The following is a 57,256-nucleotide window of genomic DNA, read 5'->3' on the forward strand; positions in this document are numbered from 1 at the left end:
ATACCCAACCTCGCTCGCGTGCGAGACGCACTGCCGTGTGACGGTTTTCGGCACCCAGCTTCGTCGCCGCCGAGGACAGGTAGTTCCGTACGGTCCCCTGCGACAGCGCGGCCCGTTCGGCGATCTCCGCGACCGGTGCCCCGTCCGCCGCCAGCTCGAGCACCTCGGCCTCCCGCGCGGTCAGCGGCGAGTCCCCCGCGCTGATGGCGTCGGCCGCCAACTCCGGGTCCACGTAACGGCCGCCCGCGTGCACGGTCCGGATCAGTTCGGCCAGCCGCTGCGCCGAGACGGTCTTCGGGGCGAAGGCCCGCACCCCCGCGGCCAGCGCCCGCTTCAGGTGCCCCGGGCGGCCGTGGCTGGTCACGATCATGGTCTTGCAGTCGGGGAGTTCGGCCCGCAGTGATGTGGCGACACTCACACCGTCGGCTCCGGGCATCTGCAGGTCCAGCACCGCGACATCCGGCCGGTGCGCCCGCGCCATCGCGAGCGCCTCGGGGCCCGAGGCCGCCTCCGCGACGACGAGCAGGTCGTCCTCCAGGGCGAGCAGGGCGGCCAGCGCCCCGCGGATCAGGTGCTCGTCGTCGGCGAGCAGTACGCGTACGGGGCTCACGCCCGCACCTCCAGTCGTTCCGTTTCCCGGTCCGGGATCTCCGCGAGCAGCCGGAACCGGCCGTCGCCCACCAGGCCCGCCTGCAAGGTCCCGTCCAGGGCCGCGAGCCGCTCCCGCAGCCCGGCCAGGCCCGAGCCGGGCGGCCCGGCCGGGGTGTCGGGGGCCCCGTCGTTCTCCACCACCAGCGTCACGGGGCCGGTCTCCGGGGCGGACAGCCGGATCAGGCAGCGGTGCGCGTCGCCGTGCCGCAGTACGTTCGTCGTCGCCTCGCGGACCACCCAGCCGAGCGCCGACTGGACCTCGGAGGGCAGCTCCCGGCCGGCCCGGAAGTCGACCCGGCAGTCCATGCCGGCCGCGCTCAGCACCCCGCGCGCACCCTCCAGCTCCACCGCGAGATCCGCCTCCCGGTAGCCCCGCACCACGTCCCGTACCTCCCGCTGGGACTCCTGGGCTATCCGCTGCACCTCGATCATCTGCTCCACCGCCTCCGGCCGTTCGCGCCGCGCCAGCTGTACGGCCAGCTCGCTCTTGAGCGCGATCACCGCCAGGTTGCGGCCCATCACGTCGTGCAGATCGCGGCCGAAGCGCAGTCGCTCCTCCGCCACCGCGAGCCGCGCCTGCACCTCGCGCGAGCGGTCCAGTTCGTACACGGTGTTCAGCAGCCAGGCGGAGAACCCGCTGGTGAAGCAGAAGAACAGGCTGCCCAGCAGGACCCCGACGAGATATCCCAAGGCCTCTCCGGCCGGCAGTCCCAGGGCGAGTGCGGCCAGGCTCGTCCCGGCCGCCGCGACCGGGGGCAGGTACCGCATCCTGCGCACCGAGCGCAGGCACAGCACCAGCGAGCCGGAGCCGAACGAGGTCAGCCCGGACACCAGCGCCGGAGCCGCCGAGGGATCCGCGAGCCGTCCGGTCGCCTCCAGGGCGAGGACGGCCAAGGTGGCGGCGCCCGTCGCGACGGCCAGGAACACCGCCGGCCGGACCGGGCGTTCGCGCCGCCCCACCACCCAGTCGAGCGCCCTGGAGTTGAGCACCCCGCACAGCACGGCGTGGCCGCACAGCATCACGAAGAGCGTGCCGGGCACCAGGATCGAGGACCTGTCCGCCGCGGCGACCAGCGGAAGCAGCCCGAAGGACACGATCTCCAGGAGCACGAAGAGGTGGAACGACCACCGGGTGTAGAGCTCCAGCTTCCCCGCACTGCTGCGGTTCTTCCACCACCCCGTCAGCTTCGGCATCTCCGCGTCTCCCCGTCCCCCGACTCGCCCTACCTGCGCGGTTCCCAGCGGAACCACCGCTGGACAGCAAACACGGTGATCACCATCCAGGCCAGCGCGGTCAGCGCGGCCCCCAGCAGGTCCCCGCTCGCCACGCCGCCGGTCCAGCCGGCCCGCACGAGGGTCATCACCCCGCTCAACGGAAGCAGTTCGCACAGGGAGGCCGCCAGGTCCGGAAGCGAGTCCGCCGGCAGGAACAGCCCCGAGCCGAGCACGGTCAGCAGGAACAGCGGCAGCGTGGTGAAGCCGGCGGTCTCCACGGTGCGGGTGAAGGCGCTGGTCAGCGCGGACAGCCCGGCCAGCAGCAGGACGCCGGCGAGCACGGCCGCCAGGAGCAGCAGCGGGTTGCGGGGCATGCGCACGTCCAGCACGGCCGCGCCGGCCACCGCGAGCACCGCGATCTGGCCGACCGCGAGGACGGCGGCGGGCAGCGCCGTCCCGGCGAGGATCTCCAGGTCGTTCGCCTCGCCGGTGCGCAGCCGCTTGAGGACGAGTTCCTCGCGCCGGGCGACGTAGGCCGAGACCAGGTTCATGTACACGACGAGGATCAGCACCATGCCGATCCCGCCGGTCACCGTGGCCTCGCCGACGGCTTGCGCGCCCTCCACCCCGCTGAGGGAGGAGCGCAGGACGAACACCATCAGCAGGGGCATCAGGAAGGCCACGCCGAGCGCGGCCCGGTTGCGCACCAGCAGGGTGATCTCGGAGCGGCCGAGCGCGGTGAGCCGGCCGGGGTTCAGGGTCAGTGTGTTCATCGGGTCCCCGCCCTCGTGTCCTCGGAGCGGCCGCCGGCGCTGCGGCGGCTCTCCGCGATCTCCAGGAACGCCTCCTCCAGGGAGGCGGACCGGGCGTCGAGCCCGTCCAGTACGACTCCGCTCTCGCGGGCCCAGCCCAGCAGTTCGGTCAGGTCCGCCTGGAGCCGTTCGGTACGGATCTCCACGCGCGGTCCGTAGGCCGCCGCGCGCAGCGCGAGCGGCAGCCGGGCCGCGGGCACCCCGTCCGGCAGGGTGAAGCGGATCCGGGCCGGCCGGGTGGCGGTGACCTCGGCCGGGGTGCCCGACAGGACGAGCTCGCCCTCGTGGAGGATCGCGAGGCGGTCCGCGAGCTCCTCGGCCTCCTCCAGGTAGTGCGTGGTCAGCAGCACCGTGGTGCCCTGCGCGCGCAGCTCCCGTACCAGCGCCCAGGTGTCCCGGCGGCCTTCGGGGTCCATGCCGGTGGTCGGCTCGTCGAGGAAGAGCACCTCCGGCCGGCCGAGCAGGGCCAGCGCCAGGTCGAGGCGCCGCCGTTCGCCGCCGGACAGCTGCTTGACCCGTACGGAGGACCGCGCGCCCAGGCCGACCAGGTCCAGCACCTCCCCGGCCGGGCGGGCGCCCGTGGTGAGCCCGGCCCACATCCGGACGGTCTCGGCGACCGACAGGTCGGAGGGGAAACCGCCCTCCTGGAGCATGACCCCGGTGCGGGGACGGACCCGGTCCCGGCGCGTGTACGGATCGAGGCCGAAGACGCGCACGTGGCCCTCGCTCGGCGCGGCCAGCCCCTCCAGCAGCTCGACGGTGGAGGTCTTGCCCGCGCCGTTGGTCCCGAGGAGGGCGAAGACCTCGCCCCGCGCCACGGAGAAGGAGACGCCCCGGACGGCCTCGAAGCCGCCGGCGTAGCCGCGGCGCAGGCCCTGGGCTTCGATCACGGTGTCAGTCATGTCCCCAGCCTCGGGGCGGCCGGACCGGGTCGGCAGTGCGCGCTGTCATGACCGGCGATGACATTTGTCAGGGACGTCCGCCCGCGCCCGCGCGGGACGGAGGAGGCGAAAGGCAGCGAATGCGAAGAAGGCACGGAGAAGGAACGAAGAAGGCCCCGATCGCAATGATCGGGGCCTTCTTCTACAGAGCGGACGACGCGACTCGAACGCGCGACATCCACCTTGGCAAGGTGGTGCTCTACCAACTGAGCTACGTCCGCAAGCAGTGCTCCGCCGGGGCGGTGCGTGCATCACTCTACCCGATCCACCGTGGTGGTCGGAAAGTCATGCAGAGCGGGTGACAGGAATCGCACACTGCGCCTTCCCTCTGGAAGAGGGATGTTCTGCTACTGAACTACACCCGCACGACCTCGGAGGCTCTGACCTGCGGCCTGGCCCCTTGGCGTGATCCACACACTAGCCGACGGATGGGGGTGGATGGCAAATCGGCCCTCAGTGAGCCGCGTTGTAGGCCTCGTAGATCTTCTTCGGGATGCGGCCGCGCGGGGGCACCTCGTACTGGTTGGAGCGGGCCCAGGCCCGGACGACCGCCGGGTCGGGGGCGACGGAGGTGTGCTTGTAGACCTTCCCCGAGCGCGACTGGCGCCGGCCGGCGGCGACGAAGGGGGCCAGGCCCTTCCGCAGTTTCTTTGCGTTGGCCACATTGAGGTCGATCTCGTACGACTTACCGTCCAGAGCGAACACGACCGTTTCCGCCGCTTCTCCGCCATCGATGTCGTCGGAGAGCGTGACTACTACGCGCTGCGCCACGGATATCGGTCCCTTCGTGCGACGTCGCCACCTGCTGACGTGGGGCGATGTCGCCTGTGTGGATGTTTCGGGGCAATGCATCATTCATCCCCCGTTGCGAAGCGGCAAAAGTCACTCGCCCGGAGTGATTCCTTTGTACCTCGATTCCCATTGCATTGCGAAGCCCAGTTAATTCTCTCCGCGTGTCCCGCCGCAATGCCGGGTACGCGGTTTTCCGGCGGATTTTGCGAAGCGTTGGTGAAGCCGAAACGGCGTGGTGATCACGCCCTCCGGATATCTACCCGCGTAGAAATTTTGGCCGGGTACGCTGATGGAACCGCCTTCGCACCAACCACCACACGGGAGTGCCCGATGGCACGCGTCGTAGTCGACGTCATGCTCAAGCCGGAGATCCTCGACCCCCAGGGCCAGGCGGTGCAGCGTGCACTGCCGCGCCTGGGCTTCGATGGGATCGCCGACGTCCGCCAGGGGAAGCGCTTCGAACTGGAGGTGGAGGGACCGGTCGACCAGGCCGCCCTCGACCGCATCCACAAGATGGCCGAAACGTTCCTCGCCAACACCGTCATCGAAGACTTCACCGTGAAGGTCGAGGCCTGACGGTGACCACTCGCATCGGAGTCGTCACGTTCCCCGGAACGCTCGACGACCGTGACTCGCTGCGCGCCGTCCGCCTCGCCGGGGCCGAGCCCGTCTCGCTGTGGCACCGCGACAAGGACCTGCACCAGGTCGACGCGGTCGTCCTCGCGGGCGGTTTCTCCTACGGGGACTACCTGCGCGCCGGGGCCATCTCCCGCTTCTCGCCGGTGATGGAGACCATCATCGAGCAGGCCAGGGGCGGCATGCCCGTCCTGGGCATCTGCAACGGCTTCCAGGTCCTCACCGAGGCCCACCTGCTGCCGGGGGCGATGCTCCGGAACAACCACCTGCACTTCATCTGCCGCGACCAGAAGCTGCGGGTGGAGAACGCGGAGACCGCGTGGACCGGCGACTACACCGCCGACCAGGAGATCTCCGTACCGCTGAAGAACATGGACGGCCGGTACGTCGCCGACGAGCGCGTCCTCGACGAGCTCGAGGCCGAGGGCCGCGTGGCCTTCCGGTACGTCGACGTGAACCCGAACGGGTCGCTGCGCGACATCGCCGGCATCACCAACGCCGCCGGCAACGTCGTCGGCCTCATGCCGCACCCCGAGCACGCGGTCGAGCCGCTGATCGGGACCGGCCGCACCGACGGCCTCCCGTTCTTCACCTCGGTCCTGAAGAAGCTGGTCAGCGCATGAGCCTCGACACCGTCAAGAACGCCACCGAAACCCCGGACGCCTCCCAGCCGTGGAAGGAGCTCGGCCTCAAGGAGGACGAGTACGCCCGCATCCGGGAGATCCTCGGCCGCCGCCCCACCGGCGCCGAGCTCGCCATGTACTCCGTCATGTGGTCCGAGCACTGCTCGTACAAGAGCAGCAAGGTCCACCTGAAGCAGTTCGGCGAGAAGGTCCCGCCGAACGACGCCATGCTCGTCGGCATCGGTGAGAACGCCGGCGTCGTCGACGTCGGCCAGGGCTACGCGGTCACCTTCAAGGTCGAGTCGCACAACCACCCCTCGTACATCGAGCCCTACCAGGGCGCGGCCACCGGCGTCGGCGGCATCGTCCGCGACATCCTCGCCATGGGCGCCCGCCCGGTCGCCGTCGTGGACCCGCTGCGCTTCGGCGCGGCCGACCACCCCGACACCAAGCGCGTCCTGCCGGGCGTCGTCGCGGGCATCGGCGGCTACGGCAACTGCCTCGGCCTGCCCAACATCGGCGGCGAGGTCGTCTTCGACGCCTGCTACCAGGGCAACCCGCTGGTCAACGCCGGCTGCATCGGCGTGATGAAGCACGAGGACATCCACCTCGCCAAGGCCTCCGGCCCCGGCAACAAGGTCATCCTCTACGGCGCCCGCACCGGCGGCGACGGCATCGGCGGCGTCTCGGTCCTCGCGTCCGAGACCTTCGACGACACGAAGCCCACCAAGCGCCCCGCCGTCCAGGTCGGCGACCCCTTCCAGGAGAAGCTCCTCATCGAGTGCACCCTGGAGATCTTCAAGGAGAAGCTGGTCGCGGGCATCCAGGACCTCGGCGGCGCCGGGCTCTCCTGCGCCACCTCCGAGCTGGCCTCCGCCGGCTCCGGCGGCATGCGCGTCGAGCTGGACACCGTCCCGCTGCGCGACGCGACGCTCTCGCCCGAGGAGATCCTCATGAGCGAGTCGCAGGAGCGCATGTGCGCGATCGTCGAGCCGCAGCACGTCGACCGCTTCATGGAGATCTGCGAGAAGTGGGACGTCATCGCCACCGTCATCGGTGAGGTGACCGACGGCGAGCGCCTGGAGATCTTCTGGCACGGCGAGCAGATCGTGGACGTGCCCCCGGGCACGGTCGCCCACGAGGGCCCGGTCTACCACCGCCCCTACGCCCGCCCCGAGTGGCAGGACGCCCTCCAGGCCGACGACGCGGGCAAGCTGCCCCGCCCGCAGACCTCGGAAGAGCTCCGGGCGCAGGTCCTGGCGCTGGTCTCGTCCCCGAACCAGGCCTCCAAGTCCTGGGTCACCGACCAGTACGACCGCTTCGTGCAGGGCAACACGGTGCTCTCGCAGCCCGAGGACGCGGGCATGGTCCGCATCGACGAGGAGTCGAACCTCGGCGTGGCCATGGCCACCGACGGCAACGGCCGCTTCGCCAAGCTCGACCCGTACACGGGCGCGCAGCTCGCGCTGGCGGAGGCGTACCGCAACGTCGCCGCCACCGGCGCCAAGCCGCTGGCCATCTCCGACTGCCTGAACTTCGGCTCGCCCGAGGACCCGGGCGTCATGTGGCAGTTCGCCGAGGCCACCCGCGGTCTCGCGGACGGCTGCTTCGAGCTGGGCACGCCGGTGACCGGCGGCAACGTCTCGCTGTACAACCAGACCGGTGACATCGCGATCCACCCGACCCCGGTCGTGGCGGTCCTCGGTGTGATCGACGACGTCAACCGCCGTACGCCGATGGCGTTCGCGGAGGCCGGCCAGCTGCTGTACCTGCTGGGCGACACGGCCGAGGAGTTCGGCGGCTCGGCCTGGTCCCAGGTCGTCCACGACCACCTCGGCGGCATGCCGCCGAAGGTGGACCTGGCGCGCGAGAAGCTGCTCGCCGAGATCCTGATCTCCGCCTCGCGCGACGGCATGATCGACGCCGCGCACGACCTGTCCGACGGCGGCGTGATCCAGGCGCTCACCGAGTCCTGCCTGCGCGGCGGCAACGGTGCCCGGATCGTGGTGCCCGAGGGCCTGGACGCCTTCACCTTCCTGTTCTCCGAGTCCGCGGGCCGGGCCATCGTGGCCGTACCGCGCAGCGAGGAGCTCCGCTTCACCGACATGTGCGGTGCGCGGGGCCTGCCGGTCGCCCGCATCGGCGTGGTGGACGGCGAGGAGATCGAGGTCCAGGGCGAGTTCACCCTCCCGCTGGCCGAGCTCCGCGAGGCCCACGAGGCGACGATCCCGGCCCTGCTGGCCTGATCCCGCCACAGCGCGTACGAGGCCCCGCCCACCCCCGTGGGCGGGGCCTCGGCGTCGGCCCCCGCCGCGCGGTGGGGCCGCACGGAGCCGGCGCCGCCCGGATAGGGTCACCGCATGCCGCCCGCCAGAAAGAAGCAGCGCACCTTCGATCCCGCCAGGATCCGCACGGCCGTCACCGCGCAGTTCGCGCATGTCGGCGCAGCCGTCGGGGAGTTGGGGCCCGATCAGCTGGCACGGCCCAGCGGGCTCGGGGACTGGACCGTCGCCGACCTCGCCGCGCACATCGCCTGGATCGCGGACTCGCTGGCCGCCGGCCTCGCCCGGCCGCCCGCCGCCCTCGCCGAACTGTCCGCCGTCGAATGGCCCTTCGCGACGGCCTCCCTCGCCGGGAAGATCTCCGAAGCGGCCCGGGAGACGCTCGCCGGGGCCCCGCTGCCCGAGCTGTTCGAGCGGGCGGGCGCCCGCATGGCCGAGGCGCTCGCGGCGAACCCGGACGCCCGCGTGCTGGACCTGTGGATCGGGGACATGACCCTGGCCGACTTCCTGGTCACCCGGACCGTCGAGCTGGTCGTCCACACCGACGACCTGAACCGGGCCGCCGGACTGGACATCCCGATCGAGCGGCAGGCGCTGGCCGCCTGCACCCGGCTGCTCGCCGACGCCCTCGCGCTCAAGGCTCCCGGCGGCGCCGTCGAGGTACGGATCCCGCCCTTCGCGGTGGTCCAGTGCGTCGAGGGGCCGCGTCACACCCGCGGCACCCCGCCGAACGTGGTGGAGACCGACCCGCTCACCTGGATCCGGCTCGCGACCGGCCGTACGGGATGGGCCGAGGCGCTCCACGGGGCGCGGGTCAGCGCCAGTGGGGAGCGGGCCGACCTGTCGGCGCTGCTGCCGGTGATGAGCTGAGCGCGGCCCTGACGGAACCGACCCGGCGCCCGGTCCGTCCCAGGGGCATGCGTACCTTCCGGCACGTCCACAGCCCCGCGGGCCCGGCCCTCGTACTCGTACTCGCCCTCGGCCTGGCCGGCTGCGGCCGGAGCGGGGAGAACGGGAGCGCCCCGCTGCCCTCCGTCACGGGCTCCTGGGCCGTCGAGTCCCTGACCACCGGCGGCCGCACCCTGCACGCTCCCGAGTCCGCCCGCGTCGACCTCGCGCGGGACACGGCCAAGGGCAGCTACGGCTGCAACGGCTTCCAGGCGGCGGTCGTCCTCGACGGCACCTCCTCCCTGACCGTCACGCCCGGCATGTCGACCACCATGGCCTGCCCGGACATGGAGTTCGAGACGGCCTTCGCCAAGCTGTTCTCGGGCCGGCTGGCGATCGACCGGGGGCCCGACCGGCTCACCCTGAGGACCGCCGACGGGAGCACGATCGCCATGACCTCGCAGCCCCGTGACCCGGACGCCCCGCTGATCGTCACCGACTGGACCGTCGACTCGCTGATCAGCGGGGACACCGTGTCCTCGGTACCCGCCGAGGCCGCCGGCAAGGCCCGGTTCGCCATCGCCGCGGACGGCACGGCGGGCGGCACCCTCGGCTGCAACCGGTTCAGCGCCAAGGCGACCGTGGACGGCCCCACGGTCACCTTCGGCCCGCTCACCACGACCCGGATGGCCTGCGAGGGCCCGGCGGGCGAGGTCGAGCGGACGCTGACCGCGCTCTTCGCCGGCGGCCCGCTCACCGCGAAGATCGACGGCCGCACCCTCACCCTCACCGCCCCCGACGGCAAGGGCCTCACCGCCCAGGCGTCCTCCGCCGCCGAGTGACCCGTACGGGGCCGCGCTCGGGCGGCGGGGCTCAGCCCGGGTACGGGAGGAGCTGGGCGTCCACGCGTTCCCAGGCCGTCCGCAGTTGCGCGAGGCGGGACGGGTCCGTGGCGGCCTTGTCGGCCTGCTCGCGGACGTCACCGGCAAGGTTGAAGAGCTGGTCCTTGCCGCCCTTGCCGCGGTAGTACTTCCAGTCGCCGCGGCGCAGCGCCCGCTCTCCCCGCACCCGCCAGAACAGGTCCCGCTCGGCGACCTTCTCGCCGCGCAGCAGGTAGCCGGCGAGGCTCACCCCGTCCAGCGGGTAGGCCGGGTGCGGGCGGGCCCCGGCGACCTCCAGCAGGGTCGCGGTCCAGTCGGGGCTGAACACGGGAACGTGGCTGACCTGGCCGCCGTCGAGGCGGGCGGGCCAACGCGCGATGTTCGGCACCCGGATCCCGCCCTCCTGCAGGGAGGCCTTGTTGCCGGACAGCGGCCAGTTGTACGAGAAGCGCTCGCCGCCGTTGTCGCTGGAGAAGACGACCAGGGTGTCCTCCTCCTGGCCGGAGCGCTTCAGCGCCTTCAGTACCTCGCCGACCGAGCGGTCGAGGTCCTCGACCATCTCCTTGTACTTCTCGACGGAACCCCCGTCCTGGTGCCACAGGGCGCGGCCGTCGCCCGCCTTGATCCGGCGGACGATCTCGGCGCTCTGCTCGGTGTCCCCGTCGGCGATCCACGGCCAGTGCGGGGTGGTGAAGTTGAGGTTCAGCAGCCACGGCTTGCCGTGGTGGTCGCGCGAGACGTACTCGCTCGCCCGCTCCGTGATGATCCGCGTGTAGTACCGCAGGTCCTTGTACTCGGCGTCGCCCTCGTAGAGGTCGTACTCGCCGGCCAGACCGAGCTTGGAGTAGTACTCCAGCGCCCCGCCGAAGTTGCCGAAGAACTCCTCCCAGCCGGACCGGGTCGGGCTGTAGTCGGGCAGGTAGCCCGCGTGCCACTTGCCGATCAGCGCGGTGGCGTAGCCGGCCCCCTTCAGCAGCGAGGCCAGCGTCGGGTGCGTGGGGTCGAGGCCCACCGACTTGTCCGCGATGGGCTCGGCCAGCCCGCCCCTGGTGCGGCCCGGGTAGCGCCCCGTGTACAGGCTGAACCGGGTCGGCGAGCAGGTCGCGGAGCCCGAGTAGGCGTCGGTGAAGCGGACGCCCTGACGGGCCAGCCGGTCGAGGTTCGGGGTCTTGATGTGCGGGGAGCCGTACGCGGAGAGGTCGGCCCAGCCCAGGTCGTCACCCAGGATGAACAGGATATTGGGCCTGCGGGCACGCCGGCCGCGGTCGGCCCGGAACTCCCGTTCCAGGGGCCCCGCGGCCGGGGCGTCGGGGGCCTGCGCGGCCTCGGCGGGGGCGGCGCCCAGCCCCACGGCGGCGGCCGCCGCACTCACGCCGACGGCGCCTCCGAAGGCACGACGGGACAGCTTGTTCTCGTACGAAGACACAGGTACTCCAAGGCACGGTCCGCCGGCCGGCTCCGGGCGGGGCGCGGGACGGCGCGCGGCACGGCGGAGCGGGGCGGGGCGGAGCGGAGCGGAAATGAGAAAAGGCGAAGACGAGTTGCGGCTACGCGGAACAGCGACAGATGGCGCTCGCGACACGGACCAGGTCCACGTGCCGGCGCTCGACGAGGGTGACGGTGCGGTCACCGAGGGGCTGCATGAACCGAGAGCCTGTACGAATGCCTTCGTGCATGTCAACAAGGTGATCCGCATACCGAGACGGAGGCGTCCGGTCACCCTCTGTGCTGTGACATTTCCCGGCCGTCCCCAATTCGGACCAGTGGTCGATCTCGCCTACACTCGGAAGCGTGCCTCGTGGTGATGGACGACTCAACCACGACCTGCTCCCCGGCGAAAAGGGCCCCCAGGACGCTTGCGGCGTCTTCGGTGTCTGGGCTCCGGGTGAAGAGGTCGCCAAGCTCACCTACTTCGGACTGTATGCACTACAGCACCGCGGACAAGAGTCCGCGGGAATCGCTGTGAGCAACGGTTCCCAGATCCTCGTCTTCAAGGACATGGGCCTCGTTTCCCAAGTCTTCGACGAAACCTCTCTCGGCTCGCTCCAAGGTCATATCGCGGTCGGTCACGCCCGCTATTCGACCACCGGTGCCTCCGTCTGGGAGAACGCGCAGCCCACTTTCCGCGCGACCGCCCACGGCTCGATCGCCCTGGGTCACAACGGCAACCTGGTGAACACCGCCGAGCTCGCCGAGATGGTCGCCGACCTCCCCCGTCAGGACGGGCGGGCCACCCAGGTGGCCGCCACCAATGACACCGACCTGGTCACCGCCCTGCTCGCGGGGCAGACCGACGAGGACGGCAAGCCCCTGACGATCGAGGAGTCGGCCACCAAGGTCCTCCCGAAGGTCAAGGGTGCCTTCTCCCTCGTCTTCATGGACGAGGGGACGCTCTACACCGCCCGTGACCCGCAGGGCATCCGCCCGCTGGTCCTCGGCCGCCTGGAGCGCGGCTGGGTGGTCGCGAGCGAGACCGCCGCCCTCGACATCTGCGGCGCCAGCTTCGTCCGCGAGGTCGAGCCGGGCGAGCTCATCGCGATCGACGAGAACGGCCTGCGCACCTCCCGATTCGCGGAAGCGAAGCCCAAGGGCTGTGTCTTCGAGTACGTCTACCTGGCGCGCCCGGACACCGACATCGCCGGCCGGAACGTCTACCTCTCGCGTGTCGAGATGGGCCGGCGCCTGGCCAAGGAAGCCCCGGTCGACGCCGACCTGGTGATAGCGACGCCGGAGTCCGGTACGCCGGCCGCCGTCGGATACGCCGAGGCCAGCGGGATCCCGTACGGCTCCGGCCTGGTCAAGAACGCCTACGTGGGCCGGACCTTCATCCAGCCCTCGCAGACGATCCGCCAGCTCGGCATCCGCCTGAAGCTCAACCCGCTCAAGGAAGTCATCCGCGGCAAGCGCCTGGTGGTCGTCGACGACTCGATCGTCCGCGGCAACACCCAGCGCGCCCTCGTCAAGATGCTCCGCGAGGCGGGCGCGGCGGAGGTCCACATCCGGATCTCCTCGCCGCCGGTGAAGTGGCCGTGCTTCTTCGGCATCGACTTCGCCACGCGGGCCGAGCTGATCGCCAACGGCATGACGGTCGACGAGATCGCCACGTCGCTGGGCGCGGACTCGCTCTCGTACATCTCGCTCGACGCGATGATCGAGGCGACCACCATCCAGAAGCCCAATCTCTGCCGTGCCTGCTTCGACGGCGAGTACCCGATGGAGCTGCCCGACCCGCAGCTCCTGGGCAAGCAGCTCCTGGAGAGCGAGCTCGCGGGCGGCACCGACGCCGCCGACGCGCTCCGCCGTCCGTAGGCGATTCTCGGTTCGCCCTGCTCAACCTGCGCTGGGCCCTCTCTTTGAGGCTTCTCCGGGGGCCCAGCACCACACGCAGTAACGACACGAAAGCTCTCTCCTGTCATGACAGAGAAGACCACCGGTGCCAGCTACGCAGCCGCAGGCGTGGACATCGAAGCGGGCGACCGCGCCGTCGAGCTGATGAAGGAGTGGGTGAAGAAGACGCAGCGCCCCGAGGTCCTCGGTGGCCTCGGCGGCTTCGCCGGCCTCTTCGACGCCTCCGCCCTCAAGCGGTACGAGCGCCCGCTGCTCGCCTCGGCCACCGACGGCGTCGGCACCAAGGTGGACATCGCCCGTCAGCTCGGCGTCTACGACACCATCGGCCACGACCTGGTCGCGATGGTCATGGACGACATCGTCGTCTGCGGCGCCGAGCCGCTCTTCATGACCGACTACATCTGCGTGGGCAAGGTCCACCCGGAGCGGGTCGCGGCCATCGTCAAGGGCATCGCCGAGGGCTGTGTCCTCGCCGGCTGCGCCCTGGTGGGCGGCGAGACCGCCGAGCACCCCGGCCTGCTGGGCCCGGACGACTTCGACGTGGCGGGCGCCGGCACCGGTGTCGTCGAGTACGACCGCCTGCTCGGCGCGGATCGCATCCGTACGGGTGACGCCGTCATCGCGATGGCATCGTCCGGCCTTCACTCGAACGGGTACTCGCTCGTCCGGCACGTCCTCTTCGACCGGGCCGGGATGTCCCTGGACCAGCACGTCGAGGAGCTCGGCCGCACCCTGGGCGAGGAGCTCCTGGAGCCCACGAAGATCTACTCGCTGGACTGCATGGCGCTCACCCGTACGGCCGAGGTGCACGCCTACTCGCACATCACCGGCGGCGGCCTCGCGGCCAACCTGGCCCGGGTCATCCCGGACCACCTGCATGCCACCGTCGACCGTTCGACCTGGACCCCGGGCGCGATCTTCGACCTGGTCGGCAAGGCCGGGCAGGTGGAGCAGCTGGAGCTGGAGAAGACCCTGAACATGGGCGTCGGCATGATGGCCGTGGTCCCGCAGGAGTCGGTGGACGTGGCCCTGACCGCGCTGGCCGACCGGGGCGTCGACGCCTGGGTCGCCGGCGAGATCCTGGACCGCGGCGACCACGCCGAAGGCGCGACCCTGACCGGGTCCTACGCGCGCTGAGCAGCACGGAAACCCGGTCCGGGGCGCAGGCCCCGGACCGGGTTTCGATGTTTTGTCAGACGCAGATGCTGCCGTGCAGAAGGATCCGCGCGTCAAGCCCCACGGCGGTGAGCCGACGGACCGGACTCTTCGTCCTCGTCGTCGTCATCGCGGTTGTAGAGCTCCGCGTACCGAGCGTACGGGTCGTCCTCGTCCAGCTCGTCGTCGTCTACCTCGACCGGCTCGCTGACAGGCAGCGGTTCCGCGGTCGATGCGCCCAGCTCGTTGGCCAGACGCGACAAGTCAGTCCCGCCGCTGCTGTACTTCAGCTGGCGGGCGACCTTCGTCTGCTTGGCCTTTGCCCGGCCGCGCCCCATGGCTCGACCCCCTCGGTGACGGGGCTCGACGGCCCCAGAGTCTGACACGCGTTCATGGTTCGGAGCGGGCTCTCCGTGGAGAGACCGTCCGTAGGGGTTTAACGGTACCTGCTTCCGCGGCCATACGGTACGCCGCCCGCATGACGCGCCCCGGTGCAGAACCTACGAGGCGCCCCGTCCTCGCTGGTCAGCTGCGATTTTAACCTTTTCCAGGCGGGCGACCCGCCGAAGCGCAGTGAGTTCCGTCTCGCCGCACCCCGGCGGGCGCACCCGGGGGCCCGACAGGGACCCCGGCAAGGGCCTAGAGGGCGCGCGCGGCGCGGGCGTCCGCCATCCGCTGCTCGGCGATCCGGTCGGCCGCCGCGGCCGGCGGGATGCCATCCGCCTTCGCGCGAGCAAAGATCTCCAGGGTGGTGTCGAAGATCTTCGTGGCCTTGGCCTTGCAGCGGTCGAAGTCGAAACCGTGCAGCTCGTCGGCGACCTGGATGACGCCGCCGGCGTTGACCACGTAGTCGGGCGCGTAGAGGATGCCGCGGTCCGCGAGGTCCTTCTCGATGCCCGGGTGCGCGAGCTGGTTGTTCGCCGCACCGCAGACGATCCTGGCGGTGAGGGCGGGGACCGTCTCGTCGTTCAGGGCGCCGCCGAGCGCGCAGGGGGCGTAGATGTCCAGGCCCTCCACGCGGATCAGCGCGTCGGTGTCGGCGACCGCGGTGACCTTGCCCGGGTGCTTGTCGAGGATCCGGCGCACCGACTCCTCGCGCACGTCCGTGATCACGACCTGGGCGCCGTCCTGCAGCAGGTGCTCGACCAGGTAGTGGCCGACCTTGCCGACGCCGGCCACGGCGACCTTGCGGTCGCGCAGCGTCGGGTCGCCCCACTGGTGCTGGGCGCTGGCGCGCATGCCCTGGAAGACGCCGAAGGCGGTGAGGACCGAGGAGTCGCCCGCGCCGCCGTTCTCGGGGGAGCGGCCGGTCGCCCAGCGGGTCTCGCGGGCCACGACGTCCATGTCGGCCACGTAGGTGCCGACGTCGCAGGCGGTCACGTAGCGGCCGCCGAGGGACTCCACGAACCGGCCGTAGGCCCGGAGCAGTTCCTCGCTCTTGACGACGTCGGGGTCGCCGATGATGACGGCCTTGCCGCCGCCGAGGTCGAGACCGGCGAGGGCGTTCTTGTACGACATGCCGCGCGAGAGGTTCAGCGCGTCGAGGACGGCCTCCTCGTCCGAGGCGTACGCGTGGAAGCGCGTACCGCCGAGGGCCGGGCCCAGGGCGGTGGAGTGGATCGCGATGACGGCCTTCAGGCCGGAGGCTCGGTCCTGGCACAGCACGACTTGCTCGTGGCCGCCCTGTTCGCTGCGGAACAGGGTGTGCAGGACGCCGTCGGTCATTTCGGTCACGGTGGTGACTCCCATGGGAGAGATGCGGCGGAAAGACGCCCGCCCTGCGGGTGGGGGAGGGCGTGCTGGGAGCAGAGTAAGACCTGCGGGCCCCGCGTAGGCGACCTGTCCGGGGATCGGAACGCACTCGGAGTACGAGGCCCCCCGGGGGCGGGCCGGGAGCACCCCGGAGGTGAACCGGACCCCGAAAGCGGGGAGTACGAGAGCGTGAGCGAATCCTCCGAACCCCTGTTGCCGTCCGCGCGCTCGGCGCCGACCGTCCCGTACGCCTCCTACCTGCGCGTCTACGAGCCCCTGGCCGCCTTCGCGGAGCCGGAGCGCACGCACTGGGCCGCCTACGCCCGGCGCGGGGTGACCCCGACGGCCCAGGACGAACTGCGCAGGTCGCTGGCGGACTTGGTGCGGGTCCCCGTGGTGGGGGTGCCGGCGGACGAGAGCGCGGACGCCTTCACGGCGGAGGTGGACGGGGTGCTGCTGGTCTGCCCGTGGCGCACCCGCCTGCGCGGCTGGCTGGCGCTGGAGGAACTGGTCGCCTCCTTCCCGCTTCCCGTGCTGGACGCCGCGCTGCCGCCTGGGACGCGCCGGCGGGCGGCCGAGGAGTACGAGCGCTGGCGCGAGCGGAACCCGGACGCGCGCCCCTGGATCCGGACGGGCGTGTGGCAGATCCCGTTGCGCTGGTTCGTCCTGGTGGGGGACGAGGAGCGGGAGTACGTGCCGGGCGAGCTGCTGCGCTACCGGACGCCGATGGTGCAGGCCCGTCGGCGGCTCGCCCGGGCCCTGCGGACCCTGCGCGACGCGGAGGGGTACGGGATGCTCGCCGAGGGGCTGGTGGAGGTCGGGAGCTGGTTGGAGGAGTTCCACCCGAGGTCGATGGTCGAGCTGGACTACGGCGGGCTGCTGCACGCGCTGCCGGCGGACCGGCTGGCGGCCGACCGCTCGGCCGGGGACCTGGCGGCGGGGATCGCGGCCCTGCGGGCCGGTGACCGGGAGGGGGCGTCCGAGGCGTACGGGGAGCTGGCGGAGCGCTGGCGGGCGGTCCGGGAGCGACTTTTCGCGAATTAGGCCGAAAGTGGCCCGTGTGGCTTTTTTCTCCTCGATGGCCCGCGTACGTACTGTGGCGTATCGGTCGTTCGGCTAATAATGGCTGATCAGAGCCCTGATCGTGCGATTTTGGACGTAGTGCCAGGACCTACGTCCCGATACGGGCCATTGGCCCAAGCGTGACGGACCGCACTAACCACACCCTTGCGCCCTTCCCCTACCCTCGTGCCAAAATAGGACAAGGAGTCCGGGGAGGGTTCCTTCCGCCCAACTAAGGGCGGAATGCTCGGCATTGCGCTCTACGGGGGGTCTGACGACTCCTGATCGCTCTGTGACTGATCGTCACAGTGGGGTGACTGTCCGTTATGGGACGGTCCATCGGCTTCCGCCGCTGATGAACACCTCGGAGGGCAATTCCGTCGGTTTGGCCGTCGAGGCTGGACGGATGGTGTAGTTGTAGTGCCGAGGACAAGCCGTTCGTCCTATAACCGACTCGGCCCGCGTATGTCCATTTCGGGCAACGCGGGCCAAGGTGCAGAATTTAGAGGAAAGAACCGAGATGGTTCGGTTCTCCCGAGGAGGCCGCTCATGACCGCTCGCACCCCTGATGCCGAGCCGCTGCTGACCCCGGCTGAGGTTGCCACGATGTTCCGCGTGGACCCGAAGACGGTCACCCGCTGGGCCAAGGCTGGCAAGCTCACGTCCATCCGCACCCTGGGTGGACACCGCCGATACCGCGAGGCCGAGGTTCGCGCACTGCTCGCGGGAATTCCGCAGCAGCGCAGCGAGGCCTGAGGTCGCGTTAACACCCCGCTTTAACGGGTCTCTCTCGGGTCCCCCAATCCGATGAAACCCACATGGCTTCATACGACGGAGCCTGCCCCAACAGGCCCCTGTCGTTCGATCGCGCTGGACTCCGCCGGGTCCAGCGCGATCTTTTTTATGCCCAGGTCAGGGCGGTGCGGATCGGCGCGTGGAGCTCGGCGGGGGTGGGTGCCATTGCACATATTAAATCGAGAGCGCGTAGGGATGCGATAAGAGTAGGGGTCTCAAAAACTCGTGCGGTGACACCCGTCACAGATGATCACTCTTGTATATCCGGTAATGCGCCCCGTAAAGGGGATGTGCCCTGCGGGGCCCATCATGCGAACGGGGGATTCTTCCCCGGAGCCGTCGCAGAGGTGCACAGCGGCTACCCGGCACCCTCAGCCCCCACGGCTCCCTGGGTGACCGCGGACGCGGGCACGGGGCCTCGTGTCCGTACGGACCGCGTGTGAGCCGCGTAGGACGGCGTACCGGATCGCTCCGTGCCTGTGGGGCGCCCCGGAGCCGCACTGCGCCCGGGTGTTGGCCCGCCAACGCGTCAGGGCCCGCATCCCTGGGGGATGCGGGCCCTGACGTTTCTGCGAACCTGACGGGACTTGAACCCGCGACCTCCACCTTGACAGGGTGGCGAGCTAACCAACTGCTCCACAGGTCCTTGATTTGCGGCCGCTCGGCGGCTGCGAATCAGACTGTACCGCAGCTCAGGGGGTGCAGTCGAACCGGATCACCTGGCCGAGGGCGGGGCCGCCGCGTCCACCGCCTTCACGATCCTCTTGTCGGAGATCGGATAGGCCGTCCCGAGGGCGTGCGCGAAGTAACTGACCCGCAGCTCCTCGATCATCCAGCGGATGTCCGTGACGGTCGCCGGCACCGGCCGGCCCTTCGGCAGCTGCTCCAGCAGCCAGGCGTACTCGTCCTGCATCTCGTGGACCTTCTCCATGCGCGTGGTGTCGCGCTGGACCCCCGTGGGCATCTGCTGGAGCCGCCGGTCCACCGCCACCAGATAGCGCATCAGGTCCGGCAGCCGGCGCAGCCCGGTGAGCGTGACGAACCCGGCCGGCATGAGCGCCGCCAGCTGCGTCTTGACGTCCTGCAGGTTGGCGACCAGGGCGAGGCTGTTGGTGGCCTTCAGGCGGCGCTCACAGGCCTGCCAGGCGGCCAGCACCTGCTGGACCTGGCTCACGGTCCGCACGGTCGTGTCCACGAGGTCGGCGCGGACCGCCTCGTAGAGCTTCCGGAAGCCCGCCTCGTCCCACGCGGGACCGCCGTGGTCCGCGATCAGCTTGTCGGTCGCGGCGGTCGCGCAGTCGTCGAACAGCGCCTGGATGGAGCCGTGCGGGTTCCTGGACAGGGCCAGCTTCTGCTGGTTGGTCAGGTGGTCCGAGGCGAACTTCGCCGGGTTCACCGGGATGTTCAGCAGGATGAGCCGCCGGGTGCCCAGCCACATCGCCTGCTGCTGCTCGGCCTCGGTGTCGAAGAGCCGTACGGACACGCTCGTGCCCTCGTCCACCAGCGCCGGGTACGCCTTCACCGGCTGACCGGCCCGGCGGGTCTCGAACACCTTGGTCAGCGTGCCGATCGTCCAGTCCGTCAGCCCGGTCCGCTCCACCGACTCCCCGCCCGACCGCTCGGCGGTGGCCGCGGCGGCCTGGGAGAGGGCCTGGCGGGCCTTGGGCTTCAGGGCGAGCCGCAGGGCCTCCAGGTCCTTGTCCTCGGCGAGTTTCCGGCGGCGCTCGTCGATGATCCGGAAGGTGATCTTCAGGTGGTCCGGGATCCGGCCGAGGTCGAAGTCCTCGGCCGAGACCGGGACCCCCACCATCCGCTGGAGCTCGCGCGCGAGCGTGACGGGCAGCGGCTCCTGCAGGGGCACCGCCGTGTCGAGGAAGCGCGTCGCGAAGTTCGGCGCGGGCACGTAGTGCCGGCGGATCGGCTTCGGCAGCGAGCGGATCAGCTCGGTGACGACCTCCTCGCGCAGGCCCGGGATCTGCCAGTCGAAGCCCTCGTCGGTGACCTGGTTCAGCACCTGGAGCGGGATGTGGACGGTCACGCCGTCCGCGTCCGCGCCCGGCTCGAACTGGTAGGTCACCCGGAACTTCAGCTGCCCCTGCCGCCAGGTGTCCGGGTAGTCGGCCTTGGTGACCCCGGCCGCCTTCTCGGTGAGCAGCATCTCCCGCTCGAAGTCGAGGAGTTCGGGCTCCTCGCGCTTCTTGTGCTTCCACCACGAGTCGAAGTGCGCCCCGGAGACCACGTGGGCGGGGATCTTCTGGTCGTAGAAGTCGAAGAGGGTCTCGTCGTCCACGACGATGTCACGGCGCCGGGCCCGGTTCTCCAGCTCCTCCACCTCGGTGAGGAGCTTGCGGTTGTCCGCGTAGAACTTGTGGTGCGTGCGCCAGTCACCCTCGACCAGCGCGTTGCGGATGAAGAGCTCGCGCGAGACCTCGGGGTCGATCCGGCCGTAGTTGATCTTCCGCTGGGCGACGATCGGCACGCCGTACAGCGTGACCTTCTCGTACGCCATCACGGCCGCCTGGTCCTTCTCCCAGTGCGGCTCGCTGTACGTGCGCTTGATCAGGTGCTGGGCCAGCGGCTCCACCCACTCGGGCTCCACCTTGGCGTTCACCCGGGCCCACAGCCGCGAGGTCTCCACCAGCTCGGCGGACATCACGAACTTCGGCTGCTTCTTGAAGAGCGAGGAGCCGGGGAAGATCGCGAACTTCGCCGAGCGGGCGCCCAGGTACTCGTTCTTGTCGGTGTCCTTCAGCCCGATGTGGGACAGCAGACCGGCCAGCAGCGAGACGTGGATGACCTGCTCGGGGGCGTCGGCCTCGTTGACGTGGATGCCCATCGTCTTGGCGACCGTGCGCAGCTGCGAGTAGATGTCCTGCCACTCGCGGATGCGCAGGAAGTTCAGGTACTCCTGCTTGCACATCCGGCGGAAGGAGGAGGAGCCGCGCTCCTTCTGCTGCTCGCGGACGTAGCGCCACAGGTTCAGGTACGAGAGGAAGTCGCTGGTCTCGTCCTTGAAGCGGGCGTGGTTCTGGTCGGCCTGGGTCTGCTTGTCCGAGGGCCGCTCGCGCGGGTCCTGGATGGACAGGGCCGCCGCGATGACCATGACCTCCCGGACGCAGTTGTTCTTGTCGGCCTCGATGACCATGCGGGCGAGCCGCGGGTCCACCGGGAGCTGGGAGAGCTGGCGGCCCATGGGGGTGAGCCGCTGCCCCTTCTTCCCCTCCGGGGAGGACTTCTCGCCCGTCTCGAGCGCCCCCAGCTCCTGGAGGAGCTGCACGCCGTCGCGGATGTTGCGGTGGTCCGGCGGGTCGATGAAGGGGAACTTCTCGATCTCGCCGAGGCCGGCCGCGGTCATCTGGAGGATGACGGAGGCCAGGTTGGTGCGCAGGATCTCGGCGTCGGTGAACTCCGGGCGGGCCTCGAAGTCGTCCTCGGAGTACAGCCGGATGCAGATGCCGTCGGAGGTGCGGCCGCAGCGGCCCTTGCGCTGGTTGGCGCTGGCCTGCGAGATCCGCTCGATCGGCAGCCGCTGGACCTTGGTGCGGTGGCTGTAGCGGGAGATCCGGGCGGTGCCCGGGTCGATCACGTACTTGATGCCCGGGACGGTCAGGGAGGTCTCGGCGACGTTCGTGGCGAGGACGATCCGGCGCCCGGTGTGCTGCTGGAAGACACGGTGCTGCTCGGCGTGCGAGAGGCGGGCGTAGAGGGGGAGGACTTCCGTGAAGCGGAGGTTCCGTTTGTTCAGGGCGTCCGCGGTGTCGCGGATCTCCCGCTCGCCGGAGAGGAAGACCAGGATGTCGCCCGCGCCATCGGACTGGAGCTCGTCCACGGCCTCGCAGATCGCGGTGATCTGGTCGCGGTCGCTGTCCGCCGCGTCCTCGTCGGCCTCCTCCAGGAGCGGCCGGTAGCGCACCTCCACCGGATACGTCCGCCCGCTGACCTCGACGATCGGCGCGTCGCCGAAGTGCCGGGAGAAGCGCTCGGGGTCGATCGTCGCCGAGGTGATGATCACCTTGAGGTCGGGGCGCTTGGGCAGCAGCGTGGCCAGGTAGCCGAGCAGGAAGTCGATGTTCAGCGACCGCTCGTGGGCCTCGTCGATGATGATCGTGTCGTACGCGCGCAGCTCGCGGTCCGTCTGGATCTCGGCGAGCAGGATGCCGTCCGTCATCAGCTTCACGAAGGTCGCGTCCTGGTCCACCTGGTCGGTGAAGCGGACCTTCCAGCCGACGGTCTGGCCGATCTCGGACTTCAGCTCCTCGGCGATGCGCTCCGCGACGGTGCGCGCCGCGATCCGGCGGGGCTGGGTGTGCCCGATCATGCCCCGGACGCCACGGCCCAGCTCCATGCAGATCTTGGGGATCTGCGTGGTCTTGCCGGAGCCGGTCTCACCGGCGACGATCACGACCTGGTGGTCGCGTATCGCCTCGGCGATCTCGTCCTTCTTCTGGCTGACGGGCAGGTTCTCGGGATACGTGACCTCCGGCATCCGCGAGGCACGGCCGGACAGTCGCTCGGCGGCCTTCGCGGCCTCCGCGGCGATCTCGTCGAGGACGGCCTGCTTGGCCTCGGGTTTGCGGATACGGCGGGCGCCTTCGAGGCGGCGGCCGAGGCGGTGCGCGTCACGGAGGGAGATCTCACCGAGAAGCGTCTGCAGGGCGGCGAAGGAAGTAGACATACCTGATCCAGAATCGCACCTGCGCCCTCCGGGTGGCGAACGCATTTGTCGGGCTGACCCGTACCATTTCGGGACGACTCAGTCAGCCGTACGTATGAGAGGCAGCCCACCTTGTCCCGCCCCCGCCTCTTCGGCTGCGCCGTGCTCGCGGTCCTGGCGGTTGTGCTGGGCTGCGCGGCCCCGGCGGTGGTGCCCGCCCCGACGCCCCGAACGGCCCCGGCCCCGATTCCTGCCTCGGCCGCAGGCCTGGCCCCGGCTCCTGCCTCGGCCGCAGGCCTGGCTCTGGTTCTTGCCTCGGCTTCAGGCCTGGCGCCGGCTCCTGCCTCGCCTTCAGGCCTCGCCCCGGCCCCGGCTCCGGTTCTTGCCTCGGCTTCAGGCCTGGTGCCGGCTCCTGCCTCGGCCGCAGGCCTGGCCCTGGCCCCGGCCCCGGTTCTTGCCTCGGCCGCAGGCCTGGCCCCGGCCCTGGCCCCGGCTCTTGCCTCGGCCGCAGGCCTGGCGCCGGCTCCGGCTCCGGGCCCGGCCTCGGGCCTGGCAGCCGTCCGGGTGCCGGTCCCGGCCACGGCGTGGCCGCGGGCGGCCGAGTTGACCGACGCCGACGGGCCCGCCTGCGCGCCGGCGGCTCCGGGGCACGGCGGCACGCCCGGCGTCCCCACCCGCGCCGCGGGTGAGCAGCACGCCCAGGTCCCGCCGGTCCGGGCGGTGCCCGAGGACGCCGGTCCGGCCGCGGCCGTCACCGTACGGACCCCCGTACGCGGCCCCGACCGCCCGGCCCCCGACCGGCTGCGGCTCTGTGTGATGCGGGTCTAGGGCCGGTCCCCCGGTCCCGTCCCACCCACCCGCAGCACTGGAGCACCCGCGTGTCCTCTTCCTCTTCCTCTTCCTCCTCCCGCAAGCCCCTCCTGTACGCCGCCGGGGTCGCCGTCGCCGCGATCACCCTCGGCCTCGTCTCCTGGCAGGCCACCGCCCCCGCCGAGAAGGCCTCCGCCGGCTCCTCCGCGGCTGCCGCGCCCCGGACCGACCCCGCCGCCGAGCTCCGGGCACTGGCCCGCCGAGAGTCCGGCGACAAGCTCGCCGTGGGCCGCGCCGACGCGCCCGTCGTGCTCATCGAGTACTCCGACTTCAAGTGCGGCTACTGCGGCAAGTTCGCCCGGGACACCGAACCCGAACTGGTGAAGAAGTACGTCGACGAAGGCACCCTGCGCATCGAGTGGCGCAACTTCCCGATCTTCGGCGCCGACTCCGAGGCCGCCGCCAAGGCCGCCTGGGCGGCCGGGCAGCAGGACCGGTTCACCGCCTTCCACACGGCCGCGTACGCCGACGGCTCCAAGGAGAAGGGCTTCGCCGAGGCGCGGCTCGTGGAGCTGGCCCGCGAGGCCGGCGTCCCCGACCTGGAGCGCTTCAAGACCGACATGGCCGGCGAGCAGGCCGCGGCGGCCCTGCGCAGGGACCAGGAGGAGGGCTACCGCATCGGCGTCACCTCCACCCCCTCCTTCCTGCTGAACGGCAAGCCGATCGCCGGCGCCCAGCCGCTCGCCACCTTCACGGCCGCCATCGCCGAGGCCAAGGCCGCGGCGGCGAAGCAGTGACCGACATCGGATACCTGGCCGCCCTGCTGGGCGGCCTCCTCGCGCTGCTCAGCCCGTGCAGCGCGCTGCTCCTGCCGGCCTTCTTCGCGTACTCGATCGACTCCGCCTCCCGGCTGCTGGCGCGCACCGGGATCTTCTACGCGGGCCTCGCGAGCACCCTCGTACCGCTGGGGGCGGCCTCCTCGACCGCCGGCAGGTTCTTCCACGGCAACCGCGACGTGCTCGTCCTCGTCGGCGGCTGGCTGATCATCGCGCTCGGGCTCGCGCAGATCCTGGGCCTGGGCTTCGCCTCGCAGCGGATCTCGGACCTGTCGGGCCGGATCCGGCCCACCACCGCGCTGTCGGTGTACGCGCTCGGCGCGGTCTACGGGCTGGCCGGCTTCTGCGCCGGGCCGATCCTCGGCAGCGTCCTGACGGTCGCGGCGGTCAGCGGCAGCCCCGTCTACGGCGGCCTGCTGCTGGCGGTCTACGCGCTGGGCATGGCGCTGCCCCTCTTCCTGATGGCCCTGCTCTGGGAGCGGTTCGAGCTGGGCCGGCGGCGCTGGCTGCGCGGGCGGGCCTTCGCGGTGGGCCGCTTCGAGCTGCACACCACCTCGCTGCTGTCCGGGCTGTTCTTCATCACCCTGGGCGCGCTGTTCCTCCTCTACGACGGGGCGAGCGCGCTGCCGGGGCTGCTGGACGTGGACGACTCGTTCGCGGTGGAGCAGTGGGTCGGCTCGGTGGCCGACGCGGTCCCGGACTGGGCGCTGCTCGGGCTGGTGGCGGCGGGAGCGCTCGCGGTCGGCCTGGTGCAGTGGCGCCGCCGCTCCGGCCCCACGGGTGAGGCCGAGTAACGCAGGAAGGCCCCGTCCGATGGACGGGGCCTTCCGATGGTGGCTGGGGCCGGGGTCGAACCGGCGACCTATCGCTTTTCAGGCGATCGCTCGTACCAACTGAGCTACCCAGCCACGAAACCGTTTCCGGCTTCAGCGATCCTGACGGGACTTGAACCCGCGACCTCCACCTTGACAGGGTGGCGAGCTAACCAACTGCTCCACAGGACCTTGCAGTGTGCGAGACCAAGTCTTGCACACGGTAATGCGTACCCCCAACGGGATTCGAACCCGTGCTACCGCCTTGAAAGGGCGGCGTCCTGGGCCACTAGACGATGAGGGCTAAAGGCCCGCCGGGCACTTCTTCAGCGCGTCGGGGACGTGAGAAGCATATGGGATCCGGGGAGCTATCGCCAAAACGGTTTCTCCCCCGCAGGCGGGAGGCGCCCCCACCGGAGGGACAATGACCGGGTGCTGGAGATGACGCGCGAGGAGTTCGAAGAGCTCGTCGCAGAGGCGCTGGACCGGATCCCGCCGGAGCTGACGCGGCTGATGGACAACGTGGCGGTGTTCGTCGAGGACGAGCCGCCCGCGGACGACCCGGAGCTGCTCGGGCTGTACGAGGGCACTCCGCTGACGGACCGCGGCGAGTGGTACGCCGGGGTGCTGCCGGACCGGATCACCATCTACCGCAACCCCACGTTGCGGATGTGCGAGGACCGGGAGAGCGTGGTCGCGGAGACGGAGGTCACCGTGGTGCACGAGATCGCCCACCACTTCGGGATCGACGACGAACGGCTGCACGCGCTGGGGTACGGGTGACCCGGCCGGTCCCCGGCGCCGAGGCGATCGACCCGGACGTCGACCTGCACGTCCCCGCGCAGCGCGCCGAGCCGCAGGGCCGGGTGCTCGCGGCGGTGGCGGCGGGCGGGGCCCTCGGGGCCGCGGCGCGCTACGGGGTCGCCCTGTTGTGGCCGGCCGGGCCCGGGGCCTTCCCGTGGGCGACCCTCTGGATCAACACGTCCGGGTGCGCGCTGATCGGCGTACTGATGGTCCTGATCAGCGAGGGCGGCCGGAGCGCGCCGCATCCGCTGCTGCGGCCCTTCGCCGGGGTCGGGGTGCTGGGCGGCTTCACCACCTTCTCCACCTACGCGGCGGACTTCTCCCGGCTCCTCGACGAGGGGGAGGCGGGGACCGCGCTGGCCTACGCCGGCCTCGCGGTGGTGGCGGCGCTGGGCGCGGTGTGGGCGGCGGCCGCGGTGACCCGGCTCGCGGTCGGGGACGGCGGCCGACTGCGGCCGGGCCGGGCCGCCCGGTGAACTGGCTGCTCGTGGTGGCGGGTGCGGTCGTCGGGGCGCCGCTGCGCTATCTGACGGACCGTGCGGTGCAGGCGCGGCACGATTCCGTTTTCCCGTGGGGCACCTTCGTGGTCAACGCGGCCGCCTGCCTGCTGCTCGGGGTGCTGACCGGCGCGCTGCTGGCGGGGGCGGCCTCCTCGCGGCTCCAACTGCTGCTGGGGACCGGGCTGTGCGGGGCGCTGAGCACGTACTCGACGTTCTCGTACGAGACGCTGCGGCTGGCCGAGCGCGGCCGGCGGTTCCTGGCGGTGGCGAACGTGGTGATGTCGGTGCTGGTGGGGCTCGGCGCGGTGCACCTCGGGACGCAGGTGGCGGAGCAACTGTTCGGCTGAGGGCGCCGAGGGCGTGTCCCTTGCGGGTCAAAGGGAGTTGGGCACATTGACCCGCTCATGCGGACTCTCACCCTCAGGCTCCGGAGGTGCCCCCGTGCGCCAGTTGTCCGCTTCCCTCCGACTGGCCGTCACCGCGCTCGCGGTCGCGGCGACGGCCGGCTGCATGAGCGTCGGCGAGGACGCGGCGAAGCCCGGCCCCTCCTCGTCGGCGGACCGCCGGGGCGGCGCCGAGGCGGGCGCGTCCGTCACCGGGCGGGGTTCCGGGGTGCACGGCAACGGGCACGGCGCGAGGGACGGCACGGGCAACCAGGACGGCAAGCCCAAGGAGGACGGCAAGGCCTCCGGCGCGACCGGGGCCTCGCCCAGCCCGGGCGCGACGGGCGGCCAGCCGGGCGGGCCCGCGCCGTCGGCGGGCGCGGGCGGCGGCGCGGGCGGGCAGGGCCCGCAGGTGCCCCCTGCGGGCGCTTCGGGCGGCGCGGGCGGTTCCGGCGGGGCGGGCGGCTCCGGGGGCTCCGGCGGATCGGGTGGTTCCGGCGGTGGGCAGCAGCCGGCCAGCCCGACTCCGCAGCCCCCGGCGACGACGCCCCCTGTGACGGAACCCACGCCGGAGCCGCCGAGTCCGCAGCCCGAGCCGACGACCCAGCCGGCGCCCCAGCCCTAGGGCGGTCGGGGGCCCTCCCGGGGTCGAGCAGGGTGGCCGGGCGGGGTGTTCTTGCAGGTCAGCGGCGCTTCGGTCGGACTGACTTGCCAGACCCGGGGGAGGGTGCGTATGGTTATAGATCGTTTGATCCCATTGCCCGGCGCCGAATCCGAAGAGCGCCGTGTGGCGCGTACTCTCCCTAGCCGTGGCTGACCGCATTGAGGCGGTCGATTTGCGATTCACGGAGTTTGGGCGCGTGCCGAGACTCCGGAAGGTTTCGCATTTCGCATGTCCATTTCCAGTTCTGACCGTTCCGTCATGCCCGAGAACGACTCCAACGAGATCGTCGACGCCGAGGCCCTTGTGGTCACCGAGGCCATCGAGGCCGCAGAGGCCGACGAGATCATCGAGGCCCTTGAGGCCGACGTGACGAACGGTGAGTCCGTCGAGGACTCCCTCGACGACGACACCGACTTCGACGATGACGCCGCCGACGCCGAGCCCTCGATCACCTTCGGAGACCTCGGTCTGCCCGAGGGCATCGTGCGCAAGCTCGCCCAGAACGGCGTCACCGCCCCCTTCCCGATCCAGGCCGCGACCATCCCGGACGCCCTGGCCGGCAAGGACATCCTCGGCCGTGGCCGCACCGGCTCCGGCAAGACCCTCTCCTTCGGTCTGCCGACCCTGGCCTCCCTGGCCGGCGGTCACACCGAGAAGAAGAAGCCCCGCGCGATCATCCTCACGCCGACCCGTGAGCTCGCGATGCAGGTCGCTGACGCCCTCCAGCCCTACGGCGACGTGCTCGGCCTGAAGATGAAGGTCGTCTGCGGCGGTACCTCCATGAGCAACCAGATCTACGCCCTGGAGCGCGGTGTCGACGTCCTCGTCGCCACCCCGGGCCGGCTGCGCGACATCATCAACCGTGGCGCCTGCTCCCTGGAGAACGTCCAGGTCGCGGTCCTCGACGAGGCCGACCAGATGGCCGACCTGGGCTTCCTGCCCGAGGTCACCGAGCTGCTCGACCAGATCCCGGGCGGCGGCCAGCGCATGCTCTTCTCCGCCACCATGGAGAACGAGATCGGCACCCTGGTCAAGCGCTACCTGTCCAACCCCGTCACGCACGAGGTCGACAGCGCGCAGGGCAACGTCACGACCATGACGCACCACGTCCTCGTCGTGAAGCCGAAGGACAAGGCGCCGGTCACGGCCGCCATCGCCGCCCGCAAGGGCCGCACCATCATCTTCGTCCGCACCCAGCTGGGCGCCGACCGCATCGCCGAGCAGCTCGTCGAGGCCGGCGTGAAGGCCGACGCGCTGCACGGCGGCATGACGCAGGGTGCCCGTACCCGCGTCCTCGCCGACTTCAAGGACGGCTACGTCAACGCGCTCGTCGCCACCGACGTCGCCGCCCGCGGCATCCACGTCGACGGCATCGACCTGGTCCTGAACGTGGACCCGGCCGGCGACCACAAGGACTACCTGCACCGCTCGGGCCGTACCGCCCGTGCCGGCAAGTCGGGCGTCGTGGTCTCCCTCGCCCTGCCGCACCAGCGCCGCCAGATCTTCCGCCTGATGGAGGACGCGGGCGTCGACGCCTCGCGCCACATCGTCCAGGGCGCCGGCGCCTTCGAGCCCGAGGTGGCCGAGATCACCGGTGCCCGTTCGCTGACCGAGGTCCAGGCCGACTCCGCGAACAACGCCGCCAAGCAGGCCGAGCGCGAGGTCGCCGAGCTCACCAAGCAGCTGGAGCGCCTGTCGCGCCGTGCCGTCGAGCTCCGCGAGGAGGCCGACCGCCTGGTCGCCCGCTCCGCCCGTGAGCGCGGCGAGGACCCCGAGGCCGCCGTCGCCGAGGTGGCCGAGGCCGCCGAGGCCGAGGTCGCGGCTGCTGCCGCCGCCGCTGCCGCCGAGATCGCCGCCCAGGAGCGCCGCGAGGAGCAGCGCGCCCAGCGCGACGACCGCGGCAACTTCGAGCGTCGTGACAACCGCGGTGACCGCGGGGGCGACCGTGGCGGCTTCCGCCGTGACGACCGCGGTGACCGCGGTGGCCGTCCGTCCGGTGGTTTCAACCGTGACGACCGTGGTGGCGAGCGTGGTGGCTTCCGCCGCGACGACCGTCCCTCGGGTGGCTTCCGTTCCGGTGGCGACCGTCCGTCCGGTGGCTTCCGTCGTGACGACCGTCCGTCCGGTGGTTTCAACCGTGACGACCGTGGTGGCGAGCGTGGTGGCTTCCGCCGCGACGACCGTCCCTCCGGTGGCTTCCGCTCCGGTGGCGACCGTCCGGCCACGGGCAACGGCACCTACAACCGTGACGACCGCACCTCCGGCGGCTTCCGCTCCGGTGGCGGCGACCGTCCGTTCAACCGCGACCGTCGTGACGACCGTCCCTCCGGCGGCTTCCGCGCCGGCGGCGCCGGCGACCGTCCGTACGGCCGCCGCGACGACCACCGTCCGTCCGGCTCCGGTTCCGCCGGCGGCTTCGGCGGCCGCCGCGACGACAAGCCGCGCTGGAAGCGCAACGGCTGATACCGGCTGAGCCGAACCCCTGGCAGGGCCCCCACGACTCCGGTCGTGGGGGCCCTGCCGCGTGTTGCTACGATCCACACACTTTTGCGGTGGGGGCACGGCAACGCGGAACCCGCGACCGCCCCCACGCACTTCCTGGGGGTGGGACTTCTTTGAGACGGTCACGTGTGCTGGGCGCCGCCGCGCTCGCCTTGGCCATCGGACTCGGCGGCCTGAGCGCCGTACCGGCCACGGCCGGACCGACGGCCGCCGGAGACCTGACGATCGCACCGCCGCCGCACCAGGACCCGGCCCACGAGTACGTCTCCGGCGTCGGCACCGGCCTGGCGATGTGGCGGGACAAGAGCTATCTCTGGCGCAGCCTGCAGGACGGCCGCGAAGCCTCGTACGCGGGCTGCCAGGTCGTGTACGGCACGGACGTCTGGTCCGCGGCTTCCGGCGACACCGTCGCCTGCGAGAGGGCCGGCAGCGGCGGGGCCGCGGGGCCGATGGCCTTTCACGACTTCGCCACCGGCACGAGCGAAACGCTGGCCGCCCCCGCGGGCCGGGCCTGGACGAAGGCCTTCTCGCCGTCCCAGGTGCTCGCCACCGAGGTGGACCAGGCCGGCTGGGTCACGCTGCACCTGATCGGCCGGGCCGGCGAGCCGCGCAAGGACGCGGTCGTCACCTCGCCGGACCGGTTCGGGATGTACGCCTTCCGCGTGCAGGCCTTCGACCAGAAGGGCGCGCTGGTCTCGTACTTGAACGGCAAGGGCGGCGAAACCGTCGCACTGGTCGACTTCGCCACGGCGACCCTGCGCCCCGTGCCGCTGCCGGACGGGGTCACGGAGACGACCCACACCAAGTTCGGGCTCGGCGCGCAGTGGATCGCGATGGAGAACTCGGGCAAGGTGACGCTGCGTTCGCGCGCCGACGGCAAGGTCACCCGCACCGTGGACCTGTTCCCGGCGTCGATCGAGTCCGTCCAGCCCGTGGGGGACTGGCTGCTCGCCCGGGTCCCGCAGGGCCTGGTCGCGGCGCCGGTCGCGGGCGGAGCGACGCGCACCCTGCTGCCGCGCACCGGGACCGACCCGATCACGCCCGGAGCCGACGGGTCCGCCTACATCGCGGGCGGCACCGACTCCAGCCACTGGGGAGTCCACCGCATCGCGGCCGGGCCCGACGGCGCCCCCGTGGTGAAGAAGGTCATGGACGTTCCGCCGAACCCGGCGGACCGCGTGGCGCTCACCTTCGCCCAGGGCCGGCTCGCCGTGACCCAGGAAGACCCGCAGAAGAGCGTCCAGGGGTACACGGCCTCGGTGTCCGGCACCCCGTCGGTGTCCCAGACCCCCACCTGGAAGTGCGACGCGACCGTCAACCTCCAGCTGTGCGGGGTGCAGGACGCCCCCGCCGCCCGGAGCGTCGCGACGGGCGACGGCCGGTTCGTCTCGGTGTCGGCCGTGGACACGGGTGATCCCCTGTGCTTCGTCTGCGGGATCGCGCTGAACGTGATCGACGGGGGCGCCGGCGGCTCGATCCGCCAGGTGCCGCTGCCGCACAAGACGCGGCTGCAGCCCGTCCAGGTGGAGCAGGCCTCGGGCCGCTACGTGCTCTTCGCGGCGACCGAGAACTCCGCCCTGCGCTACTTCGTGGCCGACATCGACGCCGGACGGATCCTGGACGCCAAGCCCGTGGCGCAGTCCGTGCTGTGGGGCTCCACCCTGTGGGCTCCCGAAGGCGACCAGGGGGTCGTGGCCGGGACCGATCTGCGGACCGGTCAGGTCACGCGGCGGGTCGACCTCGGTTCCGGCTGCCGTCCCTTCGAGCTCAAGGTCAACGGCGACTGGTTCTACTCCACCTGCTCCTACTACGGGGACAACCCGGCCGCCTACCACGCGCCCACCAAGAAGCGGATCCCGCTGCCCTTCACCCCGGAGCCCTTCATGGTGAGGCTCGGCGACGGCTACCTCGTGCACCAGGCGGGCGCCGGCCTGGAGATCACCAACCTGCGCTCGGGCGCTCCGGTGCGCGAGCCCGACGTCGCCGCGTACGTCGGCTCGTTCGGCACCGGCTGGACCATCGACCGCTTCGGCGGCCGCCTGGCCTACACGGACGCGAGCGAGACCGTCCACCTGGTCGGCGTCGCCGGCAAGGCCTCCCCGCTCGCGGTGATCGACCAGGACCTCGCCGCCACCGTGGACTTCAGGCAGACGAAGACCTGGCAGGCCCGCTGGTGGGTGTCCAAGCCGGTCGCGTCCTGGAAGCTGATGGTGCGCAACAAGACGTCCGGCATCACCACGGTCGTGCGCACCGGCGGCGAGGCGCGCGGCGTGATCGCCCCCTCGTGGGACGGCAAGTCCCCGACGGGCACGTACCTCTTCACCGGCGAGTACGAGTGGACGCTCGTGGCCCGGCCGGCCGACGGCCAGGGCGCCGAGGTCAGGACTTCCGGGACGGTCAAGGTCACCGGTGTCCCGTCCGCCGCCCGCCCCCCGGTGCGCCGGTGAACTGACGGCGACAGGCCGGTCAGTCGATACCCGATCGGCTGACCGGCGCTGTCCGGCTATGCTCTGGGGTGAGCACCTGGAGGGCCATTAGCTCAATTGGCAGAGCAGCGGACTTTTAATCCGTTGGTTGTCGGTTCGAGTCCGACATGGCCTACCGCTCACGGGCGGGGGCGAAGCCTCCTGCCCGGCGCCCAGCGCCCCTTCCGGTTCCGGCCGGAGGGGGCGCTCGGTCGTTTCCGGACGGCCCGCGCGAGCGGACGCCCCGTCATTCCGCCGGGGCGGGCCGGAAAACCCGGTGAACCTCCTGGGCCGGTGCGGGTAGCGTCGCCACCCGTGACTCCGGTTCTGCGCACCGAACGCCTGCTCCTCGACCCGTACGTCCCCGAGGACGAGGAACGCTTCGTGGCCCTCTTCCAGGACACCCGGGTGTCCCGGTGGATGGGGGACGGCCCCTGCACGGAGGCCGAGGACCGGGCCCTCTTCGGGCGGGTCTTCACCAAGGTCTACGCCGAGGACCTCTTCGACGTCTGGGCCGTGCGGCGGGGCGGCGAGCTGATCGGGCACGCCGAGATCAAGCGGACCGACGAGGTCGACGGTCACGAGATCATCTACGCGCTGGCCCCCGCGGCCTGGGGATCCGGTCTCGGCACCGAGATCGCCGAGGCGATCGTCGCGTACGCCTTCGCCGGCCTCGGCCTGACCGAGGTGCACGCCACCGTGGCCGCCGCCAACACGGCCTCCCTGAGCCTGCTGAACCGCATCGGTTTCACGCACGTCCGAGATCTGCGGGAGGACGACGGCTCCACCACCCGCGTGCTGACGCGCCGGCGCACGCCCGCGGACGGCTGACCCACGCCCGTAAGGGAAAGCGCCCCACCCGGTCCGACCGGGTGGGGCGCTTTCGCGTACGGGGTGTGGAGGTGTGGATCAGGCGGAGAGGCGACGGCGGCGGCCGAGCCAGGCGGCGGCCGAGCCGAGCGCGACCAGGGCGGCCGCGAGGCCGGCGTACAGCCCGGTGGAGGAGCCGGCGCCGGTGGTGGCGAGGGAGCCGGTGGCCGTGGTCGCCGTGGTCGCCGTCGTGGTCGTCACGTTGCCCCTGCCGGTGGAGGTGGAGGTGGAGGTGGCGACGGCCGGCTGCACCGAGGGGGCGGTGGAGGGAGCGGTGGACGGGGTGGGGGAGGGGGTGTCGGTGGGCACCGTCTCCGCGAACGGCACGAGCGGGAACTGCACGGAGCCGGTCTTCAGCGGGTAGGAGTTGCCCTCCGCGTGACGGACCTCGGCCTCCATCGTGATCGTGGTCTTCTTCGTCAGCTGGGTGTGGTTGCCCAGGCTGACCCGCAGCGGCAGGGTGTGGACGCCGTCGGCCGCACTGAAGCCCTTGGGGATCCGCGGCAGCTCGTAGCGGCCGTCCTCGGCCTTCAGGTCCTGCCAGCGGCCGTCGAGCAGCGCCTGCACGCGGAAGTCCGCCTCCTGCTCGCCCGGGTGGGACAGGCTCAGGCTGGTCGCGAGGGCGGTGCCGAAGGTGCCCTCACCGGTGGCCTGGTAGTTCAGGTCCAGGTACGCGCGCTGCTCCTGGCCGTCCTTGCCGGAGCCGACCTGCTTGAACCAGGTCTTCAGCTCGCCCGTCTTGATCTGCGGGTCGACCTTGAAGGTGTGCGAGTCGGCGCCGCCGGGGGCCACGGAGTTGTTGTAGCTGGTGGCGCTGAGACTGAAGTCCCCGTCGTTGGTGGGGTAGTTCGCGCCGAGGCCGATGGTGACCGTCCAGGTCATCTTGCCGTGGGCGGGGACGTCGAAGCCGCCCTTGTCACCGCCCGGCTCGCCGGCGGCGGGGAAGAAGGTGCCCTGCCAGCCGCCGTCCTGCTGGCCGATCGAGGAGCTGGTCGCCGGGGCGTCCACCGCCTCGACCTTGAAGACGACGTCGTCCTTCTTCAGCCGGCTCGGGCCGGTCGGGTCCACGAGCATCCACGGGTTGTACGTGACGGCCTTGCCGGTCGGGTTCTTCACCGTCAGGTCGAAGGACTCGGTGGCGCCGCCGCGGGTCAGCGGGCCGCTCGGGACGGGAGCGCCCATCTCCGTACGCAGCACGGCGTGGTCGTCGGCGGCGGGTGCGGCGGACGCGGCGGTGGCCGAGAGCGGCAGCAGAGTGGTGACAACGCCGGCGACGACTGCGATGGCGGCTGCGGTGCGAACGGACATGGTGGACTCCCCCCGGGAATCACAGGGGCATCGGCGGAGTGCCGAGCCGGTCGGGTGTGGTGGGTGTCGCCCGCCGGTTCGTGTTCCCCCTGGCCCTGGCGACAGGTGAATCATCGCCCGCGCCCGATCCCGGAACGATCCCCGAAGTGTCACCGGCGTGCAACAGAGATGATCTTGCTTCGCAGGTGCCCGTCTTCGGCCGGTTTTAGGGCCTTGACCTGCGGCGATGTCGATCGGGGGGTGGGTCGGCCGGTAATTGGCGGAGGGCTCCCCCCGGATGGCGTAGAGTTGTGTTTACCGACGCGGGGTGGAGCAGCTCGGTAGCTCGCTGGGCTCATAACCCAGAGGTCGTAGGTTCAAATCCTGCCCCCGCTACTCAGTACGAAGGCCCGGTTCCCTTTGGGGAGCCGGGCCTTCGTCGTTCCCCGGTCCCGATCCTCACGCGCCGTCACCCATCCGGCCGCCGCCGGGTCGCCACCGGCCGTTCCCGCCGTCAGCCTTGAGGGGCGAGGCGGCGGCGGGCCCGCATCCGTACGAGGGATCCCGGCGGCAGGAGAGCAGCGTGGCGGGGCTGGGCCGGCAGGGCAACGGTGGGCGCGCGGGCGGTAGCGGTGGCAGGAGCGTTGGCGGCCGCGAGAGCGGTCGCGAGAGCGGTGGCGGTGGCGGTGGCGGGAGCGGTCCGGCCCGGCAGGTGGTCCGGGTGCTGCCGGGTGCGCTGATCGCCCTCGGCACGCTCTTCAGCCTGCTGACCCCGCCCAGCTTCACCGGATCCCCCTTCTTCTCCGCGGCCCCGCTGGTCGCCGCCCCGCTGTACACGCTCCGGGCCACGGTGCTGACCGGGCTGCTGGCCTCGCTCGCGGTGTTCCTGCTGCACCTCCTCAACGGCACCGGCCGGAAGGTCGAGGCGCTGACCGAGCTGGTCACCGTGGTGACCGTGGCCGGGCTGGCGCTCCTGATCAACCGGGTCGTGCGGCGCAGCGGCGAACAGCTCGCCTCCGCGCGCGGGATCGCCGAGGCCGCGCAGAGGGCGGTGCTGCCGAAGCCCGCCGAACGCATCCGGGGGCTGCACGTCTCCGCCTGGTACGAGGCCGCGCAGGCCGACGCCTTCATCGGCGGGGACCTGTACGCCGTCCAGGACACCCCGTACGGAGTGCGGCTCGCGGTTGGTGATGTACGGGGCAAGGGGCTGGGGGCAGTGGAGGCCGTGGCGGTGGTCCTCGGGGCGTTCCGGGAGGCGGCGGAGACCGAGCCCACGCTGGAGACGCTGGCGCAGAGGCTGGAGCGGGCCCTGGCCCGGGAGGGCACCCGGCGCGACGGCCTGGACGCGGTCGAGGGGTTCACCACGTGCGTGCTCGGGGAGATCCCGCCGGACGCGGGGGTGCTGCGGCTGCTCAACCGGGGGCATCCGGAGCCCCTGCTGCTGCACGGGAACGGGGAGCTGGCGGTTCTCACCCCGGCGGAGCCCGCCCTGCCGCTCGGTATGGGCGAGTTGGGCGGCTGGCCGGACCGGGCGCAGGAGTGGGCCTTTCCCGAGGGCGCCACCCTGCTGCTCTACACGGACGGGCTGAGCGAGGCCCGGAACCGGGCGGGCGACTTCTACGATCCGGCGGCCCGGCTGCGCGGACGGATCTTCCCCGGGCCGCACGCCCTGCTCAGCGCGCTCAGCAGCGATGTGCGCCGGCACACGGGCGGCGGGGCCACGGACGACATGGCGCTGCTCGCGGTGGGCCGGCCGGAGCCTCGACAGCCGGAGCGGCGCAGGACGGTGCCGGTGGTGCGGCGGGGTGAAGCCACTTGACGCACCGTGTTCGAAGGGGCGCTCTCCGCAAGCTTGATGACGAGGCGTCATGTTTCGGGTGTGGCCGAAGAGATGAGGGTGTTGCCTGATTTTTGCCCGGGTTGCTGGCTGTCTGCGGCGAAAAGGCCTGGCCAGAGCCAGCCATTGCGTGGCCGATTGGTGCGAACGATCAAGCACAACAGCTTGGAATCACTCCCCTGCGTCTATTACCTTTCGATAACGCAGCGCGGTCGTCCCAGCCGTCGCAAGAGACGGCGCCGTGCGCGTGCGCGTCAATGAGGAGTGTGCCCCGGTGGCCTCCAACTTGCCTGCCCCTGAAGGCACCGAGATCCAGGAGCCGCCCACCGCGGGTGCCTGGGGCGAGTGGAACCCCACCGAGGACTCGGTCCGTCCGGTCCGCGGCAAGCATCGGATAGCCAAGCAGCGCGGGGGCCTTGCGCGCAGCTCCACCGTGCTGGGCGTCGGCGTCATCGCGGCGGTCGGCGCCGGCGGTATCGCCCACGCGCAGGACCGGCCGCAGGTCGCGATATCCCTGCCGTCGATGCCCGACCTGCCCGATCTGCCCCGCCTGATGTCCGGCGACGACTCCCGGCAGTCTGACGCCGGTTCCGGCTCGGCGGCCCAGGCGGCCGCACGGACGGGCATCATCGCGCAGCAGAACGACAGCGCCACCGACGCCGGCGAGGTGCTGCGCAACCGCATCCTCCAGCAGGCCGAGTCCCAGCAGAGCGCCGCCGAGGCCCAGGCCCGGGCGGACGCCGAGCGGGCCGCGCAGGAGACCGCCGCCCAGGAGGCCAAGGACAAGCTGGAGGCGGCTCGCCAGGCGGCCGAGGAGGCCAGGGCCCAGGCCGAGGCGAAGGCGGCGGAAGAGGCCGAGGCCGCGAAGAAGGCAGCCGAGGCCAAGGCGGAGCAGGAGCGTGCCAGATCGGCCGGCGGCTACTCCCTGCCGACCTCCGCCTACACCCTCACCTCGCACTACGGGGACTCCGGCTCCATGTGGTCCTCCGGCCACCACACCGGCCTCGACTTCGCCGCCCCGACCGGCACCCCGGCCAAGGCGGTCGCCGCAGGGAAGATCACCTCGGCCGGCTGGTCCGGCGCGTACGGCTACCGGATCGTGCTGGAACTCGAGGACGGCACGGAGGTCTGGTACTGCCACCTGTCCTCGATGTCCGTGACCTCCGGCGCGGTCGGCGCCGGCGAGACCATCGGCCGCGTCGGCGCCACCGGCAACGTCACCGGACCCCATCTCCACCTGGAAGTACGCAAGGGCGGCTCGACGATCGACCCGCTGGCCTGGCTGGAGTCCAAGGGCCTGAACGTCTGAGCTCCGGCTCCGCCCGCCGCGGCACGGGTACGGCGGGCAGCGCCGCCGCGGGCGCGGGGACGGCCGGCGGGGCCCGCAAGGGGTCGAACGACGGCGGCAGCAGCTCCTCCATGACCGCAGCCCGGGCCAGCGCCGGGCCCGCCGTCGCACGGCGCTGCCAGAGCCGGTGCAGCAACTCCCGCTCCCGGCCGGCGAAGTCCGGCTCCCCCAGCGGGCCGCCGCGGCGCGCCCGGTTCCGCAGCAGGGCCAGGGCGGCCGCGTCCGCCTCGTACCGGGCGACCGCGCGTCCGGCGGCCCGGCCACCGGTGCGCCGGGCCAGGGCGCGTGCCAGCGACCGGGCCGGCATCGACGCCAGCGCCGGCACCTCGGCGGGGCCGATCCAGCCGGCGGCCGCGTACACCGCCAGCTCCCCGGACACGACCCGCAGCCGGCCGCGCCGTATCCACACCGCCAGCCACACCAGCAGTCCGAACGCCGGGACCATCACGAAGGCGTAGACCGTGTAGAAGCCGTGGTCCCCGAACCGCGAGGAGCCGTTCCACAGCGCGTGCATGCCCATGGCCGGCGCCAGGCCGAGCAGCGGCAGGAAGATCCGGCGGGAACGGCGCGCGCTGAGCGCGGCCGCGCCGAAACCGAGCCCGGTGAGCACCGTGAACAGCGGGTGCGCGAACGGCGACAGCACTATCCGGACGAAGAAGGTCGCCGCCGTCACCGACTCCAGCACGCCGGAGCCCTCGGCGAGGTCCTCGCCGTAGGCGTTCCCGAGGTAGAGGATGTTCTCGGTGAAGGCGAAGCCGGTGGCGGTGAATCCGGCCACGACGAAACCGTCGGCGGGGCCGGTGAAATGCCGTCTTCGGAACACGAACACCAGCAGGAGGGCCGCCGCCTTGGCGCTCTCCTCCACCACCGGGGCGACGGCCACCGAGCCCAGGTGGTCGGCGTCGGAGGGGTCGGCGGTGGCCGCGGCTATCCACTCGGTGGCGAAGTTGTTGGCCAGTATCGCGATCAGCGCCGCGGCGCAGGCACCCCAGCCGAAGCAGAACAGCAGCTGCGGCCAGGGCGCGGGCGCGGCCCGGCCGAGCCACCGGAAGGACGCCATGAGCGGCGCCACCGGCAGCACGGCCAGAGCGAGACCGACGAGGAAGCCCGGGGTGCCGGTCTGCTCCCGGACGAGTTCGAGGATCGAGATGCCGGTGACGGCGAGCAGGGCGAGGAGCACGCACGTGCGGACCGTGCCCGACGGACGTGCGAGCACAGCGAGGAGCGCTCGGAACACACCATGACCCTAGCGATCCGGTCTGACACGCGCCGTGACGTTGTCAGTTCTCCGTGCGACGGAAGAGCAAGTCGTGTACGACGTGGCCCTTGTCGAGGCCCTGGCCCTCGAAGCGGGTGAGCGGCCGGAACGCGGGGCGCGGCGCGTAACCGCCGTCGGGCTGCGTGTTCTCGAAGTCCGGGTGCGCGGTGAGGACTTCGAGCATCTGCTCGGCGTACGGCTCCCAGTCGGTCGCGCAGTGCAGCACGGCCCCGGGGGCCAGGCGGGTGGCGGCCAGCGTGAGGAACTCGGGCTGGATCAGCCGGCGCTTGTGGTGGCGGGCCTTGGGCCAGGGGTCCGGGAAGTACACGCGGATCCCGGCGAGGGAATCGGCCGGCAGCATCTCGCGGAGCAGGATGATCGCGTCGCCGTTGGCCACGCGGACGTTGGTCATCCCGCCGCGCTCGGCGAGCGCGAGCAGGTTGCCCTGACCGGGGGTGTGCACGTCGGCGGCGAGGATCCCGGTGCCGGGGTCCTCGGCGGCCATCTGCGCGGTGGCCTCGCCCATGCCGAAGCCGATCTCCAGGACGACGGGGAGGCCGTCGAACATCGCCTTCAGGTCGATGACCTCGCGGCCGTCGATGTCCAGGCCCCAGGTGCCCCACAGGCGCTTCAGGGCCTCGCCCTGACCGGTGGTGACCCGGCTGCGCCGGGGCTGGAAGCTCCGGATCCGCCGCTCGTGGTGCGAGCCGGCCGGATCCGGCGAGGGCCCGTCGGGGAAGCGGGGCTCGGTCCGCCACTTGGGCGGCACGTACGAACTCGCCTCCGGCGCGGCGTCCGGGAGGCTGGGCGGCTGGGGGTTCAGGGACTCAGACACAATGCCGTGATTCTACGACGGGGGCCCGGTACGCCGCCGCGCGTGCGGCGCCGCTGCCGGAGCTCCGCCCCGGGCCCCGCGCCTCACACGCCGGCGGGGCCGCATCGTCAGCCCGTCCGGCGTTCGAGGACCGGGTCGGGGCAGAGCCCCGGGGAAAGGGTGAAAGGGCGGGGCGGGCAGACGGCTCGGCGCAGCGGGACGTGCGCGGCCGTCGGCCCGGGCTTCCCGGCCCCCGGCCCCGGGCTTCGCGGTCGTCGGCCCGGCTTCGGGGCCGCTCAGCTCGAGCCGAGGGTTCGAAGGGCTCGGGAGGCGATCTCGCGGCCGATCGGGAGCGAGGCGGTGGCCGCGGGCGACGGGGCGTTCAGCACGTGGACCGTCCGCGGGGCGTCCCGGATCAGGAAGTCGTCCACCAGCGTCCCGTCCCGCAGGACGGCCTGCGCGCGGACCCCGGCCGCCGCGGGCCGCAGGTCCGCCGAGGTGACGGCCGGCAGCAGCCGCCGCACCGCCCGGGTGAAGGCCTGCTTCGACAGCGAGCGGTGGATCTCGCCCGTCCCGTACCGCCAGTGCCGTGCGGCCATCCGCCAGGATCCCGGCCAGGCGAGCTCGTCCGCGAGGTCCCGGGGCCGCACCGTCGACCAGGCGTACCCCTCGCGGGCCAGCGCCGGCACGGCGTTCGGTCCGACGTGGACCCCGCCGCCGATGCCCCGGGTGAGGTGGACGCCGAGGAAGGGGAACGCCGGGTCGGGCACCGGGTAGACCAGCCCGCGGACCAGTTCCGGGCGGGCCAGGTCGTAGTACTCGCCTCGGAAGGGGATGATCCGCATCCCCGGGTCGTCGCCGGCCAGGCGGGCGATCCGGTCGCACTGGAGCCCCGCGCAGTTCACCAGCACCCGCGCCCGGACCACCAGCCCGGACGTGGTGCGGACCGCGACCGCCGACGCGCGGCGGGAGATCAGGTCCACCGCGCCGCCGTAGACGATCTCCGCGCCCGAGGACTCCGCCAGCTGGGCGCTCACCCGCCCGTAGTCCACGATCCCGGTGCTGCCGACGTGGATCGCGGCCAGGCCGCGGACCTCCGGCTCGTACTCGCTGATCTGCGCCGGGCCCAGCTCCCGCACCGGGATGCCGTTCTCCCGGCCGCGCTGGACCAGGGCGTGCAGCCGCGGCAGCTCCTCCCGCTCCGTGGCGACGATCAGCTTGCCCGTCACCTCGTGCGGAATCCCGTGCTCGGCGCAGAACTTGACCATCTCGGCGGCGCCGCGCACCGCGAAGCGCGCCTTCAGCGACCCGGGGCGGTAGTAGATCCCGCTGTGGATCACACCGCTGTTGCGGCCCGTCTGGTGCCGGGCCGGGCCCGCTTCCTTCTCCAGGACGACCACCTTGGTCCCCGGAGCCAGGCTCGACACGGCATGCGCCGTCGACAGGCCGACGATCCCGCCGCCGATCACCAGCACATCGCAGTCCACGCCCATGCCGCCGCCCACGCTGACACCTCCCACCCCTGCATACTGCACCCCGGCACCGACAACGAGGCCACGCGGGTCCCGGGGCCCGCCTTCCGATCAGGTCCTACGCCGGTGCGACCAGCAGCGGCCGGGCCCGCTCGCGCAGCTCCGCCACGCGCGGCTCGTCCCCGTACGGTTCCAGCCGGTGCAGCAGGTCCCGTACGTATTCGGTCGTCCGCGCCGAGGAGATCCTGCCCGCCACCTCGACCGCCCGGGTGCCCGCCGCGCACGCCGCGTCGAGATTGCCCGACTCCAGCTCGGCGACCGCGCTCACCACCAGCCGCAGCCCGTGCGAGCGCACGTACTCCTCGGTGGGCCGGGACAGCGCCTGCTCGGTGAAGCGCCGTACCTGCCGGGGCAGTTTCAGATCCCGGTAGCATTCTGCCGCATCCGCCGCGAAACGGTCGTACGAGTAGAAACCCAGCCAGGTCGGATCCGGATCGCCCTCCCGGGACCGCTCCAGCCAGCCCTCCGCCGCCCGCAGCGCCGCTCCGGCGGCCGCCGAATCGCCCGCCTTCGCGTGCGCCCGCGCCTCGACCAGCCGGAAGAAGCTCATCGTGCGGGCGGTGGCCAGGCCGCGGTTGCGCTCGACGGCCGCCTGCGCCAGGTCCACGCCCTCGTCCGGGAAGTCCCGGTAGGTCGCCTGCAGGGACATCGAGGCCAGGACGTACCCGCCGAGCGGTACGTCCGCGGCCGCGCGGGCGAGCCGCAGCGCCTGGATGTAGTAGCGCTGGGCGGCCTCCTGCTGACCCGTGTCGAAGGCCATCCACCCGGCCAGCCGGGTCAGTTCGGCGGTCGCGCCGAACAGGGCGCGGCCCACCTCGTCGGTGTAGGAGCCGAGCAGCAGCGGCGCCGCGTCCACCCGCAGGCACTCCGGGACCATCGACGAACGCCAGTCCCCGCCGCCGTACTTGGAGTCCCAGCGGCGGGCGTCCTCCGCGGCCTCGCGCAGCTTCGTCACATCGCTGTGGCCCACGCGCTGCCCGTGGTCGCGCGGCGTTTCGGCGGCAGGTTGCGCGGGCACAACGGTGGACGGCGGGCCCGACGCCCGGTCTGCCATCGGGCCTGTGGCGGGCCCGGTCGTGCGGCCTTGCGGCGAGGGCCGCGGACCCGGTGCCGCCTCGTGCGCCGACCCCGAAACGGGCGTCTCGTTCGTCGCCGCGCCGTGGGCCGAGGGGGTGGCAGCAGGTAAGGGGCTCTGCGCGGCGGGGCCGTGTGCGGCGGGGCCGTGGGCCTCCCGCGCCACCGAGCCGTCGGCGGGAGATATCAGCCAACGCGAGGCCGGCGTCGCGTACGCCGCCACCGAGAAGGAGCCCGCGAGCGACTGCCAGATCCCGCCACCGCCGCGCCGCCCGGCGAGGTCGAGCCGGTAGAGGTCGGTGGCCGAGCGCACCGCCGCGCCGATGTCGCGCGGGAAGGCCAGTCCGACCTCGGGCGCGGGGTCCGCGTCCGCCAGTCCGATCTCGTGCAGCGGCACCGGCCGCCCCAGCTTCGCGCCGATGGCGGCCGCGATCAGGTGCGGGGCGGCGCCCTGCGGCACCATCCCCTTCGACACCCACCGGGCCACCGACGTCTTGTCGTAGCGAAGCGTCAGGCCGCGCTGTGCGCCGAGGTCGTTGACCCGCCGGGCCAGCCCGGCGTTGCTGATGCCCGCGAGGGCGAGGACGGCGCCGAGCTTCTCATTGGGCTCGCGGAGCTCCCTGGACATGCGCCACCCCTCGTCACACGCGGAACGCATACGCCGCCGGGGCATAGGCGCCCGGCATTTCGTAAACCCAGCGTAGTTCCCCGCCTCCCAAGCGTTAAGGCCCTTACTTCCGTATGGCGGGATTGTTGTCCGTTTGCACAGTCCGCCCCGGGCCCGGTGCCGGGGCGCACGTGTCATCGCGTGCTCCGTCCGTGTGGCCGTGCGCCCGGGCGTGCGCTCTGGCCGGTCCGGGGACCCGGCGATTCGATGTGCGGTGCGTGGGTCGGCCCGCTGCGCGGATCGGGCGGGCCGGGGGATGCCGCTACCTCAATCCCCGCGGGTGGCGGAACGGGCCGGGGGGCGGATTCCGCCTCCCGGACCGCGCCCGCGCACCGGGCTCCGCCGGCCCGGGGAGGCTCTTCCGACGGCCGAAGAATGGCTGAAAGCGACCTATGGGGCGGTGGGAACGGAACGCCAAATACCGCGTGGCCGGGGCGTGTTCGTTTGCATGTGCGCCCCCTTTAACCACTCTCGCACGCCTGTCCCGTGGCAGCATGGACCCGAGCCACCCGGGGTCCCGCCGGCCGCGCCCTCAGCGCTGACCGTGCTGCCCGTGCCCCGGTCATGTGCCCACAGGCTGGGGAGGCGGCGGTGCGCTGGTTGGTGGGTTGGAGCAGTATCGCCGCGAGCTTCGGCACGGTCGGCCGGGTCAACGGTCACGGCTCGGGGCACACCTCCGGCCACGGCTCCGGCCAGGGCGGATACGGCCCGGGCGGATACGGCCCATCCGGATACACCGAGGCCGGTGCGCCCCTGCGCGGCGGCCTCGCGGACGCGGCCCACGCGGACGACCCCGGCGCGGACGCCGAACGCACCGTCCACCCCGTGGGCGCCCAGCTCCTCTGGGGCGACCCCGACCCCCTCTGGGCCGTCGGCGACTGGCGCCCCGACGAGATCCGCACCCTCACCGCCGACCCCGCCGACCCCTTCACCCGGCTCGCCGTCCTCGGCTGCTGCGGCGCGACCGACGCCGAGCTGAGGCGGGCCCTGTACGCCGCCCGCGGCGGGGCCCTGCGCCACCTCACCCAGTGGTCCGGCAGCTACACCGCCGTCGTGCAGGCCGGCCGCCGGATCACCGTCGTCGGCGACCTCGCAGGCGCGCGCCCCGTCTTCTACACCCCCTGGGCGAGCGGCACGGCGTACGCGACCGCCGCCCTCCCCCTCGCCGACCTCATCGAGGCGCAGCTCGACATCGGCCATCTCGCCGCCCTGCTGGCCTGCCCCGACAGCCCGGAGGCACTGGGCGACGGCACACCGTACGCCGGGGTGCGCCGCATCCCGCCCGGGCACGCGCTCATCCTGCGCGAGGGCTCCCGCGAGATCACCGGCTACGAACAGGTCGCCTCGCTCGCGGTGGCCGCCCCCGAGGCCGATCCCGAGCGCGCGGTGGAGGGCGTACGGGAAGCGTTGACGGCCGCGGTGCGCGCCCGGCTCACGGCGCCGCGGCATGCTCCCGACACCCTGCCGCCGTACGATCCCGGCCCCGTGCCCGGCATGGGCCCCGCCGACCGGCGCGCGGCCCGCGGCGCCCCGGCCCCCGGGGTCGGCGCCGACCTCTCCGGCGGCAGCGCATCCGCGACCCTCGCCCTGCTCGCGGCCGGTCTGCCGGGAGCCCCCGGCACCCTGCTGAGCCCCGCCGGGGCGCGGCTGCTCGCGGTCACCTTCAACGACCTGGCCACCCCGCAGGGGCGCGAGGACGAACTGGAACGGGCCCGGGCCATCGCCGCCGACCCGCGCCTGCACCACGTCGTCGTGGCCGCCGCCGAGGAGGCCCTCCCGTACGCCGAACTCGACGGCCCGCTCACCGACGAACCCGGCCCCTCGCTCGTCTTCGCCGCCCGCGAGCGGCGCAGACTGGCGGCCGGCTCGGCCGACCACTTCACCGGCCACGGCGCCCGTCAGGTCCTCGACGCCCACCCGGCGCGCATGGCTGACCTCCTGATGGACCGCCGCCGACGCCACCTGCTGCGCCCGGTGGCGGCGCTGGCCCGCTCGGCCTCCGCCTCCGGAGCCTCCGGGGAGTCCCTGCTGGCGCCGCTCACCGTGTACTCGGCGGCCCGCAGGCTCGCCCGTACGACGTACCGCGCGGGCATGGAAGCCGCCGCGGCCCGGCTCCGCGAGGGCGGGGTCACCGAGCGCGCCTCCGGTCCGGTGGACGCTTCCCTCGCCGCCCTGACCTGGTCACGGCCGGGACCCGCGGCCGGCTGGCTCACGGGCGAGGCCCTCGCGGAAGTGTCGATCCGGCTCACGGTCGCGGCCGGCCGGCCGCCGCTGTCGCTGCGCCCCGGGGAGGCCCGCGCCCGTTCGCTGCTGGCCCGGCACGCCGCCGACCACCGGGTGTTCGAACAGGCCGTGGAGGTCCGCAGCCAGCGCCTGCACGCCCCCTTCCTGGACAACCAGGTCGTACGCGCCGCCCGCGCCCTCCCCGAGTCCCTGCGCGTCCAGCCCGGGGCCCGGGCGGAGATCCTGCGCAGCGTCCTGGCCTCGGCCGGGGTGCGCGAGCTGCCGCCGGGCTGGGGCGCCACGGCCCACACCCCGAACGAGACGGCGACCCGGCTGGGACTGCGCGCCGCCCTCGGCGAGCTGCTGTCGCTCTTCGCCTCACCGCTGCTCGCGGACGCGGGCCTGATCGAGGCCCGGGTGGTGCGCCAGGCCCTGCTCGACGCGGCGGACGGCCGGCCGGTCCCGCTGGACGGGCTGGCGGAACTCGTCTCGATGGAGCTGTGGCTGCGCCGGCTGCTGGCCCGCCGCGGCACCTGCTGGACGGGGACCTCGACGGCACGCCGGCGGGCGGTGCCGGAGGGGGTCCCGGTGCACCGCCCGGCGCTGTCGTGACGGTGCTCGTCCGAAGTCGCCCGCCGTCGGTTCAGGAGCCGAGGACCAGGGCCGTCGCGATCGCCGGGCCGAAGGCGCCGCCGAGCTGGTAGCAGAGGGTGAACAGGCCGATGGCGGTCGGGCGCTGCGTGTCGGGGACGCTCGACGCGGCGTGCGTGGACAGTACGGCGTTGGCCCCCGTCGCGCCGAACACGCCGCCCATGGTGGCCAGGAGCAGCAGGGGTCCGTGGCTCGCGAAGACCGCGATCAGGGCCGCCAGGGTGCCGATCCCGATCAGCACCGTGCGTACGGCCACCCGCCCCATGCGCGCCGAACCGGCCGCCAGCAGCCAGGAGAGCGCGGATCCGACGAGCAGCGCCACGAGCTGACCGGCGCCGGCCGCGCCGGTGTCCCAGCCCGCGCGGTCCGCGATCAGCCGGGGCACGGCGAACAGCAGCGTGAAGTACGAGGTCGACAGCGCGAGCGCCAGCAGCGCGGAGCCGAGGAAGAGGGGCCTGCGGAGCAGTTCGGCCGGGACGAAGCCCTCGGGGCGCCGCCGGATGTGGACCGCGAGCAGTACGGCGGCGAGGGCCGCGGAGCCGAGGGCGACGGCCGGTGCGTGGGGCAGCAGGACCAGGGCCGTGGCCAGCAGCGTCAGCAGTGCGGCGCCGCGCGCGTCGAACCGGCCCTGCGGGGCGGCCGCCGGGGCTTTCGCGTACTTGCTCACCGCGGGCACCGCCAGCAGCGAGATCAGGGACACCGAGAGCGAGAGCCGCCACGAGACGGCGTGCGAGAGCTGGGCGCCGAGGAGCGGGCCGGTCGCGCCGAGCATGCCGAAGCCCGCGCTGATGACGCCCATGCGGCGGGCCGAACAGGCCAGGCTCATGGCGGCGGCGACCAGACCGGCGCCGCCGGCGGCCTGCGCGGCCCGCCCGAGGAGGGTCAGCGGAAGCCAGGGGGACGCGGCGACGAGGAACGTGCCGCCGAGGAGGAGGGCGCTGGACAGCCGGAGCACCGGCGCGAGGCCGCGGCGGCGCAGCAGTCCGGCGAGCAGCGGGATGGCGACGGCCATGGCCCAGGCGAAGGCGGCGACGAGCCAGGCGGCGGTGGAGGTGGCCACCCCGAGGGAGCCGGCCATGTCCGGAAGGATCAGCACGGGGGCGTTGGCCGTGGCGGCGACGGGGGTGGCCAGCAGCGCCAGCCAGAGGACGGGGACGAGGCGGGGCCGGGCGGCGGCGGTGTCGGCGGTGATCGTCGGCGTGGGGGCCGTGCTCGTAGCGCTCGTGCTGGTGGTCATGGTGGCGCCAGCTCCGATCCATCTGAAGGTTCAGAATCTCAACGTTGAGATAAAATCAGAGGAGTCCTCTCAACGTCAAGTGTCTGAACGTTGAGATAGTCTGGGTGGGAGACGCCGCACGAGGAGGAGGACGCGACATGAGTGACGCAGTGGACGCGATCGTCGGCCAGTGGGCCGCCGAGCGTCCCGAGCTGGCACCGGGCCTGTGGGCCGTCGAGGTGGTGGCCCGCATCCAGCGGATGAACCGCATCGTCGACCGCAACCTCAAGGCCTTCGCGGCCGAACGGGACCTGGAGGTGGGCGAGCTCGACATCCTCTTCACCCTCCGCCGCTCCGGCCCCCCGTACGCGCTCACCGCCGGCGCCCTCATCCCCGCCGCCATGGTGACCTCGGGCGCGATCACCAACCGCATCGACCGCATGGAGGCCAAGGGCCTGGTCGAGCGGGTCCGGGACGGGCAGGACCGCCGCTCGGTCCGCATCCGCCTCACGGAGCAGAGCCTCGCGCTCACCGAGTCGCTCATCACCGACCACCTCAGCCGCTACGCCGAGTTGCTCGCCCCGCTCGACGCCACGACCTGCGCCACGGTCGCCGGCGCCCTGCGTACGCTGCTGGAGGACAACGGAGACGTCTCCATCACCTGAGCGCCGCCGCGCGGGCAGAACTGGCGGGGTGCGGTATCTCATCCTGGGCGTCACCGAGGCGCGCGACGAGACCGGCGCCCCCCTCCCGATGGACGGCGCCCGCCTGCGCGCGCTCCTCGCCGCCCTCGCCCGGCGCGCGGCCGCGAGCGGCGCCGTGGACGGGATCCCGGAACGGACCGCGCCCTGCTCGGCCCGGCCCGCTACGCCCGGGAGGCCTTCGCCGGGGCCGCACTGGCGCCGGCCGAGCTCGCCGGGGCCCTCACCGCCACGCTCACCGGCAGCTGATCACGGCGTCGGCCCAGCTCGCCAGCGTCGGCAGGCTGCCCGGCCCCGCCTTCTCCACCACCAGCCGCAGCGTCCTGCGGCCGGCGAGGGAGACCTGCACGCCCACCGGCGGGTCCTCGTGGCCGAGGGCGGCGGACTGCCACAGCCGCTGCCCGTCGGCGTAGACGGAGAACCGCACCGTGCCGTCGGTGTGGAGCGACAGCCCGTCCACACCGGCCTGCGCCGAGAAGCCCGTGCACTGCCGGTTGAGGGCGATCTCCACCGAGGAACGCCCGTTCACGGTGATGCCCTGCGCGAAGCGGCGGCCGCCCACTTCCAGCCCCCAGCGCTGCCACACCCAGCTGCTGCGCCAGGTCTGCACCTCGGGACCGCTGTGGTCCCCGACGGCCGACTGGTCGAGCCGGGCCAGCTGAAACCCTTGCGGCGGCTTCGACGGCGGCGGGATCGGCTTCGGAGAGGGTGGGCCCGGGGACGGCCCGGGCGCGGGCTTCTCCCGGCTCGGCGAAGGCGAAGGCGAGGGCGGCGGGAACGAGGGCGACGGGGACGAGGACCGCGAGGCGGCCGGGGGAGCAACGGCGGCCGGAGCCGAAGGCGTCGGCGTCGGCACCCGCGCCGACGGTACGGAGCCCCGCGCACGCGGCGGCTCCCCACCCGGGCTCGGCTCCGCCGAGGCCGAGACGGGTGCCTCCGGCACTGCCGGCGCCGCCACAGCGGGCGTGGGCTTCGCCCGGGCCTGCGGCTCGGGATCGTCGCCGGCGAGCGCGAACACCACCCCGGCGGCCGCGGCCACCGCGATCCCGGCGGCGACGGCGGCCTTTGCAGGCAGCCCGAGCCCCTCGGAAGCCAGCACACCCCCGGCCCCGCCCCCGCTCCCGGCACCCGCCCCGGCCGCCCCGCCCCCGGCACCGGCTCCCGCAGCACCCGCCCCGGCACCACCCGCGGCACCTGCACCCGCACCGGCCCCGCCCGCGGCCCCGGCAGCCCCGGCCCCCGCAGTCGACCCGCCGGAGGCCGCGGCCCCGGCCCCCGCCCCGCCCGCGGCGACGGCGCCCCCGGCCACCACCCCGGCGGCCTTGGCCGCGTACCCGGCGGCGAACCACCCGATGACCGCGACCGGAAGCAGCGCGGGAATCCCCGCGTTGACGTCCTTGAGCTCCCCGGCGGCCAGCCGGCACTTCGCGCACTCCTCCAGGTGCCTGCGCAGCCCTCGCTCCGCCCGCATCCGCAGCCCGCCCCGCGCGTACGCGCCCAGCCGGTCCGAGTACCGCGCGCAGTCGCCGCCCGCGCTCAGCGCCGCGCTCACGTGAGCCTGCAGATAAGCCTGCTTGAGCCCTTCTCGGGCCCGACTGGCCAGCACCGCCGTCGCGTTGGCGCTGAGCCCGAACAGCGGGGCGATCGCGCTGGGCGACGCCTCCTCGACGGTGGTGTGCCACAGGACGGCCTGCCACCGCTCGGGCAGGCTGCGGAAGGCCTGCATGGCCAGCGACTGCTCGGCCTCGTGCATCGCCCGCACGTCCGCGCCCAGTTCGAGCGTGTCGTCCCCGGACAGCCCCGAGATCCCGGCTCCGCTCTCCGTGCCCGTGGCCGCCTGCTCCGCGAAGACCGCGAAGTCCTCGACGAGTTGCTCCCGCTTGGCCGTCTTGGCCCAGGCCGCGGCAACCCTGCGCACGGTCGTCAGCAGGTAGGCCCGCACCGACTGGTCCGGCCCCGCGCCGCCCCGTACCGCCTGCAGGGTCCGTGCGAACACCTCGGCCGTCAGGTCGTCGGCGGTGTGCCCGTCGCGGCAGCAGCTTCGCGCGTAGCGCCGTACGGCATCGGCGTGGCGGCGGAACAGCTCCGCGTACGCACCGTCATCCCCGCCCCGCATCCGCGCGATCAAGTCACTGTCGGAAGGGGGGACTTCGCTCCCGATAGCGCCGCGCCCGAAAGAGCCCGAGGGCCGTGCGTGCCGCCCGCCCGGTTCGCGCTGGGCCGGCACCTGCCGTGCGGGCAGGCTGCCCGCCTCGACCTCGCTGCCGCCGCCACCGAGTGGCTCTTCCCGCCCGTCAACGCCCATCGCGGAAGCCCCCGCACGACACACTCAATCGGTACACCGATCAAGCGTGTCACACGGCGGTCGCGCGTCGAGCCTCTCTGCGCGCCATCCACTCGTCCGGGCACAATTCGGCGAATCGCCCTGCTGTCGCCCCGACGTGCGAACGGCCGGACGGTACGAGAGCCCGCCGCTTCGAGTGGGCGGGCACCCGCCCGGCACCGAAGGGGCGCCGGGCCGATGCCGCACCACGCAGGTCACGCAGTCCGGGACCGCAGCCCTTCGAGCAGGATGTCGAGCAGCCGGGTGGAAGCCGCCGCCTGCTGCGCCGGGTCGGGCAGCGCGGGCGCCGCCGTCGCTATCACCAGCAGCACATCGGCCACCGTGACGTCGGCGCGCAGCTCACCGGCCTCCCGCGCACGGTGCACCAGGCGGCCGACGACCTCCAGCAGCGCACCCGCACCCGCGTCGTCCGAGGGCTCGTCCTCCGCCGCGCTCCGCGTACCCACGACCCGCAGGTCGGGGGAGCCGGCGGCCGCGAGGGCCTGGCGCTGCTGCGGAACCCGTACCTCCGCGGCCTCCTCGACCTCGTCCTCGCTCGCCGAACCGACCCGCAGCACCTGCGGCGGCAGCAGCCGACCGGCGCCCGAGGCCACGGAGGTGCGCAGGAAGCGCGACAGCGCCTGCCACGGCTCCTCCTCCTGACCCAGTGCGGTCCTGGCCTGCTCGGTCAGCCGCGCGGTCTCCTCCTCGGCTATCCGCCGCACGAGGACGTCCTTGCTCGGGAAGCGCCGGTACACGGTGCCGACACCGACCCGCGCCCGCCGTGCCACGTCCTCCATCGGAGCCCCGTAGCCCAGCTCGCCGAAGACCTCGCGGGCCGCGCGCAGCACGTGTTCCAGGTTGCGCTGGGCATCGACGCGCAGCGGCGTGGACCGGCCTACGCCGTGCGTGGTGCCGCCCGCGAGCGCGCGACCGTTGCTCTCGACCGAGAGCGCGGTCGCAGAGCCATGGAAATCGGAAATGTTCATATGTTTCCCCCGGTAATCATTTGTCTCCCCCCGGAGACACTCCCCGCCTTCACGTCGAGGGGGCCGCGGTCTCGGGCCCGGTCGTACTACTCCTCGACGAGATACGAACATAGTTGAGCCAGAGTCAATTCAGAAGAGGCAGCCCCGGACGGACCACCGCCCGATCGGAGCATTCACCCCCACTTTTCCGTTCCATACCCCCGGAATCTCTCATTCCGCAGGCTCTGACCTGCGAATTTACGCTCACACCGAACGCTCTCTTCCACCCCGCCCCAGCACCCCCTCCGGTCACACAATTTGTCGGGCCTGTGGACAAACTCCCGGCCACGTTGCGTCATGGGATGGTGAAGGCTGCTAACTCCCGGGGCACGGCCCCCGGTACCCCGCCCCGTACGCGCATCCTGATCGTCGGCGGCGGCTACGTCGGCATGTATACGGCGCTCCGGCTCCAGCGAAAGCTGAGAGCCGGCGAAGCCGAGGTCACGGTGGTCAGCGCCGACCCCTACATGACGTACCAGCCCTTCCTCCCCGAGGCGGCCGCCGGCGCGATCTCCCCCCGCCACGTCGTGGTCCCCCTGCGCCGCGTCCTCCCCCAGTGCCGCATCGTCATCGGCGAGGCCCAGCGCATCGACCACGCCAAACGGACGGTGACCGTCAGCACCCTCGCCACCGCCGACGAGGGCACCGGCCCCGTCGAGATGGAGTACGACGAACTCGTCCTCGCCCCGGGCTCCATCTCCCGCACCCTCCCCGTCCCCGGACTCGCCGACTACGGCATCGGGTTCAAGACCGTCGAAGAGGCCATCGGCCTGCGCAACCACGTCATCGAACAGATGGACATCGCCTCCTCCACCCGCGATCCCGCCCTCCGCGACGCCGCCCTCACCTTCGTCTTCGTCGGCGGCGGATTCGCCGGCGTCGAAGCCCTCGGCGAGCTGGAGGACATGGCCCGCTACGCGGCGCGGTACTACCACAACATCAAGCCCGAGGACATGAAGTGGGTCCTCGTCGAGGCGAGCGACCGGATCCTCCCCGAGGTCGGCCCCGAGATGGGCGTCTACACGGTCCGCGAACTGCGCCGCCGCAACATCGACGTCCGCCTGGAGACCCGCCTCGAATCCTGCGAGAACCGCATCGCCGTCCTCAGCGACGGCGCCCGCTTCCCCACCCGCACCGTCGTGTGGACCGCCGGAGTCAAACCGCACCCCATCCTGGCCGCCTCCGACCTCCCCAGGAACGAGCGCGGCCGGCTGGCCTGCACCTCCTTCCTCACCGTCGAAGGAGTCGAGCACGCCTGGGCCGCGGGCGACGCCGCCTCCGTCCCCGACATCACCGCGACCGAGAAGGGCGCCGAGTGCGCCCCCAACGCCCAGCACGCCGTCCGCCAGGCCAAGGTCCTCGCCGACAACCTCCTCGCCGCCCTGCGCGGTGAGGTCCTGACCGAGTACGCCCACAAGTACGCCGGCTCCGTCGCCTCCCTCGGCCTCCACAAGGGCGTGGCCCACATCTACGGCCGCAAGCTCAAGGCCTACCCGGCCTGGTTCATGCACCGCGCCTACCACCTCAGCCGCGTCCCCAGCTTCAACCGGAAAATGCGCGTGCTCTCCGAATGGACCCTCTCCGGCCTCTTCAAGCGTGAGATCGTCTCCCTGGGCTCCCTCGAACACCCCAGGGCAGAATTCGAACTGGCGGCAGGTGGCGGCCCGAAACCCCCTCCTCCGCCCCCCGCCCCCAACCCCCCGAAGAACGGCCAGGGCTGACGTTGTCAGTGCGGTCGGCCACACTGGACGTGTGACCATAGGTGGGCTCACCCCTGCACAGAGTGACATCGTCCAGTCAGCGACCGCCCACGAGCGACACAGCGACCACTCGCGACACCACGAGGCTTGAACGCAGTGAACTTCACGCGCTGGAGCGCCCGGTTTCCCGGAACGCAGCGCCGCGCCGCCGCCCGGACCGAACACGCCGCCGCCCAGGCCAAGCGGGGTGAAGGCGCGGTCCCGGCAGCCCGCGGCGGCCGCGCCGACCCCGGAGCCGAGCGGGCCGCGCCCCCCGCCGACGGCCACCCCGCCGACCCCACGGTCCGCGGCACCGGCACGGCCACCGGCGGCGGACCGGGCACCGCCGCCGGTCCCGGCAGCGGCACCACCACGGCCCAGCGGACCGGCGCCATCGCCGCCGTACCCTCCCTCGACGAGCTCTCCGTACGCGAGGTCCTGGGCCGGCTCCCGGCCCTCGTCGCCCTCGTCCACGGCCCCGAGCACCGCGTCGCCTACGTCAACGACGCCTACACCGCCGGCTTCGGCACCCGCACCCCCGGCGCCCCCGCCCACGAGTGCCTCCCCGAACTCGGCGAGCTCGGCCTGCTCCCGCTCCTCGACCAGGTCCAGCGCAGCGGCAAGTCCCGTACCGCCAAGAACCGCACCGCACCGGGCGGCGCCCACTCGTACACGGTCACCTGCACCCCGGTCGAGTTCCCCAAGGCCAAGCCCCACACGAGCACGGGTACGGGTACGAGCGCGGCGGCCGAAGCCGGGAGCGAGCCGGAGGCGCACACCGGCGTCCTCATCCACCTCGCCGACGTCACCGATCACGCCGAGGCCGTCGAACGGCTCCGCGCCAGCGAACGCCGCCAGCGCGAGGCCGCCGTCACCCTCCAGCGCTCCCTGCTCCCGCAGGAACTGGAACAGCCCGACGACCTGCGCGTGGCCGCCACCTACCAGCCCGGCGGCACCGAGGCCGCCGTCGGCGGCGACTGGTACGACGTCATCACCCTGGGCGCCGGCCGCACCGCCCTCGTCATCGGCGACGTCATGGGCCGCGGGGTCCGCGCCGCCGCCGTCATGGGCCAGCTCCGCACCGCCGTCCGCGCCTACGCCCGCCTCGACCTGCCCCCGCACGAGGTCCTCCAGCTCCTCGACGGCCTCGCCGCCGAGATCGACGCCAGCCAGATCGCCACCTGCGTCTACGCCGTCCACGACCCCAACGAGGGCCTCCTCGCGTACGCCTCCGCGGGCCACCTGCCGATCCTGGTCCGCGACGAGGACGGCACCGTCCGCAGAGCCGCCGACCCCACCGGCCCGCCGCTCGGCACCGGCGGCTGGCTGCACACCTCCGGCACCATCGCCCTCGGCCCCGGCTCGACCGCCGTCCTCTACACCGACGGCCTGGTCGAACGCCGCGGCGAGGACATCGACGAGGGCGTCGCCGCCCTCGAACGCGCCCTCTCCGGCGCCCAGGGCACCCCGGCCGTCATCTGCGACCGCCTGATGCGCGCCCTCGGCGTGGACGCCGACCACGACGACGACGTCGCCGTGATGGTCCTCCAGCAGCCCGCCCGCACCGGCGCGGACGCCGAGCTCTTCCACAACGCCGCCCTGGAACTCCTCGGCGGCATCGAGGCCGCCCCGCGCGCCCGCGCCTTCGCCCAGGGAGTCCTCGCCTCCTGGCGCTTCCCGGTCGAGCTGTGCGACCTCGGCGTCCTGGCCGCCAGCGAGCTCGTCGCGAACTCCCTCCAGCACGGCACCCCGCCGATGCGCCTGCGACTGCGCCGCACCGACCGCCGGCTGATCATCGAGGTCACCGACGGCGACGACCACCTCCCGCGCCGCCGCCGCGCCGAACCGGGCGACGAGACCGGCCGCGGCATCTCGATCATCGCCACCATCGCCTCCTCGTGGGGCTCCCGCCGCACCCCGGGCGGCGGCAAGGCCGTCTGGTGCGAGTTCGCCCTGCCGGACAAGTAGCCGGATGTGCGGAAGGCCCCGGTCCACGAGGACCGGGGCCTTCCGCACACCTGTTCACCGGCGCGTACGTATATACGTGCCCCCGCCGAGGCGCCTACGTCGCCTACGCGCTCACGGGCTCCGCTTCGGCGCCGGCCTTGGCCGCCACGACCGGACCGCCCTGCGCCACGACACGGCTCGCCAGCCACGGGTTGTCCTGCGCCGGGCTCAGCCGCCTGCCGAGCCGCAGCGCCAGACCGGCGATCCCCAGCGACACCAGCACGAAGACACCGATGTAGAGCATCGGAACGCCCGCACCGAGCGGCACACCGAGCGGCCCCAGCGCCAGCGCCATCTGCTTGACCAACGCGAAAGCCGAGTTGTACTGGCCCACCGAGCCCTCGGGAGCCAGGTCCGCGACTAGCGGCGCCAGGGTCGGCGACAGCATGGCCTCGCCGATGCCGAAGAGCGCGTACGTGCTGACGAACGCGGCGGCGGCCATCATGGCGCTGCCGTGCCCCAGGCCCGAGAAACCGGCGATGACCCACGCCGCGGTCCAGATCAGACCGACGAGCGCGATCACCCGGGACCGCCGGCGCTTCTCGACCAGCCTGAGCACGACGAACTGCGCGACGACGATCGCACCGGTGTTGGCGGCCAGGGCGAAACCGAGCGTGGAGGGGGAGATCCCGGCGGCCTCGGTACCGAAGGCGGCCAGACCCGACTCGAACTGCCCGTAGCAGGCGAAGAACACCACGAAGCCCAGCACGCACAGCTGCACCATGGCTTTGTGCCGGAGCAGCCGCTTCCAGCCGCCGCCCGCCTGCGCCGTGTCCTTGGGCCGGGCGTCCTTGAACCCCTGCACCTGCGGCAGACGCACCGTGGCGATCACACCTGCCAGCACCAGGAACATCACGGCCTCGATGCCGAACAGCAGGGTGAAGCTGCCGGGCCGGCTCTCGTCGACGATCTGGCCGCCGATGAGCCCGCCGATGCCCAGACCCAGGTTCTGCATGAAGAACTGCAGGGCGAAGGCACGGGTCCGGGTGGACGGTGTGGAGCACCACACGATCATCGTGGCCAGCGCCGGCTGCATCACGGCCTGTCCGGCGCCGAGCGCCAGCGCGGACAGCAGGATGGGCACGATGCCGGTGGAGAGCCCGAGCGAGAGCGCACCGGCCGACGCCGCGACGGCCGCACCCATGACCACGGGCACCGGACCACGTCGGTCGATGACCCGACCGGTGAAGGGCAGCGCGACGAGAGCCCCCAGGGCGAACGCCACGAACGCGCTCGTGGCGGCCATGGAGCCAAGATCCCGCACCTGCGCCACGTAGATGTAGAGGAACGGAACCGTGAAACCGATGCCGAACGCCGTCAGCGCGTTCCCGGCCTGGATCCGCCGCATCGCAGCGCCCATCACCTTGGTCACTTCTCACCTGCCTTTGAGAGCCGAAGACTGAAGACTTCAGAACTTCATACCTAAACTTCGATCCTTAACTCTACACATCGAAGGAGTTAGACGCCAACGAGCTCGTGCGATACTTCGACCCATGGGTGACACCCCCGACGGCACCACGCCCGTCCACGAGCCGACCCTCGACGAGCAGATCGCCGTCTACCAGCGCGAGTTCCAGGACCTCGACCCCCAGGTCGAGAAGGTGGTGTCGGCGCTGAGCCGCCTGCACCGCCGGATGAACGTCGCGTACGGACGCCAGACCGCGGCCCTGGGCATCAGCAACGCGGAGTGGGAGGTCCTCAAGGCCCTGGTCATCTCCGGCTCCCCGTACCGGATGGGCCCGAGCGAGCTCGCGAAGCAGCTGGGCCTCACGCCGGCGGCGATGACCCACCGGATCGACCGCATGACCGCGGAAGGACTGGTCACCCGAGAGCGGGACGAGTCCAACCGGGTCCGCGTGATCGTGGAGCTCACCGACGAGGGCCGCAGCAAGTGGCTGGACGCGATGCGCGCGGCCACGGTCTTCGAGGAGGACCTCCTCCAGGACCTCTCGACGGCGGAGCGCGGGGTGCTGGGCGACATGCTCACCCGCCTGCTGGACCGCGTGGAGGACCTCCAGTCCCCCAGCTGACCACCGGGGTTGACACGGTCCGCGAGGATCCGTAAGGTTCTTCGAGTTGTCCCTGGGCCGGAAGGTTTAGGCGACAACAAATCCCGCCGCCTCGTTGCGGCACCCAACTCAGCACGATCTCCCACCGGGAACGAATTCGGCATGCCCGAATTCATTACCGAAGGCCGATTATGAATCGCCGGGGAAATCCACTAGAGTTCAGGAGTCGGAAGGGCCCAACAGCCCGGAAGAGAAACCCCGCTGACTGGGGGTCAGGCCCGAAAGAGTCTGATAGAGTCGGAAACGCAAGAACACAGAACGAAAGCCCGGAGGAAAGCCCGCGAGGGTGAGTACGAAGGAAGCGTCCGTTCCTTGAGAACTCAACAGCGTGCCAAAAATCAACGCCAGA

At 72.4% G+C, this 57,256-nt stretch carries 46 protein-coding genes and 8 tRNA genes (1 of these 54 cut by a window edge); 28 read left to right on the forward strand and 26 right to left on the reverse strand.

Features of this window, described 5'->3' with window-relative positions; translation table 11 throughout:
* The 7 genes from ACZ6JT_RS20275 to ACZ6JT_RS20305 all read right to left on the reverse strand — a co-directional run.
* Positions 1-610 carry the 5' portion of a response regulator transcription factor gene (locus tag ACZ6JT_RS20275; protein WP_030707959.1) on the reverse strand. It extends 2 nt beyond the left edge of the window, so the window shows 610 of its 612 coding nt (coding positions 1-610); it begins with the start codon at positions 608-610; only part of the stop codon is in view: it crosses the left edge, with 1 base visible at position 1.
* The gene (locus tag ACZ6JT_RS20280; RefSeq protein WP_469211485.1) at positions 607-1,845 is read right to left on the reverse strand and encodes a sensor histidine kinase; all 1,239 of its coding nucleotides are present in this window, start codon (positions 1,843-1,845) and stop codon (positions 607-609) included. Before ACZ6JT_RS20280 ends, ACZ6JT_RS20275 begins: the two co-directional genes overlap by 4 nt.
* Before the next feature lie 29 nt (positions 1,846-1,874).
* Positions 1,875-2,639 carry an ABC transporter permease gene (locus ACZ6JT_RS20285; RefSeq protein WP_469211487.1) on the reverse strand — a complete coding sequence of 255 codons (765 nt, stop codon included), beginning with the start codon at positions 2,637-2,639 and terminating at the stop codon, positions 1,875-1,877.
* Positions 2,636-3,580, reverse strand: a complete 945-nt coding sequence (locus ACZ6JT_RS20290) for an ABC transporter ATP-binding protein (RefSeq protein ID WP_469211490.1) — start codon at positions 3,578-3,580, stop codon at positions 2,636-2,638. The genes ACZ6JT_RS20285 and ACZ6JT_RS20290 overlap by 4 nt, the downstream gene beginning before the upstream one ends.
* A gap of 187 nt (positions 3,581-3,767) precedes the next feature.
* A tRNA-Gly gene (locus tag ACZ6JT_RS20295) sits at positions 3,768-3,840 on the reverse strand.
* Positions 3,841-3,912: 72 nt separating this feature from the next.
* Positions 3,913-3,984, reverse strand: a tRNA-Gly gene (locus tag ACZ6JT_RS20300).
* Positions 3,985-4,072: 88 nt separating this feature from the next.
* Positions 4,073-4,390: a histone-like nucleoid-structuring protein Lsr2 gene (locus ACZ6JT_RS20305; RefSeq protein ID WP_469211491.1), complete on the reverse strand. Its 318-nt coding sequence runs from the start codon at positions 4,388-4,390 to the stop codon at positions 4,073-4,075.
* 351 nt (positions 4,391-4,741) lie between these two features.
* On the opposite strand from ACZ6JT_RS20305, the gene purS reads away from it, so the two are divergent.
* The 5 genes from purS (at position 4,742) to ACZ6JT_RS20330 (ending at position 9,682) form a co-directional block, all read left to right on the forward strand.
* A complete protein-coding gene (gene purS, locus ACZ6JT_RS20310; protein WP_042801325.1) occupies positions 4,742-4,987 on the forward strand; it encodes a phosphoribosylformylglycinamidine synthase subunit PurS in 246 nt (81 codons plus the stop codon).
* Positions 4,988-4,989: 2 nt separating this feature from the next.
* Positions 4,990-5,670, forward strand: a complete 681-nt coding sequence (gene purQ, locus ACZ6JT_RS20315; RefSeq protein ID WP_469211493.1) for a phosphoribosylformylglycinamidine synthase subunit PurQ — start codon at positions 4,990-4,992, stop codon at positions 5,668-5,670.
* Positions 5,667-7,916 (forward strand): phosphoribosylformylglycinamidine synthase subunit PurL, encoded by a 2,250-nt coding sequence (gene purL, locus ACZ6JT_RS20320; protein ID WP_469211495.1) that lies wholly within the window; start codon positions 5,667-5,669, stop codon positions 7,914-7,916. The genes purQ and purL overlap by 4 nt, the downstream gene beginning before the upstream one ends.
* A gap of 114 nt (positions 7,917-8,030) precedes the next feature.
* Entirely contained in the window at positions 8,031-8,822 is a 792-nt protein-coding gene (locus tag ACZ6JT_RS20325) for a maleylpyruvate isomerase family mycothiol-dependent enzyme (RefSeq protein WP_469211497.1), read from the forward strand.
* Between the two features lie 47 nt (positions 8,823-8,869).
* On the forward strand, positions 8,870-9,682 hold the full coding sequence (locus ACZ6JT_RS20330; protein WP_469211499.1) for an META domain-containing protein: 813 nt from the start codon (positions 8,870-8,872) through the stop codon (positions 9,680-9,682).
* Between the two features lie 31 nt (positions 9,683-9,713).
* Here the strand turns inward: ACZ6JT_RS20330 and ACZ6JT_RS20335 are convergent, their stop codons facing one another.
* On the reverse strand, positions 9,714-11,147 hold the full coding sequence (locus ACZ6JT_RS20335; protein ID WP_469211500.1) for a sulfatase family protein: 1,434 nt from the start codon (positions 11,145-11,147) through the stop codon (positions 9,714-9,716).
* 121 nt (positions 11,148-11,268) lie between these two features.
* Positions 11,269-11,364 (reverse strand): putative leader peptide, encoded by a 96-nt coding sequence (locus ACZ6JT_RS20340; RefSeq protein ID WP_324617183.1) that lies wholly within the window; start codon positions 11,362-11,364, stop codon positions 11,269-11,271.
* A 148-nt stretch (positions 11,365-11,512) separates the two neighbouring features.
* On the opposite strand from ACZ6JT_RS20340, the gene purF reads away from it, so the two are divergent.
* Both purF and purM read left to right on the forward strand, forming a co-directional pair.
* Entirely contained in the window at positions 11,513-13,030 is a 1,518-nt protein-coding gene (gene purF, locus ACZ6JT_RS20345; RefSeq protein ID WP_267033687.1) for an amidophosphoribosyltransferase, read from the forward strand.
* A 105-nt stretch (positions 13,031-13,135) separates the two neighbouring features.
* Complete coding sequence (purM, locus tag ACZ6JT_RS20350; RefSeq protein WP_469211502.1) at positions 13,136-14,206, forward strand: phosphoribosylformylglycinamidine cyclo-ligase; 1,071 nt, start codon at positions 13,136-13,138, stop codon at positions 14,204-14,206.
* A 92-nt stretch (positions 14,207-14,298) separates the two neighbouring features.
* On the opposite strand, the gene ACZ6JT_RS20355 is transcribed toward purM, so the two are convergent.
* Positions 14,299-14,562 (reverse strand): DUF3073 domain-containing protein, encoded by a 264-nt coding sequence (locus ACZ6JT_RS20355; RefSeq protein ID WP_319723731.1) that lies wholly within the window; start codon positions 14,560-14,562, stop codon positions 14,299-14,301.
* A gap of 301 nt (positions 14,563-14,863) precedes the next feature.
* The gene (locus ACZ6JT_RS20360) at positions 14,864-15,958 is read right to left on the reverse strand and encodes a Leu/Phe/Val dehydrogenase (RefSeq protein WP_469211504.1); all 1,095 of its coding nucleotides are present in this window, start codon (positions 15,956-15,958) and stop codon (positions 14,864-14,866) included.
* A gap of 207 nt (positions 15,959-16,165) precedes the next feature.
* Here ACZ6JT_RS20360 and ACZ6JT_RS20365 point away from each other — a divergent pair, with 207 nt between their 5' ends.
* Both ACZ6JT_RS20365 and bldC read left to right on the forward strand, forming a co-directional pair.
* On the forward strand, positions 16,166-17,020 hold the full coding sequence (locus ACZ6JT_RS20365) for a DUF8083 family protein (protein ID WP_469211505.1): 855 nt from the start codon (positions 16,166-16,168) through the stop codon (positions 17,018-17,020).
* Positions 17,021-17,587: 567 nt separating this feature from the next.
* The gene (gene bldC / locus ACZ6JT_RS20370) at positions 17,588-17,794 is read left to right on the forward strand and encodes a developmental transcriptional regulator BldC (RefSeq protein ID WP_003949541.1); all 207 of its coding nucleotides are present in this window, start codon (positions 17,588-17,590) and stop codon (positions 17,792-17,794) included.
* A 611-nt stretch (positions 17,795-18,405) separates the two neighbouring features.
* Here the strand turns inward: bldC and ACZ6JT_RS20375 are convergent.
* Both ACZ6JT_RS20375 and hrpA read right to left on the reverse strand, forming a co-directional pair.
* Positions 18,406-18,479: transfer RNA gene (locus ACZ6JT_RS20375), tRNA-Asp, on the reverse strand.
* Between the two features lie 69 nt (positions 18,480-18,548).
* The gene (gene hrpA, locus ACZ6JT_RS20380; protein WP_469211506.1) at positions 18,549-22,508 is read right to left on the reverse strand and encodes an ATP-dependent RNA helicase HrpA; all 3,960 of its coding nucleotides are present in this window, start codon (positions 22,506-22,508) and stop codon (positions 18,549-18,551) included.
* A 381-nt stretch (positions 22,509-22,889) separates the two neighbouring features.
* On the opposite strand from hrpA, the gene ACZ6JT_RS20385 reads away from it, so the two are divergent.
* The 3 genes from ACZ6JT_RS20385 to ACZ6JT_RS20395 are packed head-to-tail and all read left to right on the forward strand — an operon-like array spanning position 22,890 to position 24,927.
* A complete protein-coding gene (locus ACZ6JT_RS20385) occupies positions 22,890-23,315 on the forward strand; it encodes a hypothetical protein (protein WP_469211508.1) in 426 nt (141 codons plus the stop codon).
* A gap of 50 nt (positions 23,316-23,365) precedes the next feature.
* Positions 23,366-24,094 carry a DsbA family protein gene (locus ACZ6JT_RS20390; protein WP_469211510.1) on the forward strand — a complete coding sequence of 243 codons (729 nt, stop codon included), beginning with the start codon at positions 23,366-23,368 and terminating at the stop codon, positions 24,092-24,094.
* Positions 24,091-24,927: a cytochrome c biogenesis CcdA family protein gene (locus tag ACZ6JT_RS20395; RefSeq protein WP_469211511.1), complete on the forward strand. Its 837-nt coding sequence runs from the start codon at positions 24,091-24,093 to the stop codon at positions 24,925-24,927. Before ACZ6JT_RS20390 ends, ACZ6JT_RS20395 begins: the two co-directional genes overlap by 4 nt.
* Positions 24,928-24,964: 37 nt before the next feature.
* Here the strand turns inward: ACZ6JT_RS20395 and ACZ6JT_RS20400 are convergent.
* The 3 genes from ACZ6JT_RS20400 to ACZ6JT_RS20410 form a co-directional block, all read right to left on the reverse strand.
* Positions 24,965-25,041: transfer RNA gene (locus ACZ6JT_RS20400), tRNA-Phe, on the reverse strand.
* 22 nt (positions 25,042-25,063) lie between these two features.
* Positions 25,064-25,137, reverse strand: a tRNA-Asp gene (locus ACZ6JT_RS20405).
* Between the two features lie 39 nt (positions 25,138-25,176).
* A tRNA-Glu gene (locus ACZ6JT_RS20410) sits at positions 25,177-25,249 on the reverse strand.
* 128 nt (positions 25,250-25,377) lie between these two features.
* On the opposite strand from ACZ6JT_RS20410, the gene ACZ6JT_RS20415 reads away from it, so the two are divergent.
* The 8 genes from ACZ6JT_RS20415 to ACZ6JT_RS20450 all read left to right on the forward strand — a co-directional run bounded on the left by ACZ6JT_RS20415 (position 25,378) and on the right by ACZ6JT_RS20450 (position 33,094).
* On the forward strand, positions 25,378-25,728 hold the full coding sequence (locus ACZ6JT_RS20415) for a metallopeptidase family protein (RefSeq protein WP_030012899.1): 351 nt from the start codon (positions 25,378-25,380) through the stop codon (positions 25,726-25,728).
* The gene (locus tag ACZ6JT_RS20420; protein WP_469211513.1) at positions 25,725-26,225 is read left to right on the forward strand and encodes a FluC/FEX family fluoride channel; all 501 of its coding nucleotides are present in this window, start codon (positions 25,725-25,727) and stop codon (positions 26,223-26,225) included. The genes ACZ6JT_RS20415 and ACZ6JT_RS20420 overlap by 4 nt, the downstream gene beginning before the upstream one ends.
* A complete protein-coding gene (gene crcB, locus ACZ6JT_RS20425; protein WP_469211515.1) occupies positions 26,222-26,596 on the forward strand; it encodes a fluoride efflux transporter CrcB in 375 nt (124 codons plus the stop codon). Before ACZ6JT_RS20420 ends, crcB begins: the two co-directional genes overlap by 4 nt.
* 94 nt (positions 26,597-26,690) lie before the next feature.
* Complete coding sequence (locus ACZ6JT_RS20430; protein ID WP_469211517.1) at positions 26,691-27,257, forward strand: hypothetical protein; 567 nt, start codon at positions 26,691-26,693, stop codon at positions 27,255-27,257.
* 297 nt (positions 27,258-27,554) lie between these two features.
* Positions 27,555-29,759, forward strand: a complete 2,205-nt coding sequence (locus tag ACZ6JT_RS20435) for a DEAD/DEAH box helicase (protein ID WP_469211519.1) — start codon at positions 27,555-27,557, stop codon at positions 29,757-29,759.
* A 152-nt stretch (positions 29,760-29,911) separates the two neighbouring features.
* Positions 29,912-32,245 (forward strand): flagellar hook assembly protein FlgD, encoded by a 2,334-nt coding sequence (locus tag ACZ6JT_RS20440; RefSeq protein ID WP_469211520.1) that lies wholly within the window; start codon positions 29,912-29,914, stop codon positions 32,243-32,245.
* An 81-nt stretch (positions 32,246-32,326) separates the two neighbouring features.
* Positions 32,327-32,399, forward strand: a tRNA-Lys gene (locus ACZ6JT_RS20445).
* Between the two features lie 179 nt (positions 32,400-32,578).
* Complete coding sequence (locus ACZ6JT_RS20450; RefSeq protein WP_469211522.1) at positions 32,579-33,094, forward strand: GNAT family N-acetyltransferase; 516 nt, start codon at positions 32,579-32,581, stop codon at positions 33,092-33,094.
* 78 nt (positions 33,095-33,172) lie between these two features.
* Here the strand turns inward: ACZ6JT_RS20450 and ACZ6JT_RS20455 are convergent, their stop codons facing one another.
* Entirely contained in the window at positions 33,173-34,441 is a 1,269-nt protein-coding gene (locus ACZ6JT_RS20455; protein WP_469211524.1) for a hypothetical protein, read from the reverse strand.
* Positions 34,442-34,742: 301 nt separating this feature from the next.
* Here ACZ6JT_RS20455 and ACZ6JT_RS20460 point away from each other — a divergent pair.
* The 3 genes from ACZ6JT_RS20460 to ACZ6JT_RS20470 all read left to right on the forward strand — a co-directional run bounded on the left by ACZ6JT_RS20460 (position 34,743) and on the right by ACZ6JT_RS20470 (position 37,566).
* Positions 34,743-34,816, forward strand: a tRNA-Met gene (locus ACZ6JT_RS20460).
* A 196-nt stretch (positions 34,817-35,012) separates the two neighbouring features.
* The gene (locus ACZ6JT_RS20465) at positions 35,013-36,239 is read left to right on the forward strand and encodes a PP2C family protein-serine/threonine phosphatase (protein WP_469211589.1); all 1,227 of its coding nucleotides are present in this window, start codon (positions 35,013-35,015) and stop codon (positions 36,237-36,239) included.
* 292 nt (positions 36,240-36,531) lie between these two features.
* The gene (locus tag ACZ6JT_RS20470) at positions 36,532-37,566 is read left to right on the forward strand and encodes a M23 family metallopeptidase (protein WP_469211525.1); all 1,035 of its coding nucleotides are present in this window, start codon (positions 36,532-36,534) and stop codon (positions 37,564-37,566) included.
* Here the strand turns inward: ACZ6JT_RS20470 and ACZ6JT_RS20475 are convergent.
* The 4 genes from ACZ6JT_RS20475 to ACZ6JT_RS20490 all read right to left on the reverse strand — a co-directional run bounded on the left by ACZ6JT_RS20475 (position 37,475) and on the right by ACZ6JT_RS20490 (position 42,911).
* On the reverse strand, positions 37,475-38,842 hold the full coding sequence (locus ACZ6JT_RS20475; RefSeq protein ID WP_469211527.1) for a PrsW family intramembrane metalloprotease: 1,368 nt from the start codon (positions 38,840-38,842) through the stop codon (positions 37,475-37,477). The genes ACZ6JT_RS20470 and ACZ6JT_RS20475 overlap by 92 nt on opposite strands.
* Positions 38,843-38,885: 43 nt before the next feature.
* Positions 38,886-39,632, reverse strand: a complete 747-nt coding sequence (trmB, locus tag ACZ6JT_RS20480) for a tRNA (guanosine(46)-N7)-methyltransferase TrmB (RefSeq protein ID WP_469211591.1) — start codon at positions 39,630-39,632, stop codon at positions 38,886-38,888.
* Positions 39,633-39,973: 341 nt separating this feature from the next.
* On the reverse strand, positions 39,974-41,170 hold the full coding sequence (lhgO, locus tag ACZ6JT_RS20485; protein WP_469211592.1) for an L-2-hydroxyglutarate oxidase: 1,197 nt from the start codon (positions 41,168-41,170) through the stop codon (positions 39,974-39,976).
* Between the two features lie 97 nt (positions 41,171-41,267).
* The gene (locus ACZ6JT_RS20490) at positions 41,268-42,911 is read right to left on the reverse strand and encodes a sporulation protein (protein ID WP_469211529.1); all 1,644 of its coding nucleotides are present in this window, start codon (positions 42,909-42,911) and stop codon (positions 41,268-41,270) included.
* Between the two features lie 630 nt (positions 42,912-43,541).
* On the opposite strand from ACZ6JT_RS20490, the gene ACZ6JT_RS20495 reads away from it, so the two are divergent.
* Positions 43,542-45,785 (forward strand): asparagine synthase-related protein, encoded by a 2,244-nt coding sequence (locus tag ACZ6JT_RS20495; RefSeq protein ID WP_469211531.1) that lies wholly within the window; start codon positions 43,542-43,544, stop codon positions 45,783-45,785.
* 31 nt (positions 45,786-45,816) lie between these two features.
* Here ACZ6JT_RS20495 and ACZ6JT_RS20500 read toward each other — a convergent pair whose 3' ends face one another.
* Entirely contained in the window at positions 45,817-47,061 is a 1,245-nt protein-coding gene (locus tag ACZ6JT_RS20500; RefSeq protein WP_469211533.1) for an MFS transporter, read from the reverse strand.
* A gap of 137 nt (positions 47,062-47,198) precedes the next feature.
* On the opposite strand from ACZ6JT_RS20500, the gene ACZ6JT_RS20505 reads away from it, so the two are divergent.
* A complete protein-coding gene (locus tag ACZ6JT_RS20505) occupies positions 47,199-47,705 on the forward strand; it encodes a MarR family winged helix-turn-helix transcriptional regulator (RefSeq protein WP_469211535.1) in 507 nt (168 codons plus the stop codon).
* Positions 47,706-47,976: 271 nt separating this feature from the next.
* Here the strand turns inward: ACZ6JT_RS20505 and ACZ6JT_RS20510 are convergent, their stop codons facing one another.
* Both ACZ6JT_RS20510 and ACZ6JT_RS20515 read right to left on the reverse strand, forming a co-directional pair.
* The gene (locus ACZ6JT_RS20510) at positions 47,977-50,046 is read right to left on the reverse strand and encodes a sigma-70 family RNA polymerase sigma factor (protein WP_469211537.1); all 2,070 of its coding nucleotides are present in this window, start codon (positions 50,044-50,046) and stop codon (positions 47,977-47,979) included.
* A 233-nt stretch (positions 50,047-50,279) separates the two neighbouring features.
* Complete coding sequence (locus ACZ6JT_RS20515) at positions 50,280-51,053, reverse strand: TetR/AcrR family transcriptional regulator (RefSeq protein WP_469211539.1); 774 nt, start codon at positions 51,051-51,053, stop codon at positions 50,280-50,282.
* 341 nt (positions 51,054-51,394) lie between these two features.
* Between ACZ6JT_RS20515 and ACZ6JT_RS20520 the strand changes: the two genes are divergently transcribed.
* Both ACZ6JT_RS20520 and ACZ6JT_RS20525 read left to right on the forward strand, forming a co-directional pair.
* Positions 51,395-52,813: an NAD(P)/FAD-dependent oxidoreductase gene (locus tag ACZ6JT_RS20520; RefSeq protein ID WP_469211541.1), complete on the forward strand. Its 1,419-nt coding sequence runs from the start codon at positions 51,395-51,397 to the stop codon at positions 52,811-52,813.
* Between the two features lie 135 nt (positions 52,814-52,948).
* On the forward strand, positions 52,949-54,799 hold the full coding sequence (locus ACZ6JT_RS20525; RefSeq protein WP_469211594.1) for an ATP-binding SpoIIE family protein phosphatase: 1,851 nt from the start codon (positions 52,949-52,951) through the stop codon (positions 54,797-54,799).
* A gap of 103 nt (positions 54,800-54,902) precedes the next feature.
* On the opposite strand, the gene ACZ6JT_RS20530 is transcribed toward ACZ6JT_RS20525, so the two are convergent.
* Positions 54,903-56,210, reverse strand: a complete 1,308-nt coding sequence (locus ACZ6JT_RS20530; protein WP_469211543.1) for an MFS transporter — start codon at positions 56,208-56,210, stop codon at positions 54,903-54,905.
* 121 nt (positions 56,211-56,331) lie between these two features.
* Between ACZ6JT_RS20530 and ACZ6JT_RS20535 the strand changes: the two genes are divergently transcribed.
* The gene (locus ACZ6JT_RS20535) at positions 56,332-56,868 is read left to right on the forward strand and encodes a MarR family winged helix-turn-helix transcriptional regulator (protein WP_365468454.1); all 537 of its coding nucleotides are present in this window, start codon (positions 56,332-56,334) and stop codon (positions 56,866-56,868) included.
* A gap of 198 nt (positions 56,869-57,066) precedes the next feature.
* On the opposite strand, the gene ACZ6JT_RS20540 is transcribed toward ACZ6JT_RS20535, so the two are convergent.
* Positions 57,067-57,256 (reverse strand): hypothetical protein (locus ACZ6JT_RS20540; RefSeq protein WP_469211544.1); only part of this gene is annotated, 190 nt, incomplete at its 5' end.

It is taken from the genome of Streptomyces sp. NPDC046308, from assembly GCF_055588065.1.

Coding starts and splice junctions, on each gene's coding strand:
- ACZ6JT_RS20325 (WP_469211497.1), top strand. CDS start 8,031: ATGCCGCCCGCCAGAAAGAAGCAGCGCACCTTCGATCCCGCCAGGATC.
- ACZ6JT_RS20535 (WP_365468454.1), top strand. CDS start 56,332: ATGGGTGACACCCCCGACGGCACCACGCCCGTCCACGAGCCGACCCTC.
- ACZ6JT_RS20435 (WP_469211519.1), top strand. CDS start 27,555: ATGCCCGAGAACGACTCCAACGAGATCGTCGACGCCGAGGCCCTTGTG.
- ACZ6JT_RS20290 (WP_469211490.1), bottom strand. CDS start 3,580: ATGACTGACACCGTGATCGAAGCCCAGGGCCTGCGCCGCGGCTACGCC.
- ACZ6JT_RS20490 (WP_469211529.1), bottom strand. CDS start 42,911: ATGTCCAGGGAGCTCCGCGAGCCCAATGAGAAGCTCGGCGCCGTCCTC.
- ACZ6JT_RS20505 (WP_469211535.1), top strand. CDS start 47,199: ATGAGTGACGCAGTGGACGCGATCGTCGGCCAGTGGGCCGCCGAGCGT.
- purM (WP_469211502.1), top strand. CDS start 13,136: ATGACAGAGAAGACCACCGGTGCCAGCTACGCAGCCGCAGGCGTGGAC.
- ACZ6JT_RS20455 (WP_469211524.1), bottom strand. CDS start 34,441: ATGTCCGTTCGCACCGCAGCCGCCATCGCAGTCGTCGCCGGCGTTGTC.
- bldC (WP_003949541.1), top strand. CDS start 17,588: ATGACCGCTCGCACCCCTGATGCCGAGCCGCTGCTGACCCCGGCTGAG.
- purL (WP_469211495.1), top strand. CDS start 5,667: ATGAGCCTCGACACCGTCAAGAACGCCACCGAAACCCCGGACGCCTCC.
- ACZ6JT_RS20510 (WP_469211537.1), bottom strand. CDS start 50,046: ATGGGCGTTGACGGGCGGGAAGAGCCACTCGGTGGCGGCGGCAGCGAG.
- lhgO (WP_469211592.1), bottom strand. CDS start 41,170: ATGGGCGTGGACTGCGATGTGCTGGTGATCGGCGGCGGGATCGTCGGC.
- ACZ6JT_RS20500 (WP_469211533.1), bottom strand. CDS start 47,061: ATGACCACCAGCACGAGCGCTACGAGCACGGCCCCCACGCCGACGATC.
- ACZ6JT_RS20340 (WP_324617183.1), bottom strand. CDS start 11,364: ATGCAGCCCCTCGGTGACCGCACCGTCACCCTCGTCGAGCGCCGGCAC.
- purS (WP_042801325.1), top strand. CDS start 4,742: ATGGCACGCGTCGTAGTCGACGTCATGCTCAAGCCGGAGATCCTCGAC.
- ACZ6JT_RS20330 (WP_469211499.1), top strand. CDS start 8,870: ATGCGTACCTTCCGGCACGTCCACAGCCCCGCGGGCCCGGCCCTCGTA.
- ACZ6JT_RS20280 (WP_469211485.1), bottom strand. CDS start 1,845: ATGCCGAAGCTGACGGGGTGGTGGAAGAACCGCAGCAGTGCGGGGAAG.
- ACZ6JT_RS20520 (WP_469211541.1), top strand. CDS start 51,395: ATGGTGAAGGCTGCTAACTCCCGGGGCACGGCCCCCGGTACCCCGCCC.
- ACZ6JT_RS20515 (WP_469211539.1), bottom strand. CDS start 51,053: ATGAACATTTCCGATTTCCATGGCTCTGCGACCGCGCTCTCGGTCGAG.
- hrpA (WP_469211506.1), bottom strand. CDS start 22,508: ATGTCTACTTCCTTCGCCGCCCTGCAGACGCTTCTCGGTGAGATCTCC.
- ACZ6JT_RS20285 (WP_469211487.1), bottom strand. CDS start 2,639: ATGAACACACTGACCCTGAACCCCGGCCGGCTCACCGCGCTCGGCCGC.
- ACZ6JT_RS20355 (WP_319723731.1), bottom strand. CDS start 14,562: ATGGGGCGCGGCCGGGCAAAGGCCAAGCAGACGAAGGTCGCCCGCCAG.